47 protein-coding genes and 1 pseudogene (1 of these 48 only partly in view) are annotated in these 57,369 nt (G+C 70.2%); 25 read left to right on the top strand and 23 right to left on the bottom strand.

Translation table 11 applies throughout. From position 1 onward, the window contains the following. Window positions 1-103: 103 nt before the first annotated feature. From ACGF2Y_RS05935 to ACGF2Y_RS05945, 3 genes are read right to left on the bottom strand one after another with little or no spacing between them, the layout of a single operon-like run. The gene (locus ACGF2Y_RS05935; RefSeq protein ID WP_392943467.1) at window positions 104-931 is read right to left on the bottom strand and encodes an HAD family hydrolase; all 828 of its coding nucleotides are present in this window, start codon (window positions 929-931) and stop codon (window positions 104-106) included. Then, a complete protein-coding gene (locus ACGF2Y_RS05940) occupies window positions 928-3,618 on the bottom strand; it encodes a phosphoribosyltransferase (RefSeq protein ID WP_392943468.1) in 2,691 nt (896 codons plus the stop codon). The genes ACGF2Y_RS05935 and ACGF2Y_RS05940 overlap by 4 nt, the downstream gene beginning before the upstream one ends. A gap of 10 nt (window positions 3,619-3,628) precedes the next feature. Continuing rightward, window positions 3,629-4,855, bottom strand: a complete 1,227-nt coding sequence (locus ACGF2Y_RS05945) for an HpcH/HpaI aldolase/citrate lyase family protein (RefSeq protein ID WP_392943688.1) — start codon at window positions 4,853-4,855, stop codon at window positions 3,629-3,631. A gap of 220 nt (window positions 4,856-5,075) precedes the next feature. Here ACGF2Y_RS05945 and ACGF2Y_RS05950 point away from each other — a divergent pair, with 220 nt between their 5' ends. After that, window positions 5,076-6,014 (top strand): TerD family protein, encoded by a 939-nt coding sequence (locus tag ACGF2Y_RS05950; RefSeq protein WP_392943469.1) that lies wholly within the window; start codon window positions 5,076-5,078, stop codon window positions 6,012-6,014. A 55-nt stretch (window positions 6,015-6,069) separates the two neighbouring features. On the opposite strand, the gene ACGF2Y_RS05955 is transcribed toward ACGF2Y_RS05950, so the two are convergent. The 6 genes from ACGF2Y_RS05955 to ACGF2Y_RS05980 form a co-directional block, all read right to left on the bottom strand. After that, window positions 6,070-6,804, bottom strand: a complete 735-nt coding sequence (locus ACGF2Y_RS05955; RefSeq protein ID WP_392943470.1) for a Tellurium resistance — start codon at window positions 6,802-6,804, stop codon at window positions 6,070-6,072. A 130-nt stretch (window positions 6,805-6,934) separates the two neighbouring features. Then, window positions 6,935-8,086: a DUF475 domain-containing protein gene (locus tag ACGF2Y_RS05960; RefSeq protein WP_392943471.1), complete on the bottom strand. Its 1,152-nt coding sequence runs from the start codon at window positions 8,084-8,086 to the stop codon at window positions 6,935-6,937. Window positions 8,087-8,155: 69 nt separating this feature from the next. Continuing rightward, complete coding sequence (locus ACGF2Y_RS05965; RefSeq protein WP_392943472.1) at window positions 8,156-8,731, bottom strand: TerD family protein; 576 nt, start codon at window positions 8,729-8,731, stop codon at window positions 8,156-8,158. Between the two features lie 125 nt (window positions 8,732-8,856). After that, entirely contained in the window at window positions 8,857-9,432 is a 576-nt protein-coding gene (locus tag ACGF2Y_RS05970; RefSeq protein ID WP_030592959.1) for a TerD family protein, read from the bottom strand. Between the two features lie 138 nt (window positions 9,433-9,570). After that, window positions 9,571-10,029 (bottom strand): peroxiredoxin, encoded by a 459-nt coding sequence (locus ACGF2Y_RS05975; protein ID WP_392943473.1) that lies wholly within the window; start codon window positions 10,027-10,029, stop codon window positions 9,571-9,573. 218 nt (window positions 10,030-10,247) lie between these two features. Continuing rightward, window positions 10,248-10,685, bottom strand: a complete 438-nt coding sequence (locus tag ACGF2Y_RS05980) for a DUF3052 domain-containing protein (protein WP_392943474.1) — start codon at window positions 10,683-10,685, stop codon at window positions 10,248-10,250. Between the two features lie 504 nt (window positions 10,686-11,189). Here ACGF2Y_RS05980 and aceE point away from each other — a divergent pair. Further along, the gene (aceE, locus tag ACGF2Y_RS05985) at window positions 11,190-13,922 is read left to right on the top strand and encodes a pyruvate dehydrogenase (acetyl-transferring), homodimeric type (RefSeq protein ID WP_392943475.1); all 2,733 of its coding nucleotides are present in this window, start codon (window positions 11,190-11,192) and stop codon (window positions 13,920-13,922) included. 180 nt (window positions 13,923-14,102) lie between these two features. Here aceE and ACGF2Y_RS05990 read toward each other — a convergent pair whose 3' ends face one another. After that, window positions 14,103-14,501, bottom strand: a complete 399-nt coding sequence (locus ACGF2Y_RS05990) for a peptidase inhibitor family I36 protein (protein WP_392943476.1) — start codon at window positions 14,499-14,501, stop codon at window positions 14,103-14,105. Window positions 14,502-14,784: 283 nt separating this feature from the next. Further along, a complete protein-coding gene (locus ACGF2Y_RS05995) occupies window positions 14,785-16,404 on the bottom strand; it encodes an MFS transporter (protein WP_392943477.1) in 1,620 nt (539 codons plus the stop codon). Between the two features lie 128 nt (window positions 16,405-16,532). Here ACGF2Y_RS05995 and ACGF2Y_RS06000 point away from each other — a divergent pair, with 128 nt between their 5' ends. From ACGF2Y_RS06000 to ACGF2Y_RS06030, 7 genes and pseudogenes are all read left to right on the top strand, one after another. After that, on the top strand, window positions 16,533-17,216 hold the full coding sequence (locus ACGF2Y_RS06000; protein ID WP_392943478.1) for a TetR/AcrR family transcriptional regulator: 684 nt from the start codon (window positions 16,533-16,535) through the stop codon (window positions 17,214-17,216). A 213-nt stretch (window positions 17,217-17,429) separates the two neighbouring features. Next, window positions 17,430-18,638, top strand: a complete 1,209-nt coding sequence (locus tag ACGF2Y_RS06005; protein ID WP_392943479.1) for an alpha/beta hydrolase — start codon at window positions 17,430-17,432, stop codon at window positions 18,636-18,638. 86 nt (window positions 18,639-18,724) lie between these two features. Next, entirely contained in the window at window positions 18,725-19,708 is a 984-nt protein-coding gene (locus tag ACGF2Y_RS06010) for a DUF4429 domain-containing protein (RefSeq protein ID WP_392943480.1), read from the top strand. Window positions 19,709-19,855: 147 nt separating this feature from the next. Then, a pseudogene (locus ACGF2Y_RS06015) lies at window positions 19,856-21,198 on the top strand (sensor histidine kinase). Then, entirely contained in the window at window positions 21,195-21,884 is a 690-nt protein-coding gene (locus tag ACGF2Y_RS06020) for a response regulator (RefSeq protein ID WP_392943481.1), read from the top strand. Before ACGF2Y_RS06015 ends, ACGF2Y_RS06020 begins: the two are co-directional and overlap by 4 nt. Window positions 21,885-22,024: 140 nt before the next feature. Continuing rightward, complete coding sequence (locus ACGF2Y_RS06025; protein WP_392943482.1) at window positions 22,025-23,254, top strand: alpha/beta hydrolase; 1,230 nt, start codon at window positions 22,025-22,027, stop codon at window positions 23,252-23,254. After that, a complete protein-coding gene (locus tag ACGF2Y_RS06030) occupies window positions 23,251-24,543 on the top strand; it encodes an acyltransferase (RefSeq protein ID WP_392943483.1) in 1,293 nt (430 codons plus the stop codon). Before ACGF2Y_RS06025 ends, ACGF2Y_RS06030 begins: the two co-directional genes overlap by 4 nt. A gap of 23 nt (window positions 24,544-24,566) precedes the next feature. Here ACGF2Y_RS06030 and ACGF2Y_RS06035 read toward each other — a convergent pair whose 3' ends face one another. Both ACGF2Y_RS06035 and ACGF2Y_RS06040 read right to left on the bottom strand, forming a co-directional pair. After that, window positions 24,567-25,580 carry an aldo/keto reductase gene (locus ACGF2Y_RS06035; protein WP_392943484.1) on the bottom strand — a complete coding sequence of 338 codons (1,014 nt, stop codon included), beginning with the start codon at window positions 25,578-25,580 and terminating at the stop codon, window positions 24,567-24,569. Continuing rightward, window positions 25,580-26,002 carry a MerR family transcriptional regulator gene (locus tag ACGF2Y_RS06040; protein ID WP_392943485.1) on the bottom strand — a complete coding sequence of 141 codons (423 nt, stop codon included), beginning with the start codon at window positions 26,000-26,002 and terminating at the stop codon, window positions 25,580-25,582. Before ACGF2Y_RS06040 ends, ACGF2Y_RS06035 begins: the two co-directional genes overlap by 1 nt. 117 nt (window positions 26,003-26,119) lie before the next feature. On the opposite strand from ACGF2Y_RS06040, the gene ACGF2Y_RS06045 reads away from it, so the two are divergent. Continuing rightward, window positions 26,120-26,932, top strand: a complete 813-nt coding sequence (locus ACGF2Y_RS06045; protein WP_392943486.1) for a serine hydrolase domain-containing protein — start codon at window positions 26,120-26,122, stop codon at window positions 26,930-26,932. Here the strand turns inward: ACGF2Y_RS06045 and ACGF2Y_RS06050 are convergent. After that, entirely contained in the window at window positions 26,901-27,374 is a 474-nt protein-coding gene (locus ACGF2Y_RS06050; RefSeq protein ID WP_392943487.1) for an ATP-binding protein, read from the bottom strand. The genes ACGF2Y_RS06045 and ACGF2Y_RS06050 overlap by 32 nt on opposite strands. 83 nt (window positions 27,375-27,457) lie before the next feature. Between ACGF2Y_RS06050 and ACGF2Y_RS06055 the strand changes: the two genes are divergently transcribed. After that, window positions 27,458-28,282, top strand: a complete 825-nt coding sequence (locus ACGF2Y_RS06055) for a helix-turn-helix domain-containing protein (RefSeq protein WP_392943488.1) — start codon at window positions 27,458-27,460, stop codon at window positions 28,280-28,282. Beyond that, window positions 28,266-28,535 carry a DUF397 domain-containing protein gene (locus ACGF2Y_RS06060; RefSeq protein ID WP_392943489.1) on the top strand — a complete coding sequence of 90 codons (270 nt, stop codon included), beginning with the start codon at window positions 28,266-28,268 and terminating at the stop codon, window positions 28,533-28,535. Before ACGF2Y_RS06055 ends, ACGF2Y_RS06060 begins: the two co-directional genes overlap by 17 nt. 66 nt (window positions 28,536-28,601) lie before the next feature. Here the strand turns inward: ACGF2Y_RS06060 and ACGF2Y_RS06065 are convergent, their stop codons facing one another. Both ACGF2Y_RS06065 and ACGF2Y_RS06070 read right to left on the bottom strand, forming a co-directional pair. After that, on the bottom strand, window positions 28,602-31,712 hold the full coding sequence (locus ACGF2Y_RS06065) for a VCBS repeat-containing protein (RefSeq protein WP_392943490.1): 3,111 nt from the start codon (window positions 31,710-31,712) through the stop codon (window positions 28,602-28,604). A gap of 18 nt (window positions 31,713-31,730) precedes the next feature. Beyond that, a complete protein-coding gene (locus ACGF2Y_RS06070; protein ID WP_392943491.1) occupies window positions 31,731-32,021 on the bottom strand; it encodes a hypothetical protein in 291 nt (96 codons plus the stop codon). A 76-nt stretch (window positions 32,022-32,097) separates the two neighbouring features. Here ACGF2Y_RS06070 and ACGF2Y_RS06075 point away from each other — a divergent pair, with 76 nt between their 5' ends. Continuing rightward, the gene (locus ACGF2Y_RS06075) at window positions 32,098-38,403 is read left to right on the top strand and encodes an RHS repeat domain-containing protein (protein WP_392943492.1); all 6,306 of its coding nucleotides are present in this window, start codon (window positions 32,098-32,100) and stop codon (window positions 38,401-38,403) included. A 5-nt stretch (window positions 38,404-38,408) separates the two neighbouring features. Beyond that, entirely contained in the window at window positions 38,409-38,837 is a 429-nt protein-coding gene (locus ACGF2Y_RS06080; protein ID WP_392943493.1) for a hypothetical protein, read from the top strand. 462 nt (window positions 38,838-39,299) lie between these two features. On the opposite strand, the gene ACGF2Y_RS06085 is transcribed toward ACGF2Y_RS06080, so the two are convergent. After that, window positions 39,300-40,619: an aminotransferase class I/II-fold pyridoxal phosphate-dependent enzyme gene (locus ACGF2Y_RS06085; RefSeq protein WP_392943494.1), complete on the bottom strand. Its 1,320-nt coding sequence runs from the start codon at window positions 40,617-40,619 to the stop codon at window positions 39,300-39,302. Between the two features lie 694 nt (window positions 40,620-41,313). Between ACGF2Y_RS06085 and ACGF2Y_RS06090 the strand changes: the two genes are divergently transcribed. From ACGF2Y_RS06090 to ACGF2Y_RS06100, 3 genes are all read left to right on the top strand, one after another. Then, window positions 41,314-41,718: a hypothetical protein gene (locus ACGF2Y_RS06090; RefSeq protein ID WP_392943495.1), complete on the top strand. Its 405-nt coding sequence runs from the start codon at window positions 41,314-41,316 to the stop codon at window positions 41,716-41,718. A gap of 122 nt (window positions 41,719-41,840) precedes the next feature. Next, window positions 41,841-42,554 (top strand): DinB family protein, encoded by a 714-nt coding sequence (locus ACGF2Y_RS06095; protein WP_392943496.1) that lies wholly within the window; start codon window positions 41,841-41,843, stop codon window positions 42,552-42,554. Window positions 42,555-42,744: 190 nt separating this feature from the next. Beyond that, entirely contained in the window at window positions 42,745-44,274 is a 1,530-nt protein-coding gene (locus ACGF2Y_RS06100) for an FG-GAP-like repeat-containing protein (RefSeq protein ID WP_392943497.1), read from the top strand. Window positions 44,275-44,420: 146 nt separating this feature from the next. Here ACGF2Y_RS06100 and ACGF2Y_RS06105 read toward each other — a convergent pair whose 3' ends face one another. Continuing rightward, entirely contained in the window at window positions 44,421-45,080 is a 660-nt protein-coding gene (locus tag ACGF2Y_RS06105; RefSeq protein ID WP_392943498.1) for a pirin family protein, read from the bottom strand. 246 nt (window positions 45,081-45,326) lie between these two features. Here ACGF2Y_RS06105 and ACGF2Y_RS06110 point away from each other — a divergent pair, with 246 nt between their 5' ends. From ACGF2Y_RS06110 to fabF, 5 genes are all read left to right on the top strand, one after another. Continuing rightward, entirely contained in the window at window positions 45,327-46,526 is a 1,200-nt protein-coding gene (locus ACGF2Y_RS06110) for a PucR family transcriptional regulator (protein WP_392943499.1), read from the top strand. Between the two features lie 89 nt (window positions 46,527-46,615). Further along, on the top strand, window positions 46,616-47,530 hold the full coding sequence (locus tag ACGF2Y_RS06115; RefSeq protein WP_392943500.1) for an ACP S-malonyltransferase: 915 nt from the start codon (window positions 46,616-46,618) through the stop codon (window positions 47,528-47,530). Window positions 47,531-47,539: 9 nt separating this feature from the next. After that, on the top strand, window positions 47,540-48,571 hold the full coding sequence (locus ACGF2Y_RS06120; RefSeq protein WP_392943501.1) for a ketoacyl-ACP synthase III: 1,032 nt from the start codon (window positions 47,540-47,542) through the stop codon (window positions 48,569-48,571). A gap of 63 nt (window positions 48,572-48,634) precedes the next feature. Continuing rightward, window positions 48,635-48,883, top strand: a complete 249-nt coding sequence (locus ACGF2Y_RS06125) for an acyl carrier protein (RefSeq protein WP_104785375.1) — start codon at window positions 48,635-48,637, stop codon at window positions 48,881-48,883. Between the two features lie 76 nt (window positions 48,884-48,959). Continuing rightward, window positions 48,960-50,222 carry a beta-ketoacyl-ACP synthase II gene (fabF, locus tag ACGF2Y_RS06130; protein ID WP_392943502.1) on the top strand — a complete coding sequence of 421 codons (1,263 nt, stop codon included), beginning with the start codon at window positions 48,960-48,962 and terminating at the stop codon, window positions 50,220-50,222. Between the two features lie 153 nt (window positions 50,223-50,375). Here the strand turns inward: fabF and ACGF2Y_RS06135 are convergent, their stop codons facing one another. Then, on the bottom strand, window positions 50,376-50,870 hold the full coding sequence (locus ACGF2Y_RS06135) for a DUF3145 domain-containing protein (protein WP_392943503.1): 495 nt from the start codon (window positions 50,868-50,870) through the stop codon (window positions 50,376-50,378). Window positions 50,871-51,300: 430 nt separating this feature from the next. Between ACGF2Y_RS06135 and ACGF2Y_RS06140 the strand changes: the two genes are divergently transcribed. The 3 genes from ACGF2Y_RS06140 to ACGF2Y_RS06150 all read left to right on the top strand — a co-directional run bounded on the left by ACGF2Y_RS06140 (window position 51,301) and on the right by ACGF2Y_RS06150 (window position 54,540). After that, window positions 51,301-52,209, top strand: coding sequence for a GDSL-type esterase/lipase family protein (locus tag ACGF2Y_RS06140; RefSeq protein ID WP_392943504.1), 909 nt, complete (start codon window positions 51,301-51,303; stop codon window positions 52,207-52,209). Window positions 52,210-52,226: 17 nt separating this feature from the next. After that, complete coding sequence (locus tag ACGF2Y_RS06145) at window positions 52,227-53,243, top strand: aldose epimerase family protein (RefSeq protein WP_392943690.1); 1,017 nt, start codon at window positions 52,227-52,229, stop codon at window positions 53,241-53,243. Window positions 53,244-53,418: 175 nt separating this feature from the next. Further along, window positions 53,419-54,540 carry an amidinotransferase gene (locus ACGF2Y_RS06150; protein ID WP_392943505.1) on the top strand — a complete coding sequence of 374 codons (1,122 nt, stop codon included), beginning with the start codon at window positions 53,419-53,421 and terminating at the stop codon, window positions 54,538-54,540. 114 nt (window positions 54,541-54,654) lie between these two features. Here ACGF2Y_RS06150 and ACGF2Y_RS06155 read toward each other — a convergent pair whose 3' ends face one another. From ACGF2Y_RS06155 to ACGF2Y_RS06170, 4 genes are all read right to left on the bottom strand, one after another. After that, window positions 54,655-55,263, bottom strand: coding sequence for a LysE family transporter (locus ACGF2Y_RS06155; protein WP_392943506.1), 609 nt, complete (start codon window positions 55,261-55,263; stop codon window positions 54,655-54,657). Continuing rightward, window positions 55,260-56,069 carry an EI24 domain-containing protein gene (locus ACGF2Y_RS06160; protein ID WP_392943507.1) on the bottom strand — a complete coding sequence of 270 codons (810 nt, stop codon included), beginning with the start codon at window positions 56,067-56,069 and terminating at the stop codon, window positions 55,260-55,262. The genes ACGF2Y_RS06155 and ACGF2Y_RS06160 overlap by 4 nt, the downstream gene beginning before the upstream one ends. A gap of 100 nt (window positions 56,070-56,169) precedes the next feature. Beyond that, a complete protein-coding gene (locus tag ACGF2Y_RS06165; protein WP_392943508.1) occupies window positions 56,170-56,598 on the bottom strand; it encodes an organic hydroperoxide resistance protein in 429 nt (142 codons plus the stop codon). Window positions 56,599-56,797: 199 nt separating this feature from the next. Then, window positions 56,798-57,369, bottom strand: partial view of an NADP-dependent oxidoreductase gene (locus ACGF2Y_RS06170; protein WP_392943509.1) — the 3' portion only. The gene runs 448 nt beyond the window's last position; only the last 572 of its 1,020 coding nucleotides appear in the window; its start codon lies beyond the right edge, outside the window; its stop codon occupies window positions 56,798-56,800.

Consider the following 57,369-nt stretch of genomic DNA (forward strand, 5'->3'; position numbering starts at 1 on the left):
CTGTGCCGTGAAGTGGCTGGGTGGTGGAGCGACTGTGACGTGAAGTGGCGGGGTGCCGCGTCCGTCCGCAGCTCCCCGCACCAGCCTTGCGCATCCAGCGCCCTCACGCAGCGGAAGCGGCCAGAAACCGGCGCAGGATCTCCTCTCCTGCCGCCCAGCCCCGCTCCTCCAGGGCCACCACATGCGGGGCCCGCCAGCCCTCGTCGGCCAGTTCGCCGTGGCCGGGGCGCCAGCCGAGGTCGGCGGCGAGCAGCAGGTCGGCGTCGAGGAGGGAGTCCCCGGCGGCGAGCGTGCGCGTGGCGCCGGTGCGGCGGGCGACCTCGTGCATCGCGGCGCTCTTGGTGAGCGGCGCCGGGACCACGTAGAGCTTGCGGCCCTGGAGCGAAACCGTCCAGCCGCGCGGCCGGGCCCAGGCGGCCAGTTCCTTCACCCACTCCTCGGGCAGCAAAGAGCGTTCGACGACGAGGTAGGCGAAGAGGTCCTCGGCGGCCCGTTCCTTGAGGAGCCAGGCCGGTTCGGCGGTGGTGGCGAGGTGGGCGCGGATCTCGGTGAGCGGGGCGCACTCGGCGGCGATACGGACCTCCACCCGCGTCTGCCAGTCACGGTCGGAGACGCCGTCGACGAGGATGTGGCCGCCGTTGGCGCAGATCGCGTACCGGGGGGCGGGGCCGGGGAGGTGAACGCGGTGGTACTGCTCGCGGGTACGGGTGGTGGTCGGCACGAAGACCGTGGCGTCCGCCACCTCGGTGAGCAGGGCGGCGGCCGTCTCCGTCAGGTACGAGAGGGGCTTGTGGCCGTACACCTCCACGCACAGGAGCCGGGGGGCCTCCGCGTCCGGCATCGACAGGTCGAGCGAGGCCGCCGAGTAGATCAGCGTACGGTCGAGGTCGCTGGCCACCAGCGTGGCCGACGAGGGCGAAGTCACGCTCATGCGCCCTGCACCGCCTTGCCGTCCGCGCCCGTCGCGCCGCGTGTGAACCGGGGGTGGATCAGGCCGACACAGCTGTACGGGAGGTCGTCGGTCTCCTCCACCGGGACGCCGCGCTGTTCGGCCAGCAGCCGGATGTGCTCCAGGTCCGCGCCCGCGCCGCGCTTGGCGAGGATCTTCCAGGGGACCCGGCGGAGCAGGACCCGGGTGGTCTCGCCGACGCCCGGCTTGACCAGGTTGACGTCGTGGATGCCGCACTCCTCGCTGATCCGCTCGACGGCCGCCCAGCCCTCCCAGGTCGGGGCGCGGTCGGCGGCGAGCAGCTCCTTGGCCTCGGTCTCGACCTGGCCGGCCACCTCGTCGAAGCGGTCGGTCACCGTGGTCAGGAAGTCGCCCGAGACGTCGGACCCGGCCAGTTCCCGGTAGAACTTCCCGCCGTGGAAGTCGTCGGGGCCGACCAGGTCGGCGCGGAGCACCGTACGGGAAATGAGGCCGGAGACCGTGGAGTTGAGGCAGGCCGAGGGGATGAGGAAGTCCTCGCGGGTGCCGTACGTCCGTACGCAGCCGCCCGGGTCGGCGAGCACCGCGATCTCCGGGTCGAAGCCGGCGGGTCCGCCCGACGCCTCGAACTCGGCTATCGCCGCCGCCAGTTCGCGGGTGATCGCGCCCTTCCCGGTCCAGCCGTCGACGAACACCACGTCGGCCGGGTCGTGATGGGCGGCCAGCCAGCGCAGGGCGGTGGCGTCGATGCCCCGGCCCCGGACGATGGAGATGGCGTAGTGCGGCAGGTCCAGGCCGTGCCGGTGCTGGGCCCAGCGGCGCATCAGCACCCCGACCGGGGTTCCGGCGCGGGCGAGCGAGACGAGCACGGGGCGCGGTCCGCGTTCGGCGAGGACCGTCTCGGTGACGGTGCCCACCGCGCGGGCGATGCGCGCGGCGGAGGCCTCCAGGGCGGCGGTGAACAGGGCCTGGTACTCGGCGCTCGGCTGGTACTCGACGGGCAGCGACTCCGCGTAGTGCGCGCCGCCGCTCTGGATGGCCTCCTCGCGTTCCTCGGTGGGCGCTTCCAGCTCGGTGTCCGAGAGGTCCTGGAGCAGCCAGCCGACGTCCTCCGGCGCGTAACTGGAGAAGTCGGGGCCTCGGAGGGGCTCGGGCAGCATGGCGGGCTCCTGCCGTTCGGGGGCGGGTGTGCGGGTGCCGGGTACGCCGGTGGGAGCGGCCGTGGCCGGGACGTAGGAAGGGACGACCGCGAGGAGGACGTGGCTGGCGTGCTCGGCGAGCCGGGCCAGCAGTCCGTCGGGGGCGTGCAGTTCGGGGGTGTCGGCGGTGGAGTCGACGACGGCGACCACGGCGTCGAAGCCGGCGCCCGCCACGTTGTACGCGTACCGGTCGCCGGGACCGTCCGCCGGGTCGTCGTGGGCCGGGAAGACGAGGCGGGTGCGTATCGCGTAGCCGGGGTCGTCGACAGCCAGGACGGGCGAGCGGGTGGTGGTGGAGTAGCGGACCTCGGCCTCTGCTCCCAGCCCGGCTTCGAGTGCGGTGCCGAGGCGCAGCGGGGCGTACATCAGCTCCTCGAAGCCGAGCACGAGGACCCGGCGGGGACCCTCGGCCGGGCCCGGCGCGCCGCCCAGCGCGGTCGCGATCCGGTCCGCCATGGCCGGCAGCGCCGCTTCCAGGGCCGCCCGGTGGGCGGGGGTGAAGCCGTGCCGGCCGCCGTCGGGGACGCCCCCGGGCCAGCCGAGGTCGACCCGGGTGACGCGGGCGGGGACGGGGGCACGGGCGTAAGCGCGGGCGGGGACGGAGGCGGGGGCTGAGGCAGGGGCGGGGGCGGGGGCTGAGGCAGCGCGTTCGACGTCCTGCCCCGCCTGACCAGCCTGCCCTGCCTCTCCCGCCTGACCGACCCGTCCCTCCTGCTCCGCCTCCTCCTTCGCCTGCTCCGCTTCCTGGGCCGCGACCAGGGCCTGGCCGCGTTCCAGCACGCCGTCCGGCAGGGCGACCGTCCCGGTGCTGCGGGTCACCAGGTCGACACGGGCGCCGATCTCGGCGGCGAAGGCGGTCAGCCGGTCGCGGTCGCCGGCCGAGCGCATGTCGACCAGGGCGACGATGACGTACCGCTCGCGCGGGTGCAGGGCGTGCAGCGCGCGGATGGTGTTCAGGACCGTGTTGCCGGTGGAGAACTCGTCGTCGACCAGCACCAGCACGGAGGCGTCGGGCCCGGTCCCGTCGCTCGCCACCAGGTCGCGGTTTTCGGGCAGCAGCAGGTGCGAGGTGGCGTGCGAGTGGGACTCCTCGAAGCCGCCCGCCTGCTCGACGCCCGCCACCGGACGCCGGGTGGAGTGCAGGTACGGGGCGTCCCGCAGGCCGTCCGCGACGGCGTGGCCGAGACCGGTGGCCGTCTCCGCGTATCCGAGGACCACCGCGCGGCGGGCCTCCTCCGCGCCGAGCAGCGCCCGTACCCGCTCACCCAGCTCGAATCCGGCCCCGTGGACGACGGAGGGCCGCTGCGGCACGTGCTTGCCTAGCACGTTGGACACCAGCAGATGCGCCCGCTTGGGGTTGCGGCGCAGGGCCAGGCCCAGCAGTTCCCGGAGATCTCCGTCGCCTTCGAGGGCGACTCCCAGTCGCTCCGCCACCCAGTTGCCCGACCACACCACGTCCACGGTCTCTTCTCTCGTCGCGCGCTCGCTCATCGATGCGCGCTCAGTTCGTCAGGCCGGCAGCCAGCAGGTCCACGAAGCCGACGTCTTCCTTCGCCACCCCGAAGACCTCGGCCCGCTGGAGCGTGCGCTCGGCCCAGGCCCGGTGGGGCTTCACTTCGTTCATCTTGTTCGTGTACGCCGAGCGCAGCACCCCGCCGCCCCCGCGCTCGGGGCTCAGGATGTCCTGGGCGTCGGTGAACTCCTCGTGGCTGACCACGGACAGGGCGTGGACGGGCGCCACGTGCGACGGGTGGATGCAGGTCTTGCCGAGCAGTCCGTTGGCGCGGTCGAGCTCGATCTCCCGGAGCAGTCCGTCGAGGTCGTGCTCGATGAGCGCCGTACGCAGTTCCTCGGCCCGGCCCTCCAGGAAGGGGCTGCGGCGCAGCTGGGGCTTGAACATGCGCTCCTGGCGGCGGAAGTACTCCCAGACCGGGCCGGTGATCGTGAAGCCGGTGCCGTCGGCGCGGCCGAGCACGTTGACCACGTCGGCGATCACGGAACCGATGATATGGACGTCGTACGCCGTCATGTCGGGGGTGCGGCGCAGTCCGTAGGCCGAGCAGAAGTCGGTGACGCCGAGCCGCAGGGCGAGCACCCGGTCCCGGTACTTGTCGACGCTGCGGGCGATGCCCTGGAGGATTTCGCCGCGCGTCTCCAGATGGAGCAGCTCGGGGGATTCGAGGACCGGCATGGCGAAGAGCCGACGGCCGCACGCCGTCTCGGCCTCGGTGAGTGCCTCCAGGAACTGCCGCCCCCGTTCTTCGGTGAATTTGGGAAGTACGAAACCGGACAACATCCGGACCGAGTCGCCGAGGCGCCGCACCAGGTCGGTGATCTGGGCCGGTTCCCGTACGCGGATGAAGAGCAGCGGCACATCGACGCGCGCCGCGCCCGTCGTGCTCCCGGCGTCGCCCTGTCCCCCGGGAGCAGGCTCCGGGTCCGTGTCCCGGGCAGCCAGCGCGGCGAACTGCCTGATCAGATTGGCTTCGGCTTCGGTCACCTCGGCGTCGTCGATCGAGTCCTCCAGGCACAGCACCATGGAGACGACGCCGCGCCCGGCCTGCTTCAGCACGTCGTCGGCGAGCGACGGGCGGGTGGCCGGGGAGTAGAGCGTGGCTCCCAGGGCGACGGAGAGCATCCGTGCCGGGGAGTCCGCGGTGAAGGTGCAGGGCTCCCGGAAGAACAGGCCCGCGCGGGCAGTGGGCGATATGTGCCCGAAGTGACGCATCATTTTCCCCGAACTGCCTGACGGCCGAACAAACTCATGGCCGGTAATAGTACGTACGGACGGGTGTCAACAGTTCCCCATGTACATGAATTTCCGGTTGCCCGGCCCTGGTCCGACCCCCTCCTGCGGTACCGTCACGCCCTGCCCGCGCCGCCGCCGGGCACGGTCGTGCCGCCCCCCGCGTTGTCCGCACGGGCTCCCAGCAGGCAGGATGACGGTCATGACGCACACGATGCTGAAGGGCTCGAACGTCCCCGTCGAAGCCGCGGCCGTCCGGGCCGTGCTGCGCTGGACCCCGGGCGCCGGGGTTCCCGACGTGGACGCCTCCGCCCTGCTCCTCGGTGCGTCCGGCCGGGTGCGGTCCGATGAGGACTTCGTCTTCTACAACCAGCCCCGGCATCCCTCCGGCCTGGTCCGGCGGCTCCCGAAGCGCAGTGTCCCGGAAGGGCTGACGGACACGGTCGAGGCGGACCTCGGGGCGCTCGACGCGTCGGTGGACCAGGTGGTCATCGCGGCCTCCTCCGACGGAGCCGCCTTCGAACAGGTCCCGGACCTGCGGATACTCCTGTTCGACGCCGCGTTCGCCGAGGGCGAGCCGCTGGCGGTGTTCGACGTCCGGCCGGAGACCGGGGAAGAGACGGCGATCATCTGCGGCGAGCTCTACCGCCGCGGCGAGGGATGGAAGTTCCGCGCGGTCGGCCAGGGCTATCCCACCGGCCTGATCGGCCTGGCCACCGCCTTCGGCATCTCGGTGGACGAGTCGGAGGCCGCGGACGAGTCGGGGGCGGGGAACGGGTCGGAGCCCGCGAGCGAGGCGCAGGCGGTGAACCAGGCGTCGCAGGCGGTGAACCAGGCGCAGGCCGCGCCGGCAGCCGCAGGGCCCCTCCCGGCCGCCGCGCCCCCGCCTGTGGCCGTGCCGCCGGCTACCGGGCCCGACGCCCAGGCCACGGTCCTGCACCAGCAGCCTTCGTACGGCTATCCGCCCCCGGTCGCGTACCCCGCTGCCGCCGCCGCACCCCACCAGCCGGCGTACGGCTATCCGCAGCCTGTCGCCGAGCCGCCCGCGTACGGCTATCCGCAGCCCGCGGCAGCCGCCGCGCACGCGCCCGACCCCCATTTCGTGCTGCCTCCACAAGGTCCGCAGTTCGTCCGGTCCTGAGCCGCCCCGATCCGGTTCCTGAGTTCGCTCTCTCCAGCCCTCACGGCTGCCCGGATCAGGTCCGGGACTTGTAGCCGCGCCCCCACTGCATGCCGTAGCCGTACAGCCGGTCCAGCTCCGACTGGAAGCCGTACACGAACTTCACCTCGCGGCGCACGATCAGCTCGTCCTTGACGTTCTCCAGGGTGAACACCGCGCAGGAGCGGGCCTGTGGTGCGCGTTCGTCCAGCTCGATCTCGATGCGCGGGCCGTTGCCCGGATAGAGCGTGATCTTGGCGTGCGTCCGGTCGAACGCGGGAGTCCGGTCGTAGATGTAGACGAAGAACAGCAGCCGCTTGATCTGGTCGCGCTGGTCGAGGTTGACGTAGACCGTCTCCCCCGAGGGTGCGCCGAACCGGTCGTCGCCGCTGAGCCGGACGTAGGGCGGGCTGTTGAGGTCGCCGATCAGGTTGCCCAGCGGCTGCACGACCCCCTTGGTGCCGTCCGTCAGCTCGTACATGCAGCCGAGGTCCAGGTCGACGTTGACGACGCCCTGGGTGTGCGCCTGGACCACCTCGGGCTGGAAGAGCTTGAGAGGGTGCCGCAGCCTGCCGCTCTGGCGCGAGCGGCCCTCGATGTCCGAGGTCCGCATCCGCCAGGAGAGGTTGACCCGGAGGTTGCCCGACAGGGCGCCCTGTTTGTTGAGCGAGAGCGTGGCGTTCCGTTTGGACAGCACGATGGTGCTCGACGTCGAGTTGCCCGAATCGAACTGCGCCGCGCGCCCCGGCCACAGGCCGTCGAAGAATCCCATACCAACCCCCACCTGTTCCCCGTGCCCCGGACATCACTGCGGGGCGGCCACCGGGCCGGGTCCGGGAGATCCCGGAGAGCCGTCGCCGTGTGGGCCGCCCCGCAGAGAGCGTTCCTCAATCCTTACCGGGTCACACCCCGGAGGACACTTCGGCCTTGCTTCCCGGACCTCCGCCCTCACCGGATTCCGCGGCGAGCGCACGGTTGCGCTTGACCGAGGACCAGAAGGAGAGGGCGATCAGGATCACCCCGACCGAACCGGTGATGAGCTCGTTGATCTCGTACTGGATGGTGATCAGCAGGATGACGGAGAGCGCGCCGATCGCGTAGTGCGCACCGTGCTCCAGGTAGACGTAGTCGTCGAGCGTGCCCTCGCGCACCAGGTAGACGGTGAGCGAACGGACGTACATGGCGCCGATGCCGAGGCCGAGGGCCATCAGCACGATCTCGTTGGTGATCGCGAAGGCGCCGATGACGCCGTCGAAGGAGAACGAGGCGTCCAGCACTTCCAGGTAGAGGAAGAGGAAGAACGCGGCCTTTCCGGCGAGGGCGATCCCGGTGACGGGCTTGCCCTTCTTCTTGGCCTCTTCCTCGGCCTCGTGCTCGCGCTCCTCCTCCTCTTCGAGCTTGCCCTCGAAGAATCCGGAGAGCCCGCCGACGACGAGATAGGTGATCAGACCGGCGATGCCGGAGAGCATGACCGTCGACGCCTTGTCCGCGTGCCCGCCACCGTGCTGGTGGGCGTTGGTCGCGAAGGTCATGGCGGTGATGAGCAGGATGATCAGCGCGACGCAGACCGACAGCATATCGACCTTGCCGAGCTTGCCGAGCGGACGCTCGATCCAGCGCAGCCACTGGATGTCCCGGTCCTCGTCGAAGATGAAGTCGAGGAAGATCATCAGCAGGAACATGCCACCGAAGGCGGCGATCGACGGATGGGCGTCCGTGACCAGTTCCTTGTACCTGTCCGGGTCGTTGAAGGACAGGTCGATGGCCTCGATCGGTCCGAGCTGGGCGCTCACGGCCACGATCACGACGGGGAACACCAGCCGCATGCCGAAAACGGCGATGAGGATGCCGATGGTGAGGAAGATCTTCTGCCAGAAGGCATTCATCTTCTTCAGGATTCCGGCGTTGATCACCGCGTTGTCGAAGGACAGCGAGATCTCCAGGACGGACAGGATCGCGACGATGCCGAAAGCCTGCCACCCCCCGTAGAGGATCGCTGCGACCAGGCCGAGCGCGGTGACCGCGAACGACCAGCCGAAGGTTTTCAGAACCACTGGCTACCCCATCGTGTTATGTAAGGGTCTCCCCCGGTGTGTCGGGGCTCCCCCGCGCCGTGCGCGGCGTTATGAAACGTTGACGCCGAAGTCTAGAGCGATGCCGCGCAGGCCGGACGCGTACCCCTGGCCGACTGCACGGAACTTCCACTCGCCGTTGTACCGGTAGAGCTCTCCGAAGATCATCGCGGTCTCCGTCGAGGCGTCCTCGCTCAGGTCGTAGCGGGCCAGTTCCTGGCCGTCGGCCTGGTTGACCACCCGGATGAAAGCATTACTGACCTGGCCGAACGCCTGGCCCCGGTTGTCCGCTTCGTGGATCGAGACCGGGAAGACGATCTTGTCGCAGTGGGCGGGTACCTCGTCGAGCCGGACGATGACGGACTCGTCGTCGCCGTCGCCCTCCCCGGTGAGGTTGTCGCCGGTGTGCTCGACGGAGCCGTCCGGGCTCGTGAGGTTGTTGTAGAAGACGAACCACTCGTCACCGAGCACCCGGCCCGACTGGCACAGCAGTGCGCTGGCGTCGAGGTCGAAAGCGGCTCCTGTGGTGGAGCGTGCGTCCCAGCCGAGCCCGACCAGCACCTGGGTGAGGTTGGGTGCGACCTTGGTGAGGGAGACATTGCCTCCCTTGGCGAGCGTGACGCCCATGTGTGTCCTCCCCGAGTCGTGTTAAACGTGACCGGGCGCTTTCGACGCCCGGGGGCGGGCGTCGAAAGCGCCCGGTCAGGGGGGTGTCCGGATCTGGTCCGGACACCCCCCTGGGGCCCAGAACGTCAGACGTTGACGCCGAAGTCCTGGGCGATGCCGCGCAGGCCGGAGGCGTACCCCTGGCCGATGGCGCGGAACTTCCACTCGGCGCCGTTGCGGTAGAGCTCGCCGAAGACCATCGCGGTCTCCGTCGAGGCGTCCTCGCTCAGGTCGTAGCGGGCGAGCTCGGTGTTGTCGGCCTGGTTGACCACGCGGATGTACGCGTTGCGGACCTGGCCGAAGCTCTGCTGACGGCTCTCGGCCTCGTAGATCGAGACCGGGAAGACAATCTTGTCGACGTCGGCCGGGACGCCGGCGAGGTTCACCTTGATGACCTCGTCGTCGCCCTCGCCCTCACCGGTGGTGTTGTCACCGGTGTGCTCGACGGATCCGTCGGGGCTCTTCAGGTTGTTGAAGAAGACGAAATTGCCGTCGGCGGCGACCTTGCCCTCGGGGTTCGTCAGCAGCGCGCTGGCGTCGAGGTCGAAGTCACCCCCGGTGGTGGTGCGGGCGTCCCAGCCCAGACCGACGATGACCGCGGTCAGGTTGGGCGCGGCCTTGGTCAGCGAGACGTTGCCGCCCTTGCTGAGGCTGACTCCCACGAGTCCTCCAGTAGTTTTCTCAGGGGCCGGCAGACACCAGCGTCCCCGTCGTTCGTTGGCATCGGTTCAACGATTGGATCCTAGTGACCGGTTCCCGGCCAAAACAGGCTTTTGGCCGGGCGTCGCCAGGAGATCGTCTCAGAGCGCTTCGAGCGCCTTGACGTAGTCGTTCAGGTCGCGGGCGTCCGGCAGGCCGTTGACGACGCTCCAGCGGACGGTGCCCGCCTTGTCGATGACGAAGGTGCCGCGCACCGCGCAGCCCTTGTCCTCGTCGAAGACGCCGTACGCCCGCGAGGTCTCCCCGTGCGGCCAGAAGTCGGACAGCAGCGGGTACTCCAGGCCCTCCTGCTCGGCGAAGACGCGCAGGGTGTGGATGGAGTCGTTGGAGACGGCGAGCAGCTGGGTGTCCTCGTTCTCGAAGCGGGGCAGCTCGTCGCGGAGCGCGCACAGCTCGCCGGTGCAGACGCCGGTGAAGGCGAACGGGTAGAACACCAGCACCACGTTCTTCTCACCGCGGAACTCCGACAGCCGCACGGTCCGGCCGTGGTTGTCCTTGAGCTGGAAGTCCGGGGCCTGACTGCCGACCTCGATCGTCATGGAACACGTATCCCTTCGCCGCTTCTCCGCATCCCGGGCCGCGTCCGTCCGGGTGACACCCACCCTACGCAGGGGTCGCCGGCCGGTTCCGGAGGGGCCGTGGACGTACGAAGGCCCCCACGGGCGCTGTGTGCGTCCGTGAGGGCCTCGGGCCTGCCGTCACCCGCCCGGCGGGCGGGAAGGTGGCCGTCAGGTCCAAAGGTGGTGCAGAGAGTGGTTCAGCGCTTGGCCTTGGCCCCCTTGGGGGTGCCCAGACGGCTGCCCGTCCAGTCCTTGCCCGCGCTGATGCTCTTGGTCTGGGCGAGACCGGCTGTCTGGGCAGCCTCATTGATGTCGCTCGGTTCGACGTATCCGTCACGGCCGGTCTTCGGCGTCATCAGCCAGACCATACCGCCGTCCTCGATCAGACCAATGGCATCCACCAGCGCGTCCGTAAGGTCGCCGTCCTCGTCACGGAACCAGAGCAGGACGACGTCGGCGACGTCGTCGTACTCCTCGTCGACGAGTTCCTGGCCGGTAGTGGCCTCAATGCCCTCACGGAGCTCCAGCTCGACGTCTTCGTCGTAGCCGATCTCCTGGACCACTTGTCCGGGCTCGAACCCCAGGCGTGCTGCCGGGTTGGTCCGCTCCTCCGCGTGGTCCGCGGTCGCGCTCACGGGTTGCCTCCTGATCATGTCTTCGGAAAATGCTGCAGCCACGCGCGTACGCGGGGCGTTGGCCGTAGTCCACACGGGCTCGGCGAATCGCGCAAGTACCCAGCGTGCGAGACCGCCTATACGGTGACGTTCCCTGCCACGTCACCGCACGTTCCGGCTGTCTCCACGGCGGCTCCCCGAGGTCTCCCCGAGTCGCTCCATCCGTTTACGTCCTTCCTCAGCTTATGCGGTTTCGATCCGCCAATCGGAGTCGAACAGCCTTTGGGAACGCTTGGACGCCTTGGGCGTAAGGTTGCGGTTTGCCCGCACCCAGCCGTGTACTGCCCATACTCGTGCCCCGGGGACGACTTTTCGGAACCTCGGGGTTACCCCACGGTAGAGATGACGTTCCGGCCTTCGCGGTAGCACGATGGAGGCGGCGCACACAGAGTTGACACAGTGGTCCGGGGGTTCCCTCCCTCGGAACAGGCCCCGTAGAGCACCACCGAACAGCGAAGGAACAGTGTGGCTTCCGGATCCGATCGCAACCCGATCATCATTGGCGGCCTTCCGAGCCAGGTCCCGGACTTCGATCCCGAGGAAACCCGGGAATGGCTCGACTCCCTCGACGCCGCCGTCGACGAGCGCGGCCGTGAGCGGGCCCGCTACCTGATGCTCCGGCTCATCGAGCGCGCGCGGGAGAAGCGCGTCGCCGTGCCGGAGATGCGCAGCACGGACTACGTGAACACGATCGCCACGAAGGACGAGCCGTTCTTCCCCGGCGACGAGGAGATCGAACGCAAGGTCCTCAACGCGACCCGCTGGAACGCCGCCGTGATGGTCTCGCGGGCGCAGCGTCCCGGGATCGGCGTCGGCGGCCACATCGCGACCTTCGCGTCGTCCGCCTCGCTGTACGACGTGGGCTTCAACCACTTCTTCCGGGGCAAGGACCAGGGCGACGGCGGCGACCAGATCTTCTTCCAGGGGCACGCGTCCCCGGGGATCTACGCCCGCGCGTTCCTGCTGGACCGGCTGAGCGAGGCGCAGCTCGACGCGTTCCGCCAGGAGAAGTCGAAGGCCCCGAACGGGCTGTCCAGCTATCCGCACCCGCGGCTGATGCCGGACTTCTGGGAGTTCCCGACCGTCTCGATGGGCCTCGGCCCGCTCGGCGCGATCTACCAGGCGCGGATGAACCGCTACATGGAGGCGCGCGGTATCGCCGACACCTCCACGTCGCACGTCTGGGCCTATCTGGGCGACGGCGAGATGGACGAGCCGGAGTCGCTGGGCCAGCTGTCCATCGCGGCCCGTGAGGGCCTGGACAACCTGACCTTCGTGGTCAACTGCAACCTCCAGCGGCTCGACGGCCCGGTGCGCGGCAACGGCAAGATCATCCAGGAGCTGGAGTCGCAGTTCCGGGGCGCCGGCTGGAACGTCATCAAGCTGGTCTGGGACCGCTCCTGGGACCCGCTGCTGGCGCAGGACCGCACGGGCATCCTGGTCAACAAGCTGAACACCACGCCGGACGGCCAGTTCCAGACGTACGCCACGGAGACGGGCGCGTACATCCGCGACCACTTCTTCGGCGACGACCCGCGGCTGCGGGACATGGTCAAGGACATGTCCGACCAGCAGATCCTGCACCTGGGCCGCGGCGGTCACGACCACCGCAAGGTCTACGCGGCCTACGCGGCGGCCAAGGCGCACAAGGGCCAGCCGACGGTCATCCTGGCGCAGACGGTCAAGGGCTGGACCCTGGGGCCGAACTTCGAGGGCCGCAACGCGACCCACCAGATGAAGAAGCTCACGGTCCAGGACCTCAAGCGCTTCCGGGACCGGCTGCACATCCCGATCACGGACAAGCAGCTGGACGAGGGCTACCCGCCCTACTACCACCCGGGCCGCGACTCGGAGGAGATCCAGTACATGCACGACCGCCGCCAGGGTCTGGGCGGTTACGTCCCGACCCGGGTGGTGCGTGCGAAGCCGCTTCCGCAGCCCGAGGAAAAGACGTACGCGGCCGCGAAGAAAGGCTCGGGCACGCAGTCGATCGCCACCACCATGGCGTTCGTCCGCATCCTGAAGGACCTCATGCGGGACAAGGAGATCGGCAAGCGCTTCGTGCTGATCGCCCCCGACGAGTACCGCACCTTCGGCATGGACGCGTTCTTCCCGAGTGCGAAGATCTACAACCCCCTTGGCCAGCAGTACGAGGCGGTCGACCGGGATCTTCTGCTCGCGTACAAGGAGTCCCCGACAGGCCAGATGCTGCACGACGGCATCTCCGAGGCGGGCTGCACGGCCTCGCTGATCGCGGCCGGCTCGGCGTACGCCACGCACGGCGAGCCGCTGATCCCGGTGTACGTCTTCTACTCGATGTTCGGGTTCCAGCGCACCGGCGACCAGTTCTGGCAGATGGCCGACCAGCTCGCGCGCGGCTTCGTGCTGGGCGCGACCGCCGGCCGCACGACGCTGACGGGTGAGGGCCTCCAGCACGCGGACGGCCACTCGCAGCTGCTCGCCTCGACGAACCCGGGCTGTGTCGCGTACGACCCGGCGTACGGGTTCGAGATCGCGCACATCATGAAGGACGGGCTGCGCCGGATGTACGGCGAGGCCAACGAGGACGTCTTCTACTACCTCACCGTCTACAACGAGCCGATCCAGCACCCGGCCGAGCCGGAGGACGTGGACGTCGAGGGCATCCTCAAGGGCATCCACCGCTTCAGCACCGGTGAGAAGGGCGAGATCCCGGCCCAGATCATGGCGTCCGGTGTGGCGGTCCCCTGGGCCATGGAGGCGCAGAGGATCCTCGCGGACGAGTGGAACGTCAAGGCGGACGTCTGGTCGGCGACCTCCTGGAACGAGCTGCGCCGCGAGGCGGTGGACGTGGAGCGCCACAACCTCCTGCACCCGGAGGAGGAGCAGCGCGTCCCGTATGTGACCAGGAAGCTCGAAGCGGCCCAGGGCCCGTTCGTGGCGGTCTCGGACTGGATGCGTTCGGTTCCGGACCAGATCGCGCGCTGGGTGCCGGGCGCCTACCAGTCGCTGGGCGCGGACGGCTTCGGTTTCGCGGACACCCGGGGTGCGGCCCGCCGGTTCTTCCACATCGACGCGCAGTCGATCGTGCTGGCGGTCCTCACCGAGCTGGCCAAGGAGGGCAAGATCGACCGGTCGGCCCTGAAGACGGCGGTGGACCGCTACGAGCTGCTGGACGTGGCCGCGGCCGATCCGGGCGCTGCGGGCGGCGACGCGTAGCCGCAGGCAGGAAACGAAACGGCCCGGCGGGGCGGAAACAGCCCGGCGGGGCGGAAGCAAGCCCGGAGGGGCGGTGGCGCGGGAGCGTCGCCGCCCCTCCGGGCCGTTTCCGCCCCGGCGTTTCCGCCGCTCCAGGCGTGTCCGGGATCCTGCACGTCCGGGATCCTGCACGTCCGGGGCTCAGTTCTCCCAGATCTTGAAGGCGCGTACCTGGTACGGGGACCGGGGCGTCCAGGTGCCGCCGCCGGGGTACGTCTCGAACTCCCCCGTCTCCGCGCACTCGGCGGACTGGTAGGTGGTGACGGGCCGTCCGGTGCGGTTGGCGAGGGACTGGGCGTCGCCGCCCTTCGGCAGCGGGGTGCAGCTCTCGATGTCGACGCCGGAGAGCTCGAAGGTGTGGCGGGTCCCGGTGAAGTCGGGCTTCTTCCAGAGGCAGAGCATGCCCGCCTCACAGGTCCCGAGGCCGACGCCCGGGGACCGCTCGGAAGCCGCTGCCGCCCGGTCATGGGCCTGGGCCTGGGCCTGGGGAACGAGCGCGGTGACGGCCAGGGCGGCCGCGGCGAGAACGGTCGTACGCATGATGGATCAACCCCCGTGGTTGGTGCGGTTCTTCCGTGGTTGGTGCGGTTCTTCTGCCGCTCACCCTGAGTCATCGGGCCGACGTGCGGAAGAGGGTGCCGGGTCGCTCCACCCTGATAGGCGAGAGCCCCGCCGAAAGGATTCGGCGGGGCTCTGACCTGCACTGTGTTGACGACCTGCGCCGTACTGACAGCCTGCGCGCCGTACTGACGACCTGCGCTGCGTTGACGGCCTCGCCGTGCTGACGGCCTCGCCGTGCTGACGGCCCGCGCCGCTTCGGGCGTCAGATGTGGCCGGCTCCGGCACCCGCCTCGGCGTTCTCGCCGCGCTTGGTGAGGGTGGCGACGAAGGCGGCGATCACTCCGACGACTCCGGCGACCGTGAAGGCCAGGCCCATTCCGGACATGAAGGTGTCGTGGATGACCCCGCCGATGCGCTCGATGACGTCCGGCGTCATGCCGGGGGCCTTGGCGAGCTCATCCGCCGGGACCATGCCGAACTCGGCGGCCTGCTCCAGCTTCGGGTCGGGCGCGCCGGGCAGGCCCGCGCCCGCCCAGTTGTCCGCGAATTCGGCACTGACCCTGGCGGACATGACCGCGCCGAGAACGGCGGTGCCGAGCGCGCCGCCGACCTGCATGGCGGCCTGCTGGAGGCCGCCGGCCACGCCGGAGAGCTCCATGGGCGCGTTGCCGACGATGACCTCGGTGGCGCCGACCATGACCGGGGCGAGACCGCAGCCGAGCAGGGCGAACCAGAGCGACATCGCGAAGGTGCCGGTGGAATCGCTGAGCGTGGTCATGCCGAACATCGCGGTGGCCGTGCAGACCATGCCGCCGACCAGCGGGACGCGGGGGCCGAACTTGGTGATCAGCAGGCCGGCGACCGGCGAGGAGACGATCATCATGGCGGTCAGCGGCAGCAGATGCAGTCCGCTGTCGACCGGGCTGAGGCCGTGGACGCCCTGGAGGAAGAACGTCACGAAGAAGAGGCCGCCCATGAAGGCGAAGGCCATCAGCATCATGAGGACGACCCCGGCCGTCAACGGGACGGAGCGGAACATCCCCAGCGGGACGAGCGGTTCCTTGACCTTGGTCTCCCACAGGCCGAAGGCGAGGAAGAGCAGGATCGCGAAGCCCAGCCACGCCCAGGTCCGGCCGTCGCCCCAGCCCCAGGACTCACCGGCCTTGATGATGCCCCAGATGAGGGAGAACATCGCGCCGGAGAGCAGCACGATGCCGAGGATGTCGAAGGAGCGCGGCGCGTTGGCGGCGCGGTGGTCCTTGAGGATCACCAGGCCGAAGATGAGCGCGACGACGCCGACCGGCACGTTGATGAAGAAGACCGACTGCCAGCTGACGTGCTCGACGAGCAGACCGCCGACGATCGGACCGCCCGCGGTGGACGCTCCGATGACCATGCCCCAGATGCCGATCGCCATGTTCAGCTTCTCGGCGGGGAAGGTGGCGCGCAGCAGGCCGAGCGCGGCCGGCATCAGCAGGGCTCCGAAGAGGCCCTGGAGCACGCGGAAGAGAACGACCAGCGAGATCTCGCTGGAGAGACCGATCGCACCGGAGGCGAGGGCGAAGCCCGCGATACCGATGAGGAAGGTCTGGCGATGGCCGAAGCGGTCGCCCAGCTTGCCCGCGGTGATCAGGGCGACGGCGAGGGCGAGCAGATAGCCGTTGGTGATCCACTGGACGTCAGCGAGCGAGGCGCCGAGGTCCTTCTGGATCGCGGGGTTAGCGATGGCGACGATGGTGCCGTCGAGGGCGACCATCATCACGCCGATGGCGACGGCGAACAGGGTCAGCCAGGGGTGGCCGCGCAGCCCCTTGACCGGGGCGGGTGCCGCGTTGTCCCCGGGCTCCCGCGGCGCCTTCTCGACGGTGGTCTGACTAGTCATACGGCGAGACTAGTGACAGCCGCTGACAGTTGACAAACCAAATTCACAAGTCAGTAACTGTCACGTAGCTCACACCCAGCGCGCAGGTATGCTGAGCTGGACAAATACAGGAAAAGAGGGGCCGGTACGTGACCGACGGGCAAGCAGTCGAGCCCCGAGCCGGACTGCGCGAACGCAAGAAACAGCGCACCCGTGACGCCTTGCTGCGCGCCGCCCTCGAACTGTTCACCACCCAGGGGTACGAACGCACCACCGTCGACGAGATCGTCGACGCCGTGGAGGTCTCCCAGCGCACCTTCTTCCGCTACTTCGCGAACAAGGAGGAGACGGCCTTCGCCGTCCAGGAGGTGGTCGAGTCCCGCTTCATCGAGGAGCTGCGCCGGCGCCCTGCGGGCGAAGCGCCCTTCGAGGCCATGCGCCGGGCGGTGCTGTGCGCGTGGAACAGCATCGGCGAGGCGATCGAGGAGGCTGTCACCGTCGATCTCCATATGCGGACCTATCAGATGATCGAGTCGACTCCCTCCCTGCTCGCCGCCCATATGCGGCGCGGGATCGCCCTGGAGGACGAGATCGCCCGGCTGATCGCGGAGCGCGAGGGGCTCGACGTGGAGCGGGACCCCCGGCCACGGGTGGCCGTCGCCGCGTTCTCCGGGGTGATGCGGGTGACCGGCCAGCTGTGGGGCCAGGGGCTCGACCCGAGCGTGGAGGCGCTGCGCGATCTGACCGAGGAGTATCTCGACCAGCTCGTCCCGGCCCTCGCCCAGGACTGGCGTCACGAATCCCGGGACGCGCGCCAGGAATCCCAGGACTGACGTCGGGAAGCCCAGGACCGGCGCCGGGAGCCCGGGAGCGGTGCCAGGAAGCCCGGGACCGGCGTCGGGAAGCCCGGGACCGGTGCCAGGAATAGCGCACTCCCGGGGCAGCGGTGACCCTGTGTGAGAAATCCGGGGTGAATCCTTCGCGGACGGGTGATGTACGTCACCCGCATCACGGTGGCCCGCACGCGTCTCCTAGGGTGTGGCGCAGTGACTTCTTTCGACTCCTCCCCGACATTGACCGCATGGCGCGCACTGCTCGCCGTAACGGTGGTGTTCGTGATGCTGGCGACGACGGGCTGGAGCGCCGTCCGTGATCAGCGCCCTGACGGGCCGCGCGAGCTGGCACTCGCCTCCTGGGCGCGGGACCGCATAGCGGGCCGCTCGCTGCCGGACGCCGACTCCCCCGCCTACCGGTTGGCGCACTTCTTCGCCACGCTCACCTCGGGGCAGCGGATCGCGCTCGCGGACACGTACCCGTCGGTGGTGGGGAATCTGAACGGCGCACCGGTGACACTGCGCTACCACGCCAACCGGGTGGCCCTCAGACAGTCCGTGGCCGTGGAGAAGGTACGGGCGCGCGACGAGAAACTCTCGCCGGACGGGCGCGGTGAGGCGAAGGCGCGGCTCGGCCGGTTCCGGTCGATGCTCGCGGGCAAGCGCCAGATCCTGGCCTTCGATCCGTCCGGGAAGGGCCGTGCGGCCGAGGTGTTCGGGAATCTCGACCGGGCCGCCCGGGTCTCCGTGGTCGTCCCGGGTGTCGACACGCATCTGCTGACCCTGGAGCGCGGCAAGCGCGCGAACTCGGCCCCCGTCGGTATGGCCAAGTCCCTGTACGGGGCGGAGCGCTCGGCCTCCCCGGGCACTCGTACGGCCGTCATCGCGTGGGCCGACTACACCGCCCCGGCCGGTCTCGGCATGGACGCGGCGCTGGGCGGGCTCGCGGCGGACGGTGCGGTCCGGCTGAACGCGATGGTCGGCGCGCTGCCCGGCGCGTCGAGCGTCTCGCTGTTCTGCCACAGCTACGGCTCCGTGGTGTGCGGGGTGGCCGCGCACCGGGCCCCCGACCGGGTGGCCGACATCGCGGTCGCGGGGAGCCCCGGCATGCGGGCCGCCAACGCCGGGCAGTTGGAGACCGGCGCCCGGATCTGGGCGACGCGGGACGGGGACGACTGGATCGAGGACGTACCGCATCTGGAGTTCGGCGGGATCGGTCACGGGGCCGACCCGGTCGACCCGGCCTTCGGCGCGCGGATCGTCTCGGCGGCCGGGGCCGCCGGGCACAGCGGCTACTTCGAACCGGGCACCGAGAGCCTGGACAACTTCGCCGCGATCGGCGTCGGAGCGTACGGATCGGTCAGCTGCGCGAGTGCCGACAGCGCATGCCACAGCGGTATTTCCGGCGAGCGGGACGGCTGACGCGCGTAGAAGATCGTGTCGGGCGGATTAATGGGGACTTACTCCGAGGGGGGACGCGGGCGACTGTGCCGCATACGATGAGGCACATGGGTGATGTGCTGGCCGGAATTCATGCCACCTGGGAGTTCGACACCGACTCCGTGCTCATCCGCTTCGAACGGGGTATCCGCACACCGAAGCTCTTCCAGAGCCTGCGGGAACGCCGCATCCCGTATGCGGCGCTGTCGTCGGTGACGCTGACCCCGGGCAAGCGGAGCACGGTGGTCCTGCGTGCCGTGCCGCGACCGGGTGCCGATCCCCTGGTGGAGGCTGCCTCCGGGCAGCTCAAGGAGGGGTGCGACCCGTATCGTCTAGTGCTTCCGGCGGAGCGGGAGGTGCTCGCCGAGTACTACGCGGAGGAGCTGCGGGCCCTGCTGGACCCGGCGTCCGGCGAGCGGGCCGACCGCTTCCTGGTGGCGGCCCCCGAGGCCCCGATGAACTTCAAGGCGTACGACGGCCGGGCCAGCTTCGACGGCGAGCGGATCTCCTTCCGGTGGTCCTGGACCGGGGCGTCCAGCGCCAAGTGGAAGGCCGGCGACCAGACCTTCCGCGTGAGCGAACTGGCCGGAATCGTGTGGCGCTCGCCCGAGGCGCTGGACGGTTATCTGCGTCTGGTGCCCCGCGCGGCGGCCCCGGTCGACCACCGCGCCGGCGGCAGCCTGGGCGATCTGCACGGCCCCGGCGGTGCCGCATCCGCGGACGGCGGCATACCGGCCGCCCGGCCCGCCGACCCCGCCGACCCCGCCGGGCCCCCGCCCGCCGGCGCGGACCAGGATCCGGCGGCCGTGCTGTTCGGCCTGGGCTACGGGCCGGTGCACGAGTCGCTGCCCTTCGCCGCCGCCGTCCTGGAGTCCGTACGCAGGACCCAGCCGGCGCCCGCCGTCTCCGCCCCGGTCCTGGTGAACGCCGGGCGGCGCGATCCGGCGGACATCGCCGAGCGGATACACCACCTCGGCGAGCTGCATCGGGCCGGGCTGGTGACGGACGCCGAGTACACCGCGAAGAAGGCCCAACTGCTCGCGGAGCTGTGACCCGTACCCAACATCCCGTGCCAGGGCACCCCGTACCGGGCGTCCCGTACCAGGGCACCCCGTACCGGGGTATGAGGCGAGCCGGCCGAGGGTCGGAACCCCGGTATGACGTCCTCGGCCCCCCGGTCTGCCTAGGCTGACCGGGCCATGTCCACTACCTCCTCCCCCGCCGGGCCCCGCCGCCCGCCGACGGCCTGCTGAGCGCCGCCCGCCGCAATCTGCGCGAGCTCGCCCACGGGCTGTCCCACGCGTCCCATCCGTCCACCCCACTGCTGGCAGAAGCCCCCAAGCGGTGGCAGCGGCTGCTGCCGTACGCCGTGGTGCTCGCGCTGACCGCGACCTTCATCCCGGTCACCATCAACGTCCTGACCACGCAGTACGGCGTGCCCGGCGCCTTGGCCGGGGCGCTCGGGGTGGCCCAGGCGGCCCCCCTGCTGATGCTGGCCCATCGGCCCCTCCAGGCGTGGTGGATCATCTTCGCGGCCGACATCGTGGGCGCGCTGGTGCTGCTGGCGTACCCCGACGAGCGGCACGACGTCTGGCCGTGGATCCCCCCGGTGCTGGTCGCGTACCTCTTCCTGCTGCTGGCACTCGGTCTGCGCGAGACCCGGCGGACGGTGGTCGCCGTGTGGGTGGCGACGGGTGCGGCCGGTCTTGTGCTGCATCTGATCGCGCCGGCGGACCGCGACACCGGCAGCGCTCTGCTGCTGCCGATCCTCGGCGCGGTGGTCCTGGTGATCGGCGGGGCGGTACGGGAGCGCAGCGAGGCGACCCGGCGGCTGGCCGAGCAGGAGACGATCAGTGAGGCGGAGCGGGCGCAGCGCACGCTGCTGGAGGAGCGGACCCGGATCGCCCGTGAGCTGCACGACGTGGTCGCGCACCACATGTCGGTGATCACCGTGCAGGCCGATTCCGCGCCGTACCGGATCGATGGGCTGCCGAAGGCCGCCGAGGAGGAGTTCACGGCCATCGCGGCGGCCGCGCGGGAGTCCCTCGGCGAGATGCGGCGGCTGCTGTCGGTGCTGCGCAGCGACGGCACCGAGGGCGACCGGGCGCCGCAGCCGGGTCTGGACCGGCTCCAGCAGCTGGTGGAGGCGACGGTACGGGCCGGGCTGCCGGCGGAGCTGTCGCTCGGAGCCGACCTGGGCGAGGTGCCGCCCGCGGTGGATCTGTCGGCGTATCGGATCGTGCAGGAGGCGCTGGCCAATGTGGTGCGGCACGCGCCCGGGGCCCGCACCCAGGTCTCGGTCCGGGTGACCGCGGGCCATCTGAACGTGCTGGTGGTCAACGGGCCCGCGCCCAGGCCCGCTTCACCGCTGGAGAGCGCCGGGACCGGGCACGGGCTGGTGGGGATGCGGGAGCGCGTACGGTTGACCGGCGGCACGCTGGACACCGGGCCGCTGCCCGACGGCGGGTTCCGGGTGGCCGCCCGGATGCCGCTGCCCCCGGCCAAGCCGCCGTCCGTTCCACCCCCTTCGGAGGACCTGTGACCATCCGCGTGATCATCGTCGACGACCAGGCCATGGTGCGGGCCGGGTTCGCGGCGCTGCTGTCGGCGCAGAGCGACATCGACGTGGTGGGTGAGGCGGCGGACGGCCGCCAGGGCGTCGACGTCAGCCGCAGCCAGCATCCCGACGTCGTCCTGATGGACGTCCGGATGCCGGAGATGGACGGACTGGCCGCCGCGCGCGAGCTGTTGAACCCGCCGGTGGGCGTGGTGCACCGGCCGAAGGTCCTGATGCTCACCACGTTCGACGTCGACGACTATGTGTACGAGGCGCTGCGCGCCGGGGCGTCCGGATTCCTGCTGAAGGACGCCCCGCCCGCCGATCTGATCGCGGCGGTACGGGTGGTGGCCGCCGGGGACGCGCTGCTCGCGCCCTCGGTGACCCGGCGGCTGATCGCGGACTTCGCGGCGCAGCGGCCCTCGGGAGCGGCGCGCGGCGGCCAGGCGCTCCGGTTGAACGGGCTCACCCCTCGCGAGAGCGAAGTGCTGGAGCTGATCGCCCGGGGACTGTCGAACCAGGAGATCGCGGGGCGCCTCGTGCTGGCCGAGCAGACCGTCAAGACGCACATCGGGCGGGTGCTGGCCAAGCTGGACCTGCGGGACCGGGCGCAGGCGGTGATCTTCGCGTACGAGTCGGGTCTGGTGACGCCGGGGGACGCGGGGGCGTAGCCCTTGGCCAGGGCCTGGCCCACCCCCTACCCCGGTATCACCGCGTAGTTGGCCCTCCGGTGTGACGTCGTGCCACCCGTCCTCTTCCTACCTTCCTCCCGGTCGCACCGCCCGGTGCGGCTCCAAAGAGGGAGGGCACGATGCGTCGATACGCGAGGACCGTGGTCGCGTTCGCACTGGCCACCAGTGTGGTGGCAGGGACCGCGGGCTGGGTTTCGGGAGATGCGCAGCAGGCGCTGACCGGGCCGCCGCCGGGCACCGCGCAGTGGCGGGCGGACGGGACGCCGGGGGCGGAGCTGCCCGATCCGGAGCGCTCGACGCCCACCGAAATCGCGGAGTTCTTCGCCGGGTTGAGCACCCAGGAGCGGCAACTGCTGGTGCTGCGGCATCCGTCCGTCGTCGGGAATCTCGACGGGGCGCCGCTGGAACTGCGTTACCACGCCAACTCCCTCGCGCTGATCGCCGCCGACGACCCCCGCTACCGCTCGCTGGCCGCTCCCGGACGCCGGATCCTCGCGTTCGATCCGCGTGGGCGCGGCCTGGTCGCCGAGGTGTTCGGGGACCTGCGCGCGGCGGAACGGGTCTCGGTGGTGGTGCCGGGGTCCGACAACGACGCCGGGACCTTCGACCGGAGGGTGGCCGCCCACGGAGCCCCCGCCGGGATGGCCAGAACCCTGCACGAGGAGGCGGGTCCGCGGACGGCCGTCATCGCCTGGGCCGGGTACACCACCCCCGTCGGCGTCGGGGTCGACGCGGCGACCGGGCGGCTCGCGGAGGCGGGCGCCGGGCGGCTGACCCGGTTCGCGGAGGGCCTGACGGCGGACGGGCTGCCCGAGCCCGCCGTGTTCTGCCACAGCTACGGCTCGGTGGTCTGCGGCCTGGCCGCGCACCGCCTGCCCGCCACCGACCTGGTGGTCCTCGGCTCCCCCGGCATGCGGGCCGACGACGTGGGCGCGCTGCGGACGAAGGCCCGGGTGTGGGCGGCGAAGGACCCGACCGACTGGATCGACGACGTGCCGAACGTGCGCTTCGCGGGGCTCGGCCACGGGGCGGACCCGGCAGACCCGGCGTTCGGCGCCCGCCGCGTACCGGCGGAGGAGGCCCGGGGCCACGCCGGTTACTTCGCGCCCGGGACGGACTCGCTGCGGGCCTTCGCCGCCATCGCGCGCGGCGACGCGGAGGCGGTCGGGACGACAGACGCGGATGGCGCGCAGGCAGTCGGGACGACAGGCGGGCAGGCGGTCGGGACGACAGGTGCGCAGGCAGCCACGACGACAGCCGCGCAGGCAGCCGCAATGGCAGACGCGGAAGGCACGCAGGCCCTCGAAGCCGCGACCGGCACGGACGCCCCGGAAGGCGCGGCCCGATGAACGCCGTACGGAAGGATCCCCTGCGGAGGACCGCCGTACCGGAGAACCCCCCGCGGAGGACCGCCGTACGGGACGACGTCCGGCGGCTCGCCGCCCGTATCGACTCCTCCACCCCCGCCCACCGCGACCGCGCGATCGACGGCCTGCGGGCCCTGGCCCTGCTCGCCGTGCCGCTCGGCCACTGGATGCTCGGCGGGTTCCGGCTCGACGCCGACGGCCTGCACAACGCGAGCCCGCTCTCGGCGTTCGGGGGGTTCGCGCCGGTCAGCTGGGTGCTCCAGATGCTGGGGATCTTCTTCCTGGTCGGCGGGTACGCCTCGGTGCTCTCCTACCGCCGCCGGACCTCGACGACGGCCGCCTGGCTGGGCGGCCGACTGGCCCGCCTCGGCCGGCCGGTGCTCGGGGTGAGCGCCGTGTGGGCGGTGCTGCTCTGCGCGCTGTCCGCGCTGGGCGTGCCCGGCGACACCCTGCGTACGGCATCGACGCTGGTGATCCAGCCGCTCTGGTTCGTCGGGGTGTACACCGTGGTCACGGCCCTCACCCCGCTCTGCGTGCGGCTGGCGCGACGGCTCGGCGGCTGGGCGGCGCTGCCGCTGCTGGCGTCGGTCGCGGTGGTGGACTTCCTGCGCTACGGGCCCTTCGCGGAGGCGATGCCGTCCTGGCTGAGCGCACTCAACATCCTGCCCGGTTGGCTCTTCGCGTATCAGCTCGGCGTGTCCTGGGGCGAGGGCCGGATCCAGAAGCGGGGGGCCCAACTGCTGCTGATCGGCGGCGGGGTGCTGTTCGCCGCGCTGCTGCTCGCCTTCCACTACCCGGCGTCGATGGTCGGCGTGCCGGGCGAGGCGCGGACGAACTCGCATCCGCCGTCGCTGCTGGTGGTGGCACTGGCGGCGGCGCAGAGCGGGGCGGCGATCCTGGTGCGCGACCGGCTCGGGCGGCTGCTGCGCACGCCGCTGCTCTGGGCGCCGGTCGTGGTGATCAACCTGTCCGCGATGACGATCCTGTGCTGGCACCAGACAGCGATGCTGGCCGCCGCCGTACCGGCCTCGCTCGCGGGGGCGGCGGGCGCGGCGGTGGCGGGGCTGACGACCGCGCCGGACACGGCGGTCTGGATCCTCGCCCGGATCGCGTGGTTGCCGGTGTTCGCCGGGCTGCTGGTGCTGATCGCCCGGTACGCGCGCCGCTTCGAGGCCCCGTGGCAGTCGGGCACCCGCGCCGCGAACGCCCGCCGCGCGCTGGCGGGGCTGCTCGCGGCGGGGTTCGCGGTGTTCGCGCTGGGGCTGGCGTGAGGCCTCCGGGCTCCTTGTGGCGACTACTCCCGCGCCGCCGACGTCAGGCTCATGTCCGGGTACCGGTCCCCCGCCACCCGGCCCGCGATCGGCTCCAGCAGGGCCAGCTCGTCGGCCGTCAGCGTCAGCCGGGTCGCCGCCACGTTCTCCATCAGACGGCTGCGCTTACGGGTGCCGGGGATCGGGACCACGTTCAGCCCGTGCACCTGGGCGCGCTGCTGGACCCAGGCGAGGGCCACCTGCGCGGCGGTCACTCCGTGCGTGGCGGCGATCTTGCGGACGGGCTCGAGCAGGGCCGCGTTCGTCCGGGCGTTGTCGCCGGTGAACCGGGGCTGGTGGGCACGGAAGTCGTTCGCCGCGAGGTCCTTGCCCGCGTCGGTGAAGGCCCCGGTGAGGAAGCCCCGGCCGAGCGGGGAGTAGGGGACGAGCGTGACGCCCAGCTCGGCCGCCGCGCCGACGGCGCTCTTCTCGACGTCCCGGCTGAAGAGGGACCACTCCGACTGGAGGGCGGCGATCGGGTGCACGGCGTGCGCCTCGCGCAGCTCGGGACCGGTCACCTCACTGAGCCCGAGCTGCCTGACCTTGCCCTGCTGGATCAGCTCCGCCATCGCGCCGACCGATTCGGCGAAGGGGACGGCCGGGTCGCGGCGGTGCATGTAGTAGAGGTCGATGACGTCCGTGTTCAGCCGGCGCAGGCTCGCTTCGACGGAGGTGCGGATGTACGCGGGGTCGTTGCTCACACCCCGGTACCCCGGGTCGTCGGAGCGCACCAGCGCGAACTTGGTGGCGAGCGTGATCGCGTCCCGGTGAGCGTTCACGAACGGCGCGAGGAACTCCTCGTTGGCCCCGCGCCCGTAGACGTCGGCGGTGTCGAAGAACGTGACGCCCGCCTCCAGCGCCGCGTCGAGGGTGTCCCGGGCGGAGAGCTCGTCGGTGTCACCGTAGAACTCGCTCATGCCCATGCAGCCGAGGCCCTGGACGCCGACCCGCGGTCCTCCGGTGCCGAGCTCCGTGGTGGCGATCTTGTCAACTGTCATCAGGCACTGTGCCTCTCCGGCGCCCTGCGGGCGCCCGCGTAGAACTCGATCTTGTAGTCGAGGACGGCGAGGGTGTCGTGGAGCTCCGCGATCCGCGTGATCACATCGCGGCGGGTCGCCTCCAGCAGCTCCTGCCGCTCCTCGAAGGTGGACTCGCCCTCGCGCAGCAGCTCCGCGTACCGCACCATGTCGGCGACGGGCATCCCGGTCAGCCGCAGCTTGCCGACGAAGGCCAGCCAGTCCAGGTCGCGGTTGCTGAAGCGGCGCTGGCCGGTATGCGAGCGGTCGACGTGGGGCATCAGCCCGACGCGCTCGTACCAGCGCAGGGTGTGCGCGGTGAGCCCGGTGAGGGCGACGACCTCACTGATGGTGTAGCTGTCCTTGCCCCGCGCGGTTCCGTCGGTTCCGTCGATCACCGTCATGCCCACCACGCTAGATCCTTGGAGTGCACTCGAAGCAAGCGGAACGCCGGTGGGCCTGGACGCGTGGAGCGTGATCCTGCCCTCGGGCCGCCGGGCGGGCCCGTTAGGCTCGGACGCATGGAGAGCCTGCGCATCATCGACACCTGGCCGGTCACGACGGCGGCAGCCGCCGTCGTACGGGCGGACGGCACCGTGCTCGGTACGCACGGGCCGGCCGACCACCGCTTCCCCCTCGCCTCGGTCACCAAGCCCCTCGCGGCCTACGCGGCGCTGGTGGCGTACGAGGAGGGGGCGATCGAGCTGGACGAACCGGCCGGGCCCGAGGGCTCCACGGTGCGCCACCTGCTCGCCCACACCAGCGGCCTCGCCTTCGACGAGCACCGGGTGACGGCCCCGCCCGGCGAGCGCCGCCTGTACTCCAACGCGGGCTTCGAGGTGCTGGGCGACCACATCGCGAAGGCGTCCGGTATTCCGTTCGGGGAGTACCTGCGCCAGGCGGTCCTGGAACCCCTGTCCATGACCTCCACGACCCTGGACGGCTCCCCCGCCCGCGACGGCGTCTCCACCCTGGCCGACCTGGTCCGCTTCGCCGCCGAGGTGCAGGCCCCCCGCCTCCTCGACCCGCGTACGGTCCTGGCGGCCCAGAGCGTCGTCCACCCGGGCCTCAAGGGCGTCCTGCCCGGCTACGGCCACCAGAACCCGAACGACTGGGGCCTCGGCTTCGAGATCCGCGACGCCAAGTCCCCGCACTGGACGGGCACTTCGTCCTCCCCGGCGACCTTCGGGCACTTCGGCCAGTCGGGCACGTTCCTGTGGATCGACCCGGTGGCGGGGGCCGCCTGCGTCGCACTGACGGACCGCGCGTTCGGGCCGTGGGCGGCAAAGGCCTGGACGCCGTTCACGGACGCGGTTCTCGCCGAACTGGCCTGAACCGGCTGCCGCCCTTCTCCGGCGGCGTCAGGCACTCGAACCAGACGGTCTTCCCGCTGCCGTCCCACCGTTTGACGATGCCCCAGTTGTCGGTGACGGCGTCGACCAGGACGAGCCCCCGGCCCCCGTCGTCCAGCGGATCACCCGTGATGGCGAGGGGCAGGACGGGGCTGCTGTCGGACACCTCGACGCGTACGCCCTCGCCGCGCGGCAGCCGGAAGATGAAGGTCTGGCCGCGCCGGTCGGGCACGTGCCGCACGACGTTGGCGATCAGCTCGGTGAGGGCCAGCTCCGCCGCGTCGGCGAGGAACATCAGCTCCCAGGCCTTGAGGTAGAGCCGCAGGACGCCGCGCAGATGCCGGGCGGAGTGCTCGCCCAGGGCGAAGTCGGCGCGGTAGACGGGCTCCCCGGGATCCCTCCGGGGGATAACTACGTGATTCATGTCACCAGGCTGCGATGCGATGGCTACGCTCGGCTACGTACCGAAACGAACGCCGCGAGGCGTTGCACCCGGAGGTCCACGCCGTGGCCAACATCCAGACGCTCGATCCCGACGCTTCCCCGCTCGCCTACTACGGCGGGGAGTTGCGCCGCCGGCGCGAGGCCCAGAGCCTGACGCAGCCGCAGTTGGGCGACATCATCTTCTGCACGGGCTCGCTGATCGGCCAGGTCGAGACGACGAGAAAGATCCCCACCCGCGACTTCTCGGAGCGGCTGGACGCGGCGCTGGGGACGGACGGGACGTTCTCGCGGCTGGTGGGTCTTGTGCTGCGGAGCCAGTTGCCGACGTGGTTCCAGCCGTACGCGGACATGGAGGCGAAGGCCGCGTACATCTCGACGTACCAGGCGCAGGTGGTGTACGGGCTGTTGCAGACGGAGGAGTACGCGCGGGCGGTCCTGGCCACCGGCATGCCGGACGACCTGGAGGGTCTGGTCGCCGCCCGGATGGAGCGCCAGCGCATCCTGGAGCGGGAGAAGCCGCCGCTGGCCTGGGCGATCCTGGACGAGGCGGTGCTGTACCGGCCGATCGGCGGCCACGAGGTGATGCGGGCCCAACTCCAGAAGCTGTTGGAGTATTCGGCGCACCGTTGGATGCGGATCCAGGTGCTGCCGTTCGAGGCCGGTGAACACGCGAGCCTGGCAGGCTCGTTCAACCAGCTGCGCTTCGACGACGACCCGGAGATCGTCTACACCGAGGACGTCATCTCCGGCCATATGACGGCCAACCCCGAGACGGTCCGGGAGGCCTCGCTCCGATACGCTCACCTCCAGGCCACCGCACTCTCCGTCGAGGAATCGGTGGCGCGGATCAGCCGCGTGATGGAGGAGCGTTATGGAGACCGGCCCTGACCTGAGGCACGCGGAGTGGCGCAAGTCCAGCTACAGCGGGAACACCGGCGGCGACTGCGTCGAGTGCACCGTGACCGGCGGCGCGGCCTGGCGGACCTCCTCCTACAGTGGCAACACCGGCGGCGAGTGCGTCGAGGTCGCCGCCGCCTCCCCCTGCGGGTCCGTCCCCGTCCGCGACAGCAAGAACCCGACCGGCCCCGCCATCGTCCTCGCGGCCCCCGCCTGGCAGGCGTTCGTGGACGGGCTGCGCTGACGCAGCACATCCGGTGGGACGGCGGCGGCCGGGGCCTTGCGGGCTCCGGCCGCCGCCTTTCCTCCATCAGCCAATGGACTGGTAGCCGACCAGGTCTTCGGAGGCGATAGTAACTTCGGTCTGTCCGGCTGTGGTGTAGTCGGCGAAGAACCGGAGCCGTCCCGAGTTCGCCGTGGTGAGCCAGAGGTCAAACTTGCCGTTGTTGTTGGCATCGGGTGCTGCGACGAACTGCGGCACGGTGTCCGTGGACCAGTTCGTACCGACCCTGACGCGGTCGCTCAGGCTGATGTCGAACGACTGGTCCGCGTCCTTCTCACTGCCGTGGAACACCCATACGCTTCCGCCGATATCAGGACGGTCGTATCGGACGACGAGGTCAGCGCGGCCGTCGCCGTTGAAGTCGCCAGGTGCTGCCAGCGTGACTTCGTTGACGAGCGATCCGTCCGCCGAGATGGGGTCGTCGGGTCCAGCGAGGAGTACCGGATCGCGTCGGTTGTCGAGGTGGTAGTCCGGGTCACCGTAGTAGAGCCAGATGTACTCACCGTCGTTCACGATGAGGTCGGGGTAGCCAGGGATGTCCTCGGTACCATCGCCGTCGGTGTCCGTACCGCCGTCGACGTCGCCGACCGCGAGGATCTGCTTGACGCCGCCGGACCAGTGGTCGTTGGCCGGGTCGTAGACGGTGAGCTCCTGGCGCTCGGGGCCGTTCTCGCAGGCGGAGCAGGCGTAGCCCGTGCCGTTGTTGGGGTGCATCCACAGACGGTTGACGCCGCCTTCGGGGCGCAGGGTGATGAGGTCTTCGTAGCCGTCGTCGGTCCAGTCGCCCCGGTGGCTGATCTGCGCGTCGGTGAAGTCCAGGGAGGTGGAGCGGAACGCGGCCTTGGCGACGGTTCCGTCACCAGCGCCGAAGAACGGGAACAGTGTGCTCGCCTGATCGATGGCCCAGAGGTCGGCGTTGCCGTCGCCGTTGAGGTCGCCGGGCTTGTCTGGGGTCTTGGGGCCGTTCGCGTAGAAGAGGTACGTGGTGGTGTCGGAGTAGTTGCCGACCTTGTCGAAGCTGCGGACGTAGAGCTGGTTGGCGCCGGCGACGGTGGGTGTGAGCTTCACCGAGACCGATCCGCCGGCTGCGCCGGGGGTTGCGGTGCGGCGGGTGGCGTCCCAGTCGCTCCAGTACTCGTACTTGGTGACATCGGCGACGCCGCCGCTGGTGATGGCGAAGGTTCCCTCGGAGCGGACGGTTCCGGTGGTCGCGGGCCAGCCGTTGCTGCCGTCGGGGAATTGGCCGGAGGTCACGCCGGGCGGGGTGCTGGGCCGGTTGGGGTCGAAGACGAACCGGCAGCCGGGTGCGCCCTTGGTCGGAGTCCAGTCGGAGGCGAGGGTGCCGTCGCTGGTCTGGGCCTTCCAGGAGAAGTTTCCGTTCGCGGTGGCCAGGTGCGGTTGCAGCCGGGCCTTGGTGACCTTGAGCTTGGCGACGGTGCCGGAAGCCACCGAGACGGTGGTGTCGACGATGATCACCCCATTGGGGTCGGCCTTGGGGTGGTGACCGGTAGGCCAGAGGTGGAACTTGACCTTCACGGTGCCACCGTCTTTGTCGCCGCCCTTGGCCGTCAGATAGATGTCGGTGTTCCCGATCAGGCCGTACGGCGCGGTGTTGCCGCAGCCGGCGCTGTTCTTCGTGCTGGGGATGGTGTCCAGGGCGCTCGGGGCGTTGGGAACGGTGTTGTACGTGGTCGACAGCACCGCGGACTTCGCGTCGAACCGCTTGTACGCGAGCCTGTCGCTCTCGGTCGTGGCGCGCAGGCCGAGGGTGAGGTTGTTCCACCTGCTGGAGGCGGCCTGCTTGGCGCCGGCGGTCGCGTTGAAGGCAAGACTGCCGGCCGGGCAGGAGGAGGAGTAGCCCTTGGCGTCGCTGACCGCAGACAGCTTCACCGACCATGAGGGTTGCTTGGACCACGTGGTGGAGGAGCTGATGCTGCCGGTGCGCCAGAGCTGCACCTCGCGGTTGGTGCAGGAGTACGAGTAGCTGTTCTTGATCCTGAAGGTGGAACTGGAGATCACCTTGTTGGTGTTCCAGAGGTTGTTGGTGTCCATCCGGAAGAACGAACGAGAGGTCCCGTCACCGGGGTTGCCGACCCGGGCGGACGAGGTGACCTTGTTGCCGTCCCCCTCGTCCCAGCCGTTGCCGTTGTAGAAGGCCGTGGACGGCGCGCTGCTGTAAGCGATCGTCCAGGCCTCGCGGGAGCCGGAGACGGCCGGGTCGATGTAGACCGGGTACTGGGTGTCGTCGCCCTGGAGGATGTCGGCATCGGGCGTCAGTGACAGGTGGCCGTCGTCGAGCGCGACACCCACGACGCCCTCCCGCGCTCCGTAGGGCGGCTCGAATTCGTGAGCCGGTGACGGAGGGACGGAGTAGCCGCTGCTGCGGGCCGCAGGAGGCCGGTTGCTGTCCCACATCATCGGCGTCGGGGCCGTGAAGACCTCCTGGCCGGCCGGGTTGAGCGCGCGCAGGTTGCCGTGCTCGTCGGCGTTCACCGTCAGCCCCACGGTGTCCAGCGGCAGTTTGATCTGCGCGAGCGCGGGGTTCGCGGCGGCCTTCTCGTTGTGCACGACAAGAAGCTGACCGAACCCGGCGGTGCCCGCCCGGAGTTTGAGGTCCACGTCGTCCAGGACGTTTCGGTAGATCACCGTGTCCCCGTCGACCTCGGGGGAGGGAAGCTCGCCCGGCCAGGACCAGGACATGCTGCGTCCGTCGCGGGTGACCGTCGCCAGCGGCCCCTCTCCGCCACCGGAGAACGTCACCCCGACCTCGGTGGCCTTGGTGGACAGCGTGCCGTCGGAGTTGCGCGCGAGCTCGGTGTCGATGTCGACCAGCTTGCCGCCCTTCCGTACCCGCTGCGCGAGTGCGTACTGGTCGGTCGTGAACGACCCGTCGGGGTTGGCGAAGGTCTCGGCGGTTTCGGTGCGGTGGGACAGGACCTCAACCGGCTCACCGGTGCCGACCGCCTTCGCAAGCGCCCGGGTCTCTTCCGGGGTGTGCTCCTGAAAGGAGGGCTCGGCAGGCTTCTCGTCGGCGGCCGCTGGCTGAGTTCCAGCCAGCGGCACGGTCAGCGCCAGGGCCAGGGCCAGGGCTGTGGGTAGCGCCCAGGGAACGGACCCTCTGAACTTATATCGGCGCATTTTCGTCACATTTCCCCCTCAAGATAACGCGGTGGCTGATGGGCTGACACCCGAGGATGGGTACTGGTTGTACAGCTTCAGAAAGTTTCCGGAAAATCCACGAGTGGCATTGGCGCCCGTCAATCCATTCTGTCCAAATCTCGCATATGCGCAGGCCATACACACCGCTCTCAAAGAAAGCGGAGTGACGAAGGATGCAATGACAGCTTGAATCCGACCAATGCGGATATCTGCACCTTGCACTGGTAACGGGTTGACCAATTCTCCTTTCCGAGCAAGTTCCGCTGCCGCTTCCAGTGCTACGTTCACGGTCGCTGTTTCATGATGTGTGGATTCTGTGGGGGGATCTGTGTCCGGAATACGCCGTCCGTCGTATCGTCGCCCAGTGAGAACACTGGGCCGACGTGTAAGGGTTGTCGCTCTGCTCCTCGTGGCCTACCTGCTGGCCGGCCTGCTGGGCGGCCCGATCGCCGCGGCGGCGGAGCTGGAGCTGCGCAAGCTCCAGCAACCGGACCCGGTGCCCGTTTCCGAGGTCGAGGGCACAAAGCTGGACAAGCCTGATGAGACGGCGAAGCACCCCTTCACACCGGATACGAAGGCGAGTTGGCCTGCTGCCGGCGTCGCCACCGTGCCGGTGGCCGAGGACGAAGGCAAGCGCAGCCTGTCGAAGGCCGGATCGTTGCCGGTCGAGGTCAAGCCTGGTAGAGCCACACGCAAGGCAGCAGCTGCCCCGGAGCAGGCACAAGTCCAGGTGCTCGACCGAAGTGCCGCCCACGCGGCGGGCCTTGACGGCATCCTTGTCGCGGTGCAGGGGCACGGCGCTGACGAGGGCAAGGGCACGGTCGGCCTCACCCTTGACTACTCCTCCTTCGCCGGGATCTACGGCGGTGACTGGGCTTCGCGTCTGGTACTGCGTGAGGTCCCCGCCTGCGCCGTGACCACACCGGGCGACAAGGGCTGCCTGCCCGGCAAGATCCTCCCCTCGCACAACGACCCCAAGAACAAGACCCTGTCGGCCGACCTCACCACCAGGATCAGCGACGAGTCCGCAGCTGAAACCGGTCAGCCGGTGCAGCAGGCCTCCCCGGTCGGCCGTATCCGCACCTCCGCCGTGGCTGAGGACGCCACGCTGCTCGCCGTGACCGCCGCCCCCTCCGGCGCGAATGGCGACTTCACCGCCACCTCGCTGTCCCCGTCGGGGAAGTGGGAGTCCGGCGGTTCCTCGGGCGGGTTCTCCTGGACCTACGAGATGGAGACCCCCTCGGTCCCGGGCGGTCTCACGCCCGATCTCAGACTCTCGTACTCCTCGCAGGCCGTCGACGGCCGTACGGCGGCGACGAACAACCAGGCCAACTGGATCGGTGACGGCTGGTCGCTGTCCCCCGGATTCATCGAGCGCCGCTACACCTCCTGCCAGGACGACAAGACCGGCGGAAACAACCCGTCGAACAAGGTCGGTGACCAGTGCTGGAAGAAGGACAACGCCACGCTGTCGCTCGGCGGCTCCTCCAGCGAGCTCGTCAAGGACGACGCCACTGGCGTGTGGAGGAAGAAGGTCGATGACGGTACGCGGGTGGAGCTGCTGAAGAACTCCGCGCGGGCCAACGGCGACAACGACAACGAGTACTGGAAGGTGACCGCCCCGGACGGCACCGCCTACTACTTCGGATACAACCGACCCAACGGCTGGGCGGCGGGCAAGGAGGAGACCAACTCGGCTTGGACGGTGCCGGTGTTCGGCAACCAGTCCGGCGAGCCCTGCCATGCGAGTGCGTTCAAGGACTCCTGGTGCCAGCAGGCCTGGCGCTGGAACCTCGACGCGGTGATCGACCCGCACGGCAACGCCATGACGTACTACTGGGCCAAGGAAACCAACTTCTACCAGCGCGCGATCGACGCCAATTACAAGGGCACCCTGACCCCGTACACCCGTGGTGGCTACCTGAAGCGCATCGAGTACGGGCTGCGCAGTTCCAATTTCTACGGCCGGCCGGCCGCGAAGGTGGACTTCACGGTCGCCGAACGGTGCCTGGTCACCGAATCGTTCGACTGCGCGGCGGACAAGCTCACCGAGGCGAACGCCAAGAAGTGGCCGGACGTACCGTTCGACCAAGTATGCAAGTCGGGTGACAAGTGCGAGTCGGGTTCGTCGCCCTCGTACTTCACGCGGAAGCGGCTGACGGGTGTGGCCACCTCGGTGTGGAACGCCGGCGCGTATCAGAAGGTCGACTCCTGGAGGCTGGTACAGAGCTTCCCGTCCACTGGGGACGGCACCGATCCGCCGCTGTGGCTGGCCTCGATCGCCCGGACCGGGCACAGCGCCGGGACCTCGATCACGCTGCCGAAGACCACGTTCCACGGCGTCCAGCTGCCCAACCGGGTCGCGGGCGCGGTGGACGCGGTGCCCGCGTACAACCGCTACCGCGTCCATAAGGTCGCCACCGAGTCGGGTGGCTCGATCGGAGTCACGTACTCGGCGCAGGAGTGCTCGAAGACCAGTCTGCCGAGCGCAGCGTCGAACACGAAGCGCTGCTACCCGGTGATCTGGTCGCCGCCGGACGCGCCGGTCGAGGGCTACGAGCCGTATCAGGACTGGTTCCACTCGTATGTGGTCACACAGGTACTGGAGTCGGACGACACCTCCGGCGCACCGGTCAAGCGGATCGACTATTCCTACCTGGGCGGGCTTGCCTGGACCAAGGAGGACGACGAGTTCACCAAGGCCAAGCACCGTACGTATGGCTCCCGCAAGGGGTACGAACGGGTCCAGGTGCGGACGGGCGATCCTGCCGAGGGCACACAGACACTGAGCGAGTCCCGCTACTTCCGGGGCATCGACGGGGCGAAGGTCGCCGACGGTGAGGGCAACGAGGTCATCGACCGCGAGGCATTCGGTGGCATGACCCGTGAGCAAGCCACGTACAACGGCTCCGGCGGACCTCTCATCTCCGCCACCACCTACACCCCGTGGCGTTCGGCGGCCACCGCGACGCATTCCCGCTCGGCGGACAGCCTGCCGACCGTGTACGCGTACCGGACCGGCACACAGAAGGACCAGACGCGCGCCACGATCACCGGCGGCAGCCTCCGCCGCACCGAACTGTCGCGTCAGTTCGACTCCTACGGCATGGTCACCTCCGAGTCCGAGACGGGTGATACAGCCAAGACCGGCGACGAGGAGTGCACCACCACCTCGTACGCCCGTAACACCGGCGCCAACATCCTCAATGCGGTGGCCGAGACGAAGACGGTCGCCAAGGCGTGCGGGACAACGCCCTCGCTGCCGGCCGACCTCATCTCGACCCAGCGCACGTACTACGACGGCTCGACCACTCTGGGAGCAGCCCCCACGAAGGGGGATGTGACCCGCAGTGACGAGAACGACGGCGCGGGCACCGGCTTCGTCACGGTCAGCAAGGCGGCGTACGACAGCTACGGCCGTCAGACCGAGGCGACGGACGCGGCCGGAGCGAAGAGCACCGTCACCTACACCCCGGCCACCGGCCAGGCACCGACGGAGACGGTCTCCACAAATGCCCTCGGCCACACCGCGAAGGTGATCACCGACCCGCGCCGCGGGCTGACCACCGCGACTGTCGATGCGAACGGCAAGCGCACGGACCTGGAGTACGACGCGCTCGGCCGGACCACCAAGGGCTGGGGGCCGAACTGGCCCAAGGCCGACCATCCGACGCAGCCCTCGGCCACATTCGCCTATCGCAACTCCGCCACCGATCCGAACGTGGTCACCAGCAAAGCCCTCAACTACCAGGGCTACTACGACACTTCGTACGCCTTCTACGACGGCCTGCTGCGCCCTCGCCAGACCCAGACCGCGGCAATCGGCTCGGCAGGCAACCGGCTCGTGACCGAGACCCGCTACGACACCCGGGGCCAGGTCTGGAAGACCTACGGCTCCTACCTCGCGAGCGGTGCGGCCTCGGACACCCTCGTCGGCGGGGACGACTCCAAGGTGCCGGCCGGCTCCGAGACGAAGTACGACGGTGCGGGCCGTGCCACAGAGGTCATCTCGCTGAAGTTCGGTGACGAGACCAAGCGCACGCTGACTCAGTACGCGGGCGACCGCACCACGGTCATCCCGCCGAAGGGTGGCACCGCCACGACGACGATCGTGGACGCGCTCGGCCGCAAGACCGAGTCACGCGACTACACGGACGCGACGCGCACCAAGTTCCTGGCCACGTTCTACGAGTACGACGCGCACGGCCGGCTTGCGAGGCTGACGGACCCGGCCGGAATCGCCTGGACCTGGAAGTTCGACGCGCGCGGCCGCCAAATCGAGGCGAACGACCCGGACAAGGGGATCAGCAGGACCACGTACGACCACGCGGACCGTCCGGTGAAGACCACCGATGCCCGGGGCGTCGAGCTCACCACGGTCTATGACGAGCTGAGCCGGCGGAAGGAGCTGAAGCAGGGCTCGACGGTGCGTGCGGCCTGGTCCTTCGACACGGTGGCCAAGGGGCTGCCCGCGTCGGATACTCGCTATGTGGACGGCAAGGCGTACACCACGACGATCAACAGCTACACCAACCTCGGGCAGCCCGCGTCCTCCACGACGACGGTGCCGGACGGGGCGGCTGCCGGAACCTATACGTGGAAGTTCGGGTACAACCAGTACACCGGAGCTCAGGAATGGGTGATGCACCCTGCCCTGGCGGGTCTGCCCTCCGAACGCCAGACCACGGTCTTCGGCCAGGGGAACCTGCCGCTCAAGACCACGTCGGGCGGTGTGGTCCTGGTGAATGACACCCGCTACGACGTGTACGGCCGTCAGGTCCGTGCCGAGTACGGCACCCTTGGCCGGAAGGTGTACCGCACCCAGGAGTTCGACGAGCACACCGGCCGACTCACCCGGTCCACGATCGACGGCGATGTCGCGCTGCGCGTGGAGGACACCCGCTACGGCTACGACCTGGCAGGCAACACCACCCGGATCTCCAGCACTTCCGGACAGGACGAAGCGGCGGTGACCGATACTCAGTGCTTCGCCCTGGACGCCCTGCGCCGGATGACCGACGCCTGGACGGCCAAGACGCCCACGGACAACTGCGCCACCGCCCCTTCGGCGAGCACGGTCGGCGGCCCGGACTCGTACTGGCACTCCTTCGCCTACGACGACGCCGGCAACCGTACGAAGGAAGTCCAACACGCCACCGGTGGCAGCACGGACATCACCCGCACCTACACCGCGGGCAAGGCCGGAGACACACGCCCGCACGCTCTGCGCTCGGTCGCCACGACCGGTGGGGCGGAAGACGGCACGACGGAGTCCTTCACCTACGACGACGCCGGCAACACCTCCAAGCGCACAGGCGGTTCACGCGAGCAGGACCTGACCTGGGACTCGGAGGGTCACCTCGCCAAGACCTTCGAGAACGGCAAGACCACCGAGTACGTGTACGACTCGGCCGGCAACCGCATGCTCGCGAAGAACGCCGACGGCTCCACGACCGCGTACCTGCCTGGCGGCAACGAACTGAACGTCACCTCGACCGGCGCGAAGACCGCCACCCGCTACTACACCCACGGCGGCGAAACGGTCGCGGTCCGCACCAGCGGCGGCTTCTCGTTCCTCTTCGGCGACCATCAGGGCACCGCGATGATCGCCATCACCATGGGTGCGGCCCAGACCACCACCCGCCGCAAGCAACTCCCCTTCGGCGGCCAACGCTCCACCACCGGCAGCACCTCCTGGCCCGGTGACCGAGGCTTCGTCGGCGGCACCACCGACCCCACGGGCTACACCCACCTCGGCGCCCGCGAATACGACCCGTCCCTGGGCCGCTTCCTGTCGGTGGACCCACTCCTGATCCCCGACGACCCGACGCAGCTCAACCCGTACATCTACGGCAATAACAACCCCGTCACCTTCTCCGACCCGACCGGCGAAGCGTACGAGGAATGCGTCAGCGGCCAGTACGACTGCACCTACGGCAAGAGCACGGGAGACGTCAAGAAGGTCAGCTTCGGCAAGAACTACAAGAAGGAGACCCGCGCCAGGGGCGGCACGATCTCCAAGAACTACTGGGCTCAAAAAGAAACGGGCCGCAAGTACACCTACACAAAGGGCAAGGGGACTACTCGCTACACCGATTACGAGTACCGCCAGGCAGAGAAGCGTCGCCAGGCAGAAGAACTCAAGCACCGGCAGAGAATGACCAAACTCGAGGTAGAACTCGAAGCCTTGCGGAATCCGCCGCCCGAGGATAAGCCTTGGTATAGATCCGCCTGGGACGCCACCGGAGGGAAAGTAGTGTCGGGTGTCTCAGACCACTGGCGAGGGCTGGCTCAGGCTGGGATCATCATCGTCGGCACGATAGCGGTGGTTGCATGCACAGCTGCTACAGCCGGTGTGTGTGCGGGAGCTGGAGGGATCATTATGTCGGCCGCAATTGGTGCCAGCCAGGGCGTAGCGGTGTATGGCTTGTCCGGCGGGGAGCACACCGCCGAGGGGTACGTAAAATCTGCAGCGATAGGCGGGGCCACGGCAGGCGGGGCTACCGCCTTGTCGAAGGGCGCGATGCTGATGAGCAAGACATCGCCTTACCACACATTCTCGACGCTGGTTTCAACCGGCATCCAGAACCGAGGTCGATTTTGGGTGGGTGGACAGTACGGACGTCAGGTGCAGAACCACGTGGGGTTTGGGACTAAGTGGCAAAGGTGAAACCGGTGAGCACGTCCGAAGACCCAATGCGCGAAACCTTCCTCTGGTGGGTAGCAGTTTTGTTCATGGTGAGCTGGCTGTCGCTGGGAGGGGCGCTCTTCCTCTACCTCGGCTTTCCGTGGCGAGCCGCCGCTGCTGCAGGGATAGCCGCCCCAATTCTCCCGTGGGCAATTGTGATGACACAACGCAGGAGGCAGCCGACACCGGCACGTCCCGATTCCACGTATGGATGGCTGAGGTTGGGGGCCGTGGGCGTTGCACTCCTGGTGGTGTCAATCACCTTGGGTGGGGCGTCCTCGAAGGAGGGGGCGTTCCTCACTCGCCTGTCTGAGAGCTCCATGGCCTGTGCATTTCTGGTGATCGCCTGGGGTTTGGCCATGGCGTATTCCCGCTGGAGGAAGTCCAGGGCGTGGCATGAACGCGAGGGGCAATGATGACAGTCAGGCATGACGGGTGCGTATCTTGATTTCCTGGGCAGTAAGGCTGCGGCAGACAAAAGGGCTTGAATCTTTTTGAAAAGTCGTGCAGAGAATGAGGAGTTCTGTATGGCCTGGCTGCAAAAGGATCTCATCAGACCCGTCATAGGGCTGACGGCCCTCACCGCGGTCGTTTCGGTGATCACTAGCAATATAGGCGTCGCTTGGATTAAATCCGCAGGTGGGATGTTTGTGCTGGGAGTTGGGATGCTCTGGGGGCGCGTACTGAGGGAGAAGCGGCTACGTGAAAGCCGGTGCCCCAGTGCACCTCCCCCTGAGGCACCACACAGCTGAAGGCTGTGTCCGGTCTCCATGCGCGCGATGCGCGAGCCGGACCGGCCGGTGGACGACCGCGCGAAGCGCTCCTGAGCGGTGGTGCGGGTCCGGCCGCCAACGCGCGGGCAGCGGCCGGAGGGCCGGTCAGCTCGCCGTTTCCGCCAGCAGCTTCTCGTAGCCGACCAGGCGTACGCAGGCCGTGACACCGGCGATGGCCTTCTCCAGCTCCTCGGGCGTGGGGAAGCTGGGGGCGATCCGGATCACCGCGTCGTCCGGGTCCTGGCCGTGGGGGTGGGTGGCACCCGCGGGCGTGAGGACGATGCCTGCCTCGGCGGCGCGGCGCACCACCTCGCGGGCGCAGCCGTCGAGCACCTTCAGGGTGATGAAGTACCCGCCCTTGGGGTCCGTCCAGGCGGCGAGCCCCGTACCGCCCAGTTCGGCTTCGAGGATGCGCAGAACGGCGTCGAACTTGGGGCGGAGCTCGGCTCGGTGGAGATCCATGTGGGCATGCACGCCCGCCTCGTCCTTGAGGAACAGCGTGTGGCGCAGCTGGTTCACCTTGTCCGGGCCGATGGTGCGCTTGGCGGCATTGGCCAGCAGCCAGGTGACGTTGTCGGGCGAGGAGCCGAAGAAGCCGACGCCGCTGCCGGCGAAGGTGATCTTGGAGGTGGATCCGAAGACGAAGGCCCGGTCGGGGTGGCCGGCCCCGGCGCAGGCCGCGAGCAGGTCGGCGATCTCCACGCGCTCGTCGGTCAGGTGGTGGACCGCGTAGGCGTTGTCCCAGAAGATCCTGAAGTCCGGGGCGGCGGTGGGCATGGCAGCGAGCCGGGCGACGACCTCGTCGCTGTAGCTGATCCCGTCCGGGTTGCTGTACTTCGGGACGCACCAGATGCCCTTGATCGAGGCATCCCCGGCCACGAGCCGTTCCACGGTCTCCATGTCCGGGCCCTCGTCGGTCATGGGGACCGGGATCATCTCGATGCCGAGACGTTCGCACACACCGAAGTGCCGGTCGTATCCGGGAACGGGACACAGGAAGGCGATGCGCTCCTCGTCCACCCAGCGGGACGTGGCTCCCGGCATCACACTCAGCATCGCGTGCACCAGGCTGTCGTGCATCAGCTCCAGGCTGGAGTTGCCCGCGGCCACGAGCTGCTCCACGGGGACCTGGAGCGGGCCACTGAATATCTCCCGCAGCTCCCGCAGCCCGTGGAGACCGCCGTAGTTGCGGGTGTCCACGGCCTCCGCGCTGCGGTACGTCCCGCCCGGCAGGGCGAGCAGCGGCGCGGAGAGGTCGAGCTGGCCCGCGGACGGCTTCCCGCGGGTGAGATCGAGGGAGAGGCGTCGCGTCACGAGCTCGGCGTAGTCCCGCTGCGCGCGATCTCGGTGGGCGACCAGGGCATCGGGGCTGGACTCGTTGGGGTGGATGGGGATCTCCTTCGGACACGCGGCGGACGGAAACATGACGTCGCCAGCACCCTACAAAGGCGCGGCGACGGGCCGTCCCGCCGGTGACCGCTGGCTCCCGGGCGGGGCCGGGGCAGTCCCGCGTCGCCGTCGGGGCGGCCCGCCCCGACTCGCCGCGCGAGGTGCCGAGTTGGCCCTTAACACGGTTGCCCGGGATCAGGCCGTGACGTAGCTTCCCGCTGGACCACAGGTGGTCTGGACCAAGTCTCGCGGCGTCGAGCCGGCCGCTGGGGCAGCGGTGAGGTGCCCTGCCTGCGGTCCCACGACGACCTCACCGATCTATCGCAACGGGACCGATGACCGCGGAACACGCCCTCCGTCCACGGTCGAGCGACGCCCTGCCGGGCATCTTCTCCCGCCGGTACACGGCAGCCACGCTGACCTTCGCCACGGTGATGTTCCTGACCGGTTTCGCCGCGCCGGCCGTCGTGCCGACACTGCCGACAGCGGCCGGGGACCTGGACGGGGTGTCCCCGCTGCTCGCCATGGCTGCCATGCCGCTGGCCTGGCGTTCGCCACCGCCGTCCTCAACGCGGGCCTGGCCGCCGGTACAAGCCGGCTCGGGGGCTACGCCATCACATTCTCGCTCCTGCTCGTACCGACACTGCTGGTCGCCGTTCTGGCCGTCCGCGCACGGAAGGGCTGAAACCGGAAGGGCCGGCAGACGCATGCGCTGCTAGATTCATCCGCCATGCGATCACGCGAATACGACAGGGAATTCCGGGAGCGGGCCACCCGCATACGTGACTGCGGGTCCGGACTGCTGCTGCTGGGAGCCCTGCTGTGGGGCTGGTGCGCCATTCTGCTGCTGACGGATTACACGGTCGATACAGGTCGCGGCACCCAGGAGTGCGCATCGCGCATGTTCACGGAGGGCGGCACAGCCAACGAGGGTGTGTGGAGAGGCGATTACTGCGCCGACGAGCGCGACTGGCCCGAGGCACTGGCCGTTCTGGGGCTCTCCATTCCCGTATCGCTCGTGGGAACCGCCCTGTTCACGACCGGCCATGTGAGCCGGCGGCTGAGCGGGCACTCCCAGGCGATGCGCGAGCTGGACCGGATCGCGGACGAGCGCGAGAAGCGCTCCGAGACCTGACCGCGTCCCCGGGCTGCCAGGCCGGGCCTCCCGCCGGAATTCGGTCGCGGCGCGCGGGGCGAGCCGTTAACTTCCCTCCGGACGCCGTGGATTGCCCGGGGCGCGACGACGAGGAGCCACGTATGAGCGGCCAGGGTCCGCGGACCGACCGGCTGAGCATCCTGATCGAGCAGTTCGAGCAGGCGCGGGAGATGGCCCAGGTCCGGCTGCGGGGCCTCGGGGACGAGGAGTACCTGTGGGAGCCGGCGCCCGGCAGCTGGTCGATCCGGCGCCGGGAGGAGGCGGTGACGCCCCGGGCGTACGGTCCTGGCGCGTGGGTGCTCGACAAGGGGGCGCCGGAGATCCCGGCGAGCGAGTACGCGGAGGTCGCGCGGCAGGCGGCGGGCGGTATGTCCGTCGCGAAGATCGCCGAGGACTGGAGCGTGAGCGTCGGGCGGGTCGAGGAGGTCCTCGCGTTCACCGGAGAGCCGGAGCCCGACGTCGTACCGATCACCACCATCGCGTGGCGGCTGGGACATCTGCACTCCGACTTCGCGGGCCGGTGGGAGTGGACCTTCGGCGCGCGGCGGCAGGATCCGCATCTGCTGGTCGACTTCACACCCTCCGCCGCCCTGGCGCTCGACCGGTTGTGGGAGACGCTCGAACGCCACCGCGCGAGCCTGGACACGCTCACCGAGGAGCAGCTCGACACGGTCGGCCTCTCGCAGTATCCGTACGGCTCCGACCCCGACGACGCGTACATCGGCGTGCTGGCCAACGCCAATCTGGAGCTCATCCACCACATGGCCGAGATCGCGCTGCTCCGCGACCTGTGGCGGGTCCGTGCCTCCCGGTAGCCGGGGAGATTTCCGCGAAAGGGACAGGGGCGCAGTGACATAACCCACACCATTCCGCTGTGGATTTCGCACGTTGCACCCGATCTTGACGGCCCGCACCCATCCAAATCATGTTTGAATCCCGAGACTTAAGGGCTCTCTCCCTTGGTGACGAGGGCCCTGGGAACTTATTTAAATGGGGGTAATCGTCGTGTCTCAGTCGCACAGACGCACATTCTGGACAGTCGGCGGCGTCGTCGCCGCGACCCTGGCGGGGAGCTTCGTCTCCTCGCCCGCCATGGCCCTGCAGGGGGCCCAGGCCGATCCGGCCTCCTTCGGCCACACCGCGAGGATCGTCGTCGGCGCTTCCGACCGTTCCTGCACGGGGACGCTGGTGAACCCGCGGTGGGTTCTCTCCGCCGCGAGCTGTTTCGCCGACGCGACGGGCGAGGTCCAGCCCGGCAAGCCCAAGGCCACGACCACCGTCACGGTCGGCCGCACCGACCTGACGCAGACCACGGGCGGGGCCGTCCGCACGGCGGTCGAGCTCGTCCCGCATCCCGACCGTGACCTGGTCATGGTGAAGCTGGGCGTGGGCATCGCCAACGTGAAGCCGGTCGCCCTGGCCGCCACGCCCGCGACGGGCGACGAGAGCGTGACCGCGGCCGGTTTCGGCCGGACGAAGACGACCTGGGTGCCCGACCGGCTGCACACCGCGTCGTTCACCGCGAACGGCGACGCCTCGGCGAACGTCTCGCTGACGGCCGTCGGTGACGCGGTGATCTGCCACGGGGACTCCGGCGGCCCGATCCTGCGCGAGACCGGCGGGAAGCAGGAGCTGCTCGCCGTCACCAGCAGGTCGTGGATGGGCGGCTGCGTCGGCACGCCGGCCACCGAGACCCGTACGGGAGCCGTCGCCACGCGCGTGGACGATGTGCGCTCCTGGATCACGAGCACCGCGTTCGCCGCCCCGGGAGACATGACGGGCGACAACAAGCCCGACATGGTCGCGGTCGACGACGCCGGCAAGCTGCTCCTGTACGCCGGTAGGGGCACGGGCGCGATCGACAACCACACCATCATCGGCACCAGAGGCTGGGCGGGTGCGTCGGTGACGCACCGCGGCGACTGGACCGGCGACGCCATGGAGGACGTCGTCGCCCGCGTCGGCAGCGAGCTGCGCGTCTACCCCAACCGCGGCACCGGCACGCTGGGCTCCCCGATCAGGCTCGTCACCGGGCTGCCCACCGACGCGCAGGTGGTGAGCGTCGGGGACGTCGACCGGGACGGTCACCCCGACCTCGCCGTCCAGCACAGCGACAAGCTGTACCTGTACGCGGGCACGTCCGCCTCCACTCCGGCCGTCGCCGCCCCGGTGCTCATCGGCACCCGCGGCTGGGACGTCATGGACCTGACGGCTCCCGGTGACGCCGACAAGGACGGCCGGGTCGACCTGCTGGCCCGGGACACCCGTGACGGCACCCTGTGGCTCTACCGCGGCCGGGCCGACGGCACGTTCAACGGCCGTACCCAGTACGGCCGCTCGTACACCGTCACCAACCGCCCCCTGATCGCCGGGGCTTCCGACGCCAACGGCGACGGCGTCGCCGACATGTGGGCCACGGCGGGCGACCGCACCCTGAAGTTCTACAAGGGCGCCACCTCGGCCGACGTCCCGGTCGACGGCCCGAGCACGCAGGTCGGCAACAGCGGCTGGCACCGCATCAAGTCCATCAGCTGACCGATCCATCAGCTGTCAGGTCCGTCAGCCGACAGATCCATCAGCTGACGCGTCCGCTCCTCTTTCCCTTGCGCGACCACCGAGGTCCCGCGCCCTCCGGCGCGGGGCCTCCGTCGCTTCCGGGCGCGCGTCGCGGACGTCCGGTCTCAGCCCGCCAGCTCCCACACCAGCAGCTCCGCCGGTCCCGCCACCGCGACCGCCTCCAGGCCCTCCGCGCCGGTGATCCGGGCGGCGTCGCCGGGTCCCAGCTCCTCGCCGGCCAGGGCGACCCGCCCCCGCACCACGTGGACGTACGCGCGCACCGCGTCCGGGACCGCCGTGCGCTCGCCCTCGGTCAGGCGGCGGACATGGAGCATCGCGCCCGCGCCGGGCAGGGCGTACGGGGTGGAGTCGGCGATGCCGGGCACCACCGTGTACGAGGGTTCACCGCCGGGCTCCAGGGGGGCCAGCCACATCTGAAGGAAGGTCAGCGGGCCCGTGCCGTCGTTGCGTTCGACGTGGCGGACCCCGGAGGCGGCGCTGAGGTGGGCCAGGTCCCCGGCACGGACGACGGTGGAGTGGCCGGCCGAGTCGCGGTGGGTCAGCTCGCCCTCGACGACCCAGGTGACGATCTCCGTATGGCTGTGCGGATGCTCCTCGAAGCCCGCGCCCGGGGCGAGGCGCTCCTCGTTGCAGGCCAGGACCGGGCCGAAGCGGAGGTTGTCCGGGTCGTAGAAGGGGCCGAAGGAGAGGGCGTGCCGGGTGTCGATCCCGGCGGCCTCGTCCCCGCCCCGGTAGCGGTCGTCCGACCGGTGCACGGAAATCACCCGGCCACGGTAGCCCGGGGGACACGCGTACGGCTCCGGGCGGCGGAGCGGGACCGGACGGGAGGTCCGTCGTACGGCTCCGGGCGGCGGGAGCGGGACGGGACGTCCGTCGTACGGCTCCGGGAGTCGGCGCGGGAGCCGCCGTGGCAGCGGGGCCGTTGCGCCAGGTGTTCGTCTACCCACCGGTACGGGGCACCGTCGCCCCGGCCCACCGAACCACCGGCCCGATAAGGCAGTCTTGTCCTCGTGCCCCGACCCGATCCTGAGCTGCCCCCCGCCCACGACGCCCACCTGCACGCCGCGACCCTGAAACGGCTGGAGCAGTCCTCCGGCCGGCTGGCCGCGAACGCGATTGCCCGCATGGACGAATCGCTGCCGTGGTACCGGGCGATGCCCCCGGAGAACCGGTCCTGGATCGGCCTGGTCGCCCAGGCCGGTATCGCCGCGTTCACCGAGTGGTTCCGGCACCCCGAGACGCCGCAGGCCATCTCGACCGATGTGTTCGGCACCGCGCCGCGCGAACTGACCCGGGCGATCACCCTGCGGCAGACCGTGGAGATGGTGCGCACCACGATCGAGGTCATGGAGGCCGCGATCGAGGAGGTGGCCGCCCCGGGTGACGAGTCGGTGCTGCGCGAGGCGCTGCTCGTCTACGCGCGCGAGATCGCGTTCGCCACCGCCCAGGTCTACGCCCAGGCCGCCGAGGCCCGGGGCGCCTGGGACGCCCGGCTGGAATCGCTCGTGGTCAACGCGGTGCTCTCCGGCGAGGCCGACGAGGGGGCCGTGTCCCGGGCCGCCGCGCTCGGCTGGAGCTCGCCGGAGCATGTGTGCGTCGTCCTCGGCACCGCGCCCGACGGGGACAGCGAGCTGACCGTGGAGGCGATCCGGCGCGCCGCCCGGCACGCCAAGCTCCAGGTCCTCACCGGCGTCCTCGGCAACCGCCTCGTCGTCATCGCGGGCGGCAGCGACAATCCGCTCCAGGTCGCGAAGGGCCTGATCGGGCCGTACGCGGCCGGGCCGGTCGTCGCGGGGCCCGTGGTGCCGGACCTGCTGGCCGCCACCCGGTCCGCGCAGGCGGCGGCGGCCGGTCTGAAGGCGTGCCTGGCGTGGCAGGACGCGCCGCGGCCGGTGCTGGCGGACGATCTCCTCCCGGAGCGCGCGATGGCCGGAGACCCGGCCGCGCGGGACCAGCTGGTGGAGGAGATCTACAGACCGCTGGAAGAGGCCGGATCGGCTCTTCTGGAAACTCTGAGTGTCTATCTGGAGCAGGCGAGCAGCCTGGAAGGCGCCGCCCGGATGCTTTTCGTGCACCCCAACACCGTGCGCTACCGGCTGCGACGTGTGACCGACGTCACCGGATGGTCACCCTCCGATGTGCGTTCCGCGTTCACGCTGCGGATCGCCCTGATCCTGGGGCGCTTGGCGGCTGCGGATCCTCAGTCCTAGACTTTTGTTGGACTCCAACAATTCCCCCGACGGTTCTTCGTCCCTGTCCCCACGGGCGTGCGGAGCCGTCCACAAGAGAGAGTGTGAGGGTGCTCGTACTCGTCGCTCCCGGCCAAGGCGCTCAGACGCCCGGCTTCCTGACTCCCTGGCTCGACCTCCCCGGTGCCGCAGACCGCATCGCGGCCTGGTCCGACGCCATCGGGCTCGACCTTGCCCACTACGGCACGAAGGCCGACGCGGACGAGATCCGCGACACCGCCGTGGCCCAGCCGCTCCTGGTCGCCGCCGGACTGCTCTCGGCGGCCGCCCTGGACGCCTCGCCGTCCGTCGTCGCGGGCCACAGCGTCGGTGAGATCACCGCCGCCGCGCTCGCCGGCGTCATCGACGACGAGGCCGCGCTGCGCTTCGTCCGCACCCGGGGGCTCGGCATGGCCGAGGCCGCCGCGGTCACCGAGACCGGCATGGCGGCCCTCCTCGGCGGCGACCCCGAGGTGACGGTCCCGCACCTGGAGAAGCTCGGGCTGACCCCGGCCAACGTCAACGGCGGCGGCCAGATCGTCGCCGCGGGCACCGCTGCCCAGATCGCCGCCCTGGAAGCGGACATGCCCGAGGGCGTGCGCCGGGTCGTCGTGCTCAAGGTGGCCGGCGCGTTCCACACGCACCACATGGCCCCGGCCGTGGAGAAGCTGCGTGCGGCGGTCGGCGACCTCACGGTGTGCGACCCGACCGTGCGTTACGTTTCCAACGCCGACGGCCACACCGTGGCCACCGGTACCGAGGTCATCGCCCGGCTGGTCGGGCAGGTCGCCAACCCGGTCCGCTGGGACCTGTGCATGGAGACCTTCCAGTCCCTGGGCGTCACCGCACTCGTCGAGCTGAGCCCCGGCGGCACACTGACCGGGCTCGCCAAGCGCGCGCTGCCCGGCGTGAAGACGCTCGCGCTCAAGACCCCCGACGACCTCGACGCGGCCCGCGCGCTCATTTCCGAGCACGCAGGCGCCTAAGGAGCGAGCATGTCGAAGATCAAGCCCAGCAAGGGCGCCCCGTACGCGCGGATCCTCGGAGTCGGCGGCTACCGCCCGACCCGGGTCGTGCCGAACGAGGTGATCCTCGAAACGATCGACTCGTCCGACGAGTGGATCCGCTCCCGCTCCGGCATCGTCACCCGCCACTGGGCCTCCGAGGAGGAGACCGTGGCCGCGATGTCGATCGAGGCGTCCGGCAAGGCCATCGCCGACGCGGGCATCGACCCCGATCAGATCGGCGCGGTCGTCGTCTCGACCGTCTCGCACTTCAAGCAGACCCCGGCCGTCGCCACCGAGATCGCCCACAGGATCGGCGCGGGCAAGCCCGCCGCCTTCGACATCTCGGCCGGCTGCGCGGGCTTCGGCTACGCCCTCACGCTCGCCAAGGGCATGATCGTCGAGGGCTCGGCGGAGTACGTCCTCGTGATCGGCGTGGAGCGGCTCAGCGACCTGACCGACCTGGAGGACCGTGCGACGGCCTTCCTGTTCGGTGACGGCGCGGGCGCGGTCGTCGTCGGCCCGTCCCAGGAGCCGGCCATCGGCCCGACCGTGTGGGGCTCCGAGGGCGACAAGTCCGAGACCATCAAGCAGACGGTGGCCTGGAACGACCTGCACGTCGGCGATGTCTCCAAGCTGCCGCTCGACTCGAAGGGCGAGGTCAAGTTCCCTGCCATCACGCAGGAGGGCCAGGCGGTCTTCCGCTGGGCCGTCTTCGAGATGGCGAAGGTCGCCCAGCAGGCGCTGGACGCGGCCGGGATCGCCCCGGAAGACCTGGACGTCTTCATCCCGCACCAGGCCAACATGCGGATCATCGACTCGATGGTGAAGACCCTGAAGCTGCCGGAGCATGTCACGGTCGCCCGTGACATCGAGTCCACCGGCAACACGTCCGCCGCCTCGATCCCGCTCGCGATGGAGCGGCTCCTGGCGACCGGTCAGGCGAAGAGCGGCGACACCGCGCTCGTCATCGGCTTCGGGGCGGGTCTCGTCTACGCCGCGACGGTCGTTACCCTCCCCTAGGCACACCGGACCTTTTGGTCCGTACGCACGAACACTGAAGAAACCCACCGAAGGAGCGCCAAGATGGCCGCCACGCAGGAAGAGATCGTCACCGGTCTCGCCGAGATCGTCAACGAGATCGCCGGTATCCCGGTCGAGGACGTCCAGCTGGACAAGTCCTTCACCGACGACCTGGACGTCGACTCGCTGTCCATGGTCGAGGTCGTCGTCGCCGCCGAGGAGCGCTTCGACGTCAAGATCCCCGACGAGGACGTCAAGAACCTCAAGACGGTCGGCGACGCCGCCGCCTACATCCTGAAGCACCAGGGCTGATCCCAGCCCGGCTGTGTCGCCACCCGGCGGTGGCGCCGCTGATTCACGACCCTCTACACGTGGAGAAGATCTTCCAGTGAACTCGACCAATCGCACCGTGGTCGTCACCGGTATCGGCGCAACCACTCCGCTGGGTGGCGACTCCGCATCGACCTGGGAAGGTCTGATGGCCGGCCGGTCCGGCGTCAAGCCTCTCGAAGGCGAGCGCTTCGCCGAACTGCCCGTCCGGATCGCCGCCCTCGCGGCCGTCGACCCGGGCGACGTACTTCCCCGCCCGCTGGCCCGCAAGCTGGACCGCTCGGCGCAGTTCGCGCTGATCGCGGCCCGCGAGGCCTGGGCGGACGCGGGTTTCACCGCCAAGGCCGGTGAGGACGAGACCGTCGTCCCCGAGCGCCTGGGCTCGGTCATCGCCTCCGGCATCGGCGGCGTGACCACCCTGCTCGACCAGTACGACGTGCTGAAGGAGAAGGGCGTACGCCGCGTCTCCCCGCACACCGTTCCCATGCTCATGCCCAACGGCCCGGCGGCCAACGTCGGCCTGGAGGTCAACGCCCAGGCCGGTGTCCACACGCCCGTCTCCGCCTGCGCCTCGGGCGCCGAGGCGATCGGGTACGCCGTCGAGATGATCCGTACCGGCCGTGCCGACGTGGTCGTCGCCGGTGGCACCGAGGCGGCGATCCACCCGCTGCCGATCGCCGCGTTCGCCAACATGATGGCGATGTCCAAGAGCAACGACGAGCCCGAGAAGGCCTCGCGTCCGTACGACACCGGCCGGGACGGCTTCGTCCTCGGCGAGGGTGCGGGCGTCGTCATCCTGGAGTCCGCCGAGCACGCCGCGGCGCGCGGCGCGCGGGTCTACTGCGAGGTGCTGGGCCAGGGTCTGTCGGCCGACGCCCACCACATCGCGCAGCCCGAGCCCACCGGGCGGGGCATCGCCGCCGCGATGCGGAACCTGCTGGACTCCAGCGACCTCAAGCCGTCCGAGGTGGTCCACCTCAACGCGCACGCCACGTCGACGCCGCAGGGCGACCTCGCCGAGATCAAGGCGCTGCGCATGGTCCTGGGCGACGACCTCGACCATGTCGCGATCTCCGCGACGAAGTCGATGACGGGTCACCTGCTGGGTGGCGCGGGCGGCATCGAGACCGTGGCCACCGTCCTGGCGCTGCACCACCGCATCGCTCCGCCGACCATCAACATCGACGAGCTCGACGAGGCGATCGACGCGGACGTCGTGCGGGGTGAGCCGCGGGTGCTGCCCGAGGGGCCGATCGCGGCGATCAACAACTCGTTCGGGTTCGGCGGCCACAACGTGGTGCTGGCGTTCCGGTCCGTGTAGCGCCGCCCCGGTACGTGTGAAGCCCGCTTCCCGGGACCCGGGAAGCGGGCTTCGTCGTTCTTCGGGGCTCCGGCCCCGCGCCACGCTCCTCAACCGCCGGAGGGGCTTGATTTCGCTCCTCGATCACCGCTGGGTGAGGAGCGGCGGAGGGGCTCAGACCACCTGGTGGAGCCAGCGGACGGGCGCGCCCTCGCCCGCGTGGCGGAAGGACTCCAGCTCGTCGTCCCAGGGCTTGCCCAGGAGCGAGGCGATCTCCGTCTCCAGGTCGCCCTCGCCGCGTACCGAACGGGCCAGGGCGGCCCGCAGCCGGTCCTCGGGGACCAGGATGTCGCCGTGCATGCCGGTGACGGCGTGGAAGATGCCGAGGCCGGGGGTGGAGCTGTAGCGCTCGCCCTCGGCGGTGGGGCACGGCTCGGCGGTCACCTCGAAGCGCAGCAGGTCCCAGCCGCGCAGGGCGGAGGCGAGCTGCGAGGCGGTGCCGGCGCGGCCCTTCCAGGAGAATTCGGACCGCCAGGTGCCGGGCGCGGCCGGCTGTCTGATCCAGTCCAGCTGGACCCGCACACCGAGGACGCCCGCCACTGCCCATTCGACATGTGGGCACAGCGCGCGCGGTGCGGAGTGAACGTACAGGACTCCACGTGTCGTCACCGGAACCTCCCGTGTGGGACGAGGTACGCCTTCCCCAGCGGCCTCGCGCCCGAACCGCCTCTTTCCGGCCGGCTCCCGAGGTTGTCATCAGTAAACAGCATCGGGAGTTAATCTCCTGAAAAGGGACAGTATGTGACGTGACGTAATATACCGGAGCCGTCCGTCTGTGCGTGGGCGGGCGGGACGCCACTGGTTCGACGGGGAAAAGCTACCGTGCGCCGGGGCCGTCCGTGTGACGTACCGTCGGTCTCAGGCCCCGGATTCGCCGGCTTTCACCCGGCAGGGCGCGCAGAGCCCCGACCTGGGGATCGTGTGTTTGCCGGGGGCATGTCCAGAGGCATAGGACCCGCCTCCCCATCGCCGGTGGGTCCAAGCCAGGGGTTGACCGGAGGGGATCCGACTGATGCCGGAGCGTGCGAAACGTCCGCCCATGCGTACCGCCGCCGCCGCGCTGACGGCGCTCGCGTGCGCCGGCGCCGTCGTGCTGGCCGGATGCGGCTCCGGAGGGGCGGAGGGCGGCGTGTCGCGGAACGCTCCCGCGGCCACGCGCGGCGCCTCGCCGTCGCCTTCCCCCTCCCCCACTCCGGACTGGAACCCGCGGCCCGGGTCTCTCGCGGCGGTCGGGGACTCGATCACCCGGGGCTTCGACGCGTGTTCGGTGCTGGCCGACTGTCCCGAGGCGTCGTGGGCGACCGGCACGGACGACGCGGTGCGCAGTCTCGCGGTCCGGCTGCTCGGCCCGTCGAAGGCGGCGGACCGCAGCTGGAACCACGCGGTGTCGGGGTCCCGGATGGTGCAGCTGCCCGAGCAGATGGCGCTGGCGGCGAAGGACCGGCCGGAGCTGGTGACGGTGATGACGGGCGCGAACGACGCGTGCCGGGACTCGGTGCGGCTGATGACGCCGGTGGCGGACTTCCGGGCGTCGTTCGAGGCGTCGATGCGGCAGCTGCGGGCCGGGGCGCCGAAGGCGCAGGTGTACGTCTCCAGCGTGCCGGATCTGAAGCGGCTCTGGTCGACGGGGCGGGTGAACGAGCTGAGCAAGAAGATCTGGCAGCTCGGGATCTGCCGGTCGATGCTGGCCGACGCGGACGATCTGGGCCCGGCGGCGGTGGCCCGGCGGGACGCGGTGCGGGACCGGGTGGTGGCGTACAACGAGGTGCTGCGGGACGTGTGCACGAAGGACCGGCACTGCCGGTACGACGGCGGCGCGGTGTTCGACTTCCGCTTCACCGCCACGCAGCTCAGCCCGTGGGACTGGTTCCACCCGAGCCGCGACGGCCAGGCCCGGCTGGCGGAGATCGCCTACCGCAACGTCACGTCCCCGGAGCCGCCCGCGTAGGGTCGGTGAGCATGACCATGGGTGAGGGCACGGATACGGCGATACGCGCGGAAGACTTCGGTGCCCTCGCGGACGGGTCGCCGCTCCGCCGGTGGACGCTGGAGCGGGACGGGGTCCGCGTGCGGGTCCTGACCTACGGCGCGATCGTGCAGTCGGTGGAGGCGCCGGGCCGGGACGGCTCCCGGGCCCCCGTGGCGCTCGGGCTGCCGGAGGTCGGGGGCTACGAGGAGTCCCCGGACCGCTACTTCGGCGCGGTGGTCGGGCGGTACGCGAACCGGATCGGGGGCGCGTCGTTCGTCCTGGACGGGCGTACGCACCGCCTCACGGCCAACGAGGGCGACACTCATCTGCACGGCGGGGCCAGGGGCTTCGACAAGCGGGTGTGGGACGCGGTGGCGGTCCCGGACGGGGTGCGGCTCTCCCTGGTCTCGGCGGACGGGGACGAGGGGTATCCGGGGCGGCTCGACCTCTCGGTGACGTACACCCTGGGGCCGGGCGGGGCGCTGCGGCTCGGCTACCGGGCGGTGGCCGACGCGCCGACCGTGCTGAACCCGACCAGCCATCTGCACTGGAACCTGGCGGGCGCGGACAGCGGGAGCGCGCTGGGTCAGCAGTTGCGGATCGCGGCGGGGCACATCACGCCGGTGGACGCGGCGTCGGTGCCGACCGGTGAGCTGCTGCCGGTGGCGGGGACCCGGTTCGACTTCCGGCGGATGCGGGCGGTGGGTGCGGGGTACGACCAGAACTTCGTGCTGGAGGAGCGGGCGGCGGGGCCGAAGGGGACGGACGCCGTCGCCGCCGAGCTGTACGACGCGGCGTCCGGGCGGGTGCTGACGGTACGGACGAGCGAGCCGGGGCTCCAGCTGTACACGTCCGACCACTTCGACGGGCGGCCGTTCGGGCCGTGCGCCGGGATCGCGCTGGAGACCCAGCACTTCCCGGACTCGCCGAACCGGCCGGAGTTCCCGTCGACGGTGCTCCGGCCGGGCGAGGAGTTCGTCTCGCGCACCGAGTACGCGTTCTCGGTGCGCTGAGCCCCGGCGGCGGCCGAGTTCCGGCGGCGGCTGATCTCCGGCAGCCGCTGAGCCCCGGCGGCGGCTGATCTCCGGCGACCGCCGAGCTCCGGCGGCCGACGAATGGCGGGAACCCGCTCGCTCCCTTCACCATGGGTAGCGTGACGTGCCGGTCGGCGATCGAAGGTGGCTGATCATGACGGTGGAGCGGAGGCCCGGCGGTGCGGCGGCGGGCACGGACGTCTCCCCGGTCAGTTCCCACAACGAGTGGGACCCGCTGGAGGAGATCATCGTCGGGCGTCTGGACGAGGCGACGATCCCCTCCCGTCATCCGGTGGTGTCCTGCAACATCCCGCCCTGGGCCGCCCGGTTCCAGGGGATGGCTTCCGGCCGCATGTACCCGCGGCGGCTGGTCGAGCCGGCCCAGCAGGAACTGGAGCGGTTCGTCGCGCTTCTCCACTCCCTCGGCATCACCGTCACCCGTCCGGACGCGGTCGAGCACCGGCGCCGCTTCGCCACTCCCGACTGGTCCTCGCGCGGCTTCTGCAACACCTGCCCGCGCGACAGCATGCTCGTGATCGGCGACGAGATCATCGAGACCCCGATGGCGTGGCCCTGCCGGTATTTCGAGACGCACTCCTACCGGACGCTGCTCAAGGACTACTTCCGGCGCGGCGCCCGCTGGACCGCCGCCCCGAAGCCGCAGCTCACCGACGAGCTGTTCGAGAAGGAGTTCCGTACGCCCGGGGCCGACGAGCCGATGCGGTACATCCTGACCGAGTTCGAGCCGGTCTTCGACGCGGCCGATTTCGTACGGGCCGGGCGCGACCTCTTCGTGACGCGCTCCAACGTCACCAACAGCATGGGCATCGAGTGGCTGCGCCGCCATCTGGGGCCCGGCTACCGCATCCACGAGATCGGCAGCCGCTGCCGCACCCCCATGCACATCGACACGACGTTCCTGCTGCTCGCGCCCGGCAAGGCCCTGATCAACCCCGAGTACATCGACCCCGACCGGCTGCCCGCCGTCCTGGACTCCTGGGACATCCTGGTCGCCCCCGAGCCCGACCCGATCGACGAACGGCTGCTGAGGATGACGTCGCTGTGCGGCCGGTGGCTCAGCATGAACGTTCTCATGGTCGACGAGAAGCGGGTCATCGCCGAACGGCACCACACCGGCATGCTGCGGGCGCTCGAACGCTGGGGCTTCGAGCCGATCCCGGGCGACCTGATGCACTACGCGCCGTTCGGCGGTTCCTTCCACTGCGCGACGCTCGATGTGCGGCGGCGCGGGACGCTGGAGTCCTACTTCGACTGATCCTCCCGGCGGTCCACTCTCCGGCCCGATCTCCGGTCCGATCTCCGGTCCGATCTCCGGTCCGATCTCCGGGTGGCTGTGCGGGTGGCTCTCCGTTCCGCTCCCGGGTCGTCTTCAGCGGGCCAGGCCCAGGGTGACGCCGAGGCCGACCAGGACCGAGCCGATCGACCGGTTCAGCGCCTTCTGGCGGCGGAGCATCGCGCCGCGCAGCCGGGCGTGCGAGAAGAACAGCGCGACCAGGGCGAACCAGCCGAGGTGGGCGATCGACATGAACAGGCCATAGCCCGCCTGCTGCCACAGGGCGGTGCCGGGGCCGACGACCTGGGTGAAGGTCGCCACGACGAACAGGGTCGTCTTCGGGTTGAGGGCGTTGGTGAGGAACCCGCTGCGCAGCGCCCCGAACGGGGAGAGCCCCGGCCGGTCCGTCAGGTCGACGTCGAGGTCGGAGCGGGCCATGAAGGTGCGTACCCCGATGTAGATCAGGTACGCGGCGCCCGCCAGTTTGACCGCGGTGAACAGGGCGGTCGAGGAGGCGATGAGCAGCCCGACGCCGAGCATCGTGTACGTGACGTGGACCAGGACGCCCGCCGCGACGCCGGTGGCCGCGAGGACGCCGGTGGTACGCCCGTACAGGTAGCTGTTGCGGACGACCATCGCGAAGTCGGCGCCCGGGGAGATGACCGCGAGGACGGTGATGGCGGCGACCGCCAGCAGCTCGGTCATGCGGACCACGCCCGGGGGGCCCGCGCGTCACCGCTGTCGGTGGTTTCGGGGTCCGGGTCCGTCGCCGCGTCCGGGTCCACCAGGTCGCGGGCCAGGAGGGTGGCCCCTGCGACGGCTCCCGGCATCAGGAACACCGCGACGAACGGGACCAGGAAGGCCAGCGTCAGCGGGACGCCGAAGCCGAGCACCAGCATCCGGCGGCCGCGCAGCAGGACGAGGCGGTCCTTGAGGACCATGCCCCGACGCTGGAGGGCGACGGCGGTCAGCTCCTCGGCCAGGAAGTAGCCGGAGACGCAGAAGCCGATGGCAGGGACCACGGTCTGCCCGACGACGGGGATGAAACCGCAGGCGAAGAGGATGATCCCGTACAGGGCGACGCGCAGCAGGATGCGTACGGAGTCGCGGGCGGAGATCCACAGGTCCTGCCAGAGCGGCAGTCCTGACTCGGGGACCTCGCCGCCCTCGCTGCGGTCGACCTCCTCGGAGAGCGACTCGTAGAAGGGCTGGCCGACCAGGAGGGTGACGGCGGTGAAGGTGATGACCGCGAGGAACAGGCCGAAGACGAAGACGAGCGCGGTCAGCCCGGTGCGCAGGAGGCCCTGCCAGGGCGAGGACCAGTCGTCGGCGAACGGGGTCGCCCAGCCGACGAAGTCGTCGGCTCCGTAACCGAGTCCGATCAGGGCCCCGGTGTAGACGACGAGGGTGACGAGTCCCGGCAGCAGCCCGAAGCCGAACCATCGTCCGTGCTGGGCAACCCGGCGTTGCCCCTTCATCAAGTAGCCGAAACCCGCCCCGAGATCACTCATGGGCGTCAGCGTACTGGCGTACGGAAGGCGCCCCCCAGGACCGCACCCCGGGACGGGGTGCGGTCCTCGCGCGACGCTGTGGTCAGCGGCGGCTCCGCGGTCAGCCGACCGTGAGCTCGACGTTGACGTTGCCGCGGGTGGCGTTCGAGTACGGGCAGACCTGGTGGGCCTTCTCGATGAGCGCCTGCGCGGTGGCGGCGTCGACGTTCGGGATGGAGGCGCTGATCGCGACCTCCAGGCCGAAGCCGCCGGCCTCGGTCTTGCCGATGGAGACCGAGGCGGTCACGGTCGAGCCGGATATGTCGGCCTTCTCCTGGCGGGCGACGACGCCCAGCGCGCCCTGGAAGCAGGCGCTGTAGCCGGCCGCGAAGAGCTGCTCGGGGTTGGTGCCCGCGCCGCTGCCGCCCAAGGCCTTCGGCGGGTTGACGACGACATCGAGCTGACCGTCGTCCGAGGAGACCCGGCCGTCGCGGCCGTTCTCGGCGGTGGCGACGGCGGTGTAGGCGACGTCGATCTTCTGGATGGTCATGGTGTGAGGATTCCTCCTGTTGGTGCGCCGCGACTCGCGCCCACGATCGCGACAGCCTGGGGATGAGCCTAACGGGTGACCGGGGACGGCCTGGGCGGGAGGGCTCGGTGCACCGAGGTGGAAGGGCTCGGTGCACCGAGGTGGAAGGGCTCGGTGCACCGGGCCGGGAAGGGTCGGCGCACCGGGCCTCCGGACCGGGTCAGACCAGGGAAACGATCATCTTCCCGGTGTTCTCGCCGCGCAGCAGCCCCACAAAGGCGTCGTAGCCGTTCTCGATGCCCTCGGCCGTCGTCTCCTGGTACTTCAGCTCACCGGAGGCCAGCCAGCCGGCGACCTCCTGGACGAACTGCGCCTGGAGGTCGGCGTGGTCCTTGACGAGCACGCCCTGAAGGCGCAGCCGCTTGCCGATGATCATCGCCATGTTGTTCGGGCCGGGGGTCGGCTCGGTCGCGTTGTACTGGGCGATCATGCCGCAGATGGTGGCGCGGCCGTGCACGTTGAGCGAGGAGATCGCGGCTTCGAGGTGCTCGCCGCCGACGTTGTCGAAGTAGACGTCGATGCCGTCGGGGGCGGCTTCCTTGAGCTGGTCGCGGACGGGCCCGTTCTTGTAGTTGAACGCGGCGTCGAAGCCGTACTCCTCGACGAGGAGCTTGACCTTCTCGTCGGAGCCCGCGGAACCGATGACCCGGGAGGCTCCCTTGAGCTTCGCCATCTGGCCGACCTGGCTGCCGACGGCGCCGGCCGCGCCGGAGACGAAGACCGCGTCGCCCT

Source organism: Streptomyces sp. NPDC048142 (genome assembly GCF_043202835.1).
In the GTDB taxonomy this organism is placed as follows: domain Bacteria; phylum Actinomycetota; class Actinomycetes; order Streptomycetales; family Streptomycetaceae; genus Streptomyces.

Excerpts from the sequence above, each read along its gene's own strand:
- ACGF2Y_RS05935 (WP_392943467.1), bottom strand. The coding sequence starts at position 931 with ATGAGCGTGACTTCGCCCTCGTCGGCCACGCTGGTGGCCAGCGACCTC.
- ACGF2Y_RS05940 (WP_392943468.1), bottom strand. The coding sequence starts at position 3,618 with ATGAGCGAGCGCGCGACGAGAGAAGAGACCGTGGACGTGGTGTGGTCG.
- ACGF2Y_RS05945 (WP_392943688.1), bottom strand. The coding sequence starts at position 4,855 with ATGCGTCACTTCGGGCACATATCGCCCACTGCCCGCGCGGGCCTGTTC.
- ACGF2Y_RS05950 (WP_392943469.1), top strand. The coding sequence starts at position 5,076 with ATGACGCACACGATGCTGAAGGGCTCGAACGTCCCCGTCGAAGCCGCG.
- ACGF2Y_RS05955 (WP_392943470.1), bottom strand. The coding sequence starts at position 6,804 with ATGGGATTCTTCGACGGCCTGTGGCCGGGGCGCGCGGCGCAGTTCGAT.
- ACGF2Y_RS05965 (WP_392943472.1), bottom strand. The coding sequence starts at position 8,731 with ATGGGCGTCACGCTCGCCAAGGGAGGCAATGTCTCCCTCACCAAGGTC.
- ACGF2Y_RS05975 (WP_392943473.1), bottom strand. The coding sequence starts at position 10,029 with ATGACGATCGAGGTCGGCAGTCAGGCCCCGGACTTCCAGCTCAAGGAC.
- ACGF2Y_RS05990 (WP_392943476.1), bottom strand. The coding sequence starts at position 14,501 with ATGCGTACGACCGTTCTCGCCGCGGCCGCCCTGGCCGTCACCGCGCTC.
- ACGF2Y_RS05995 (WP_392943477.1), bottom strand. The coding sequence starts at position 16,404 with ATGACTAGTCAGACCACCGTCGAGAAGGCGCCGCGGGAGCCCGGGGAC.
- ACGF2Y_RS06010 (WP_392943480.1), top strand. The coding sequence starts at position 18,725 with ATGGGTGATGTGCTGGCCGGAATTCATGCCACCTGGGAGTTCGACACC.
- ACGF2Y_RS06025 (WP_392943482.1), top strand. The coding sequence starts at position 22,025 with ATGCGTCGATACGCGAGGACCGTGGTCGCGTTCGCACTGGCCACCAGT.
- ACGF2Y_RS06030 (WP_392943483.1), top strand. The coding sequence starts at position 23,251 with ATGAACGCCGTACGGAAGGATCCCCTGCGGAGGACCGCCGTACCGGAG.
- ACGF2Y_RS06035 (WP_392943484.1), bottom strand. The coding sequence starts at position 25,580 with ATGACAGTTGACAAGATCGCCACCACGGAGCTCGGCACCGGAGGACCG.
- ACGF2Y_RS06040 (WP_392943485.1), bottom strand. The coding sequence starts at position 26,002 with ATGACGGTGATCGACGGAACCGACGGAACCGCGCGGGGCAAGGACAGC.
- ACGF2Y_RS06045 (WP_392943486.1), top strand. The coding sequence starts at position 26,120 with ATGGAGAGCCTGCGCATCATCGACACCTGGCCGGTCACGACGGCGGCA.
- ACGF2Y_RS06050 (WP_392943487.1), bottom strand. The coding sequence starts at position 27,374 with ATGAATCACGTAGTTATCCCCCGGAGGGATCCCGGGGAGCCCGTCTAC.
- ACGF2Y_RS06060 (WP_392943489.1), top strand. The coding sequence starts at position 28,266 with ATGGAGACCGGCCCTGACCTGAGGCACGCGGAGTGGCGCAAGTCCAGC.
- ACGF2Y_RS06065 (WP_392943490.1), bottom strand. The coding sequence starts at position 31,712 with ATGCGCCGATATAAGTTCAGAGGGTCCGTTCCCTGGGCGCTACCCACA.
- ACGF2Y_RS06085 (WP_392943494.1), bottom strand. The coding sequence starts at position 40,619 with ATGTTTCCGTCCGCCGCGTGTCCGAAGGAGATCCCCATCCACCCCAAC.
- ACGF2Y_RS06090 (WP_392943495.1), top strand. The coding sequence starts at position 41,314 with ATGCGATCACGCGAATACGACAGGGAATTCCGGGAGCGGGCCACCCGC.
- ACGF2Y_RS06095 (WP_392943496.1), top strand. The coding sequence starts at position 41,841 with ATGAGCGGCCAGGGTCCGCGGACCGACCGGCTGAGCATCCTGATCGAG.
- ACGF2Y_RS06120 (WP_392943501.1), top strand. The coding sequence starts at position 47,540 with ATGTCGAAGATCAAGCCCAGCAAGGGCGCCCCGTACGCGCGGATCCTC.
- ACGF2Y_RS06125 (WP_104785375.1), top strand. The coding sequence starts at position 48,635 with ATGGCCGCCACGCAGGAAGAGATCGTCACCGGTCTCGCCGAGATCGTC.
- ACGF2Y_RS06140 (WP_392943504.1), top strand. The coding sequence starts at position 51,301 with ATGCGTACCGCCGCCGCCGCGCTGACGGCGCTCGCGTGCGCCGGCGCC.
- ACGF2Y_RS06145 (WP_392943690.1), top strand. The coding sequence starts at position 52,227 with ATGGGTGAGGGCACGGATACGGCGATACGCGCGGAAGACTTCGGTGCC.
- ACGF2Y_RS06150 (WP_392943505.1), top strand. The coding sequence starts at position 53,419 with ATGACGGTGGAGCGGAGGCCCGGCGGTGCGGCGGCGGGCACGGACGTC.
- ACGF2Y_RS06155 (WP_392943506.1), bottom strand. The coding sequence starts at position 55,263 with ATGACCGAGCTGCTGGCGGTCGCCGCCATCACCGTCCTCGCGGTCATC.
- ACGF2Y_RS06160 (WP_392943507.1), bottom strand. The coding sequence starts at position 56,069 with ATGAGTGATCTCGGGGCGGGTTTCGGCTACTTGATGAAGGGGCAACGC.
- ACGF2Y_RS06165 (WP_392943508.1), bottom strand. The coding sequence starts at position 56,598 with ATGACCATCCAGAAGATCGACGTCGCCTACACCGCCGTCGCCACCGCC.